This window comes from Candidatus Binatia bacterium, assembly GCA_029248525.1.
Taxonomy (GTDB): Bacteria; Desulfobacterota; Binatia; order UBA12015; family UBA12015; genus UBA12015.
Genome location: JAQWJE010000039.1, coordinates 57,063 through 114,733, shown reverse-complemented (window position 1 = coordinate 114,733; position 57,671 = coordinate 57,063). Strand labels below are relative to the sequence as shown.

Here is a 57,671-nt window from a genome sequence, read left to right as displayed (position 1 = left end):
ATGAGGGACGCCATAAGGTCGATGTCAAAATGACCCTGACCGCGCCCGGATGCGGGATGGGAGACACCATTGCGGCCGATGCGCGTTACAAAATCCTCAATATTCCCGGAGTGGAAGAAGCAGAAGTTGAAATCGTCTGGGCTCCCGTTTGGAACCCGAATATGATCTCGCCGGAAGGCCGCGCGAAACTAGGCATGGAGTAAATTAGGATGCCCGATACCCTTACCGTTACAGACAATCGAACTGGCAAGCAGTTTGAGCTCCCGATCGACGAGAACTCCATTCAGGCCTCCGACCTGTCCCAGATTCGCCTGGACGACGACAGTCCCGGTCTGGTCAGTTTCGACCCGGCGCTGGCCAACACGGCCGCCTGCCGCAGCGCCGTAAGTTATATCGACGGCGAGAAGGGCATCTTGCGGTACCGCGGATACCCGATCGAGCAAATAGCGGAAAAATCGACCTATCTCGAAACGGCCTATCTGATCGTGAAGGGCGAACTCCCGTCCCCAACTCATCTCTCGATGTGGGAACACAACCTCAAAATGCACACCATTGTGCACGAGAACGTGAAAAACTTTATCGAGGGCTTCCGCTACGATGCCCACCCCATGGGGATTCTGATCGGCACCGTCGGCGCACTCTCGACGTTTTATCCGGAAGCAAAGGACATCGGTGATGATGAGTCCCGACGCGTGCAAACGCGTCGCCTGATCGCAAAAATTCCGACCATCGCCGCGATGGCATTCCGACATTCCAAGGGCCTCCCCTACGTTTCGCCCGACAACGAATTGTCCTACACCGGCAACTTCCTCTCCATGCTCTTCAAGATGACCGAACTGAAGTACCGTCCGGACCCAATTTTGGAGCGGGCTCTCGACGTGCTCTTCATTCTCCATGCCGACCATGAGCAGAATTGCTCGGCGACAGCCGCACGCACCGTCGGCAGTTCGCATGCCGATCCCTACTCTGTGGTCGCCGCGGCCGCCGCCGCGTTGTCCGGACCGCGGCACGGCGGTGCCAACGAAGCTGCCGTGCGCATGTTGCGCGAGATCGGCTCGGTCAATCGTGTGCCCGAGATGATCAAAAGGGTCAAGGACGGTGAGTTGCGACTCGAAGGTTTCGGACACCGTGTCTACAAGAACTACGACCCGCGAGCGAAGATCATCAAGCAGATCGCCTATCAGGTCTTCGAGGCTACCGGCAAAAACCCGATCATCGACATCGCCCTCGAGTTGGAACGGATCGCTCTCGAAGACGAGTATTTCATCAAGAGGAAGCTCTACCCGAACGTCGATTTCTACTCGGGAATCATCTATGAAGCGATGGGCTTTCCGACCAATATGTTCACGGTCCTTTTCGCGATCGCCCGCACCTCCGGTTGGGTGGCGCAATGGGCGGAAGCGCTCGACGATCCGAATATGCGGATTGTCCGACCCAAACAACTCTATATCGGGGCTGCTCCGCGGGACTACGTCTCGTTGGAACAGCGAACCGAGGTCGGACCCGGCGAAACCGAGATCAAGGGCGCTATCTAGGCCCCTTTACCTCCAAGCGGAATGCGATCCGCAAAAAAGTGGGTCGTCAGCCGCTTCAGCGTGTGACCATGAGGCGTTGCGCCGCCAGCTTCAGAAACTCGATCTGACGATGGCGCATCGCCTCCGATGACGGTTCGACGCCAAGAACCCGTCGGGTCAGCGGAGCCGAGAAAAAGTACCCAAAAATCAAGTGGTACATCAGAAGGATGATCAAAGAGTCAGAATCACTATCCCAGCTGGCCGCCCAGGCGGATTTCTCCATCGCGGCTCGACCTTCTTCGTAAATTGGCCGCAACCACTGCTCTGACAGACGTTCGAGATATTCTCCGTCATCGAGAATTTCGCGTTGGATCAGTCGAGGCAGATTCGGTGAGCGCCAAAGCTGCTCCGAGAGCTCTTCCAAAAGTCGGTCTCCGGCCCCCGGTTCGTCAAGAGACAGGGCTGCGGCCGCAAGAGTATCGCGCAGGGGTGTAAAGCCGCGATCGAGAACCGCCTCGTAGAGTGCTCGCTTGCTCGAGAAATGGTTATAAATGCTCGCCTGATTCAAGCCCACCGCGCCGGCAATCTCCCGCACCGACACCCCCGCGAAGCCCGCGTCCGCAAACAGCCCTTCCGCAGCATCCAGAATTCGAGTGGCAGTTCCACCGCCATCCTCCGGGTCTGTGGATATCAATTCCTTGTCATTGCTCATGGTTGGGGCACCAGAAGCTATCCATCTACCAAACAGCACGCCACGGCCAAAACGAACCCATTTCCCGGGCCCACCCGACGTGTTATCTCGCTCGCACATGATTGATAGACGGCCCCTCAAGCTCAGCGACGCCGACCATGCGCTCATCGAAGCGCACGAACTCTCCCCGGACGAGATCGAGCGGCAGCGGGCCCTGCTCGCGGGTCGAGCGACTTATCGGGACCTGGATCGGCCGGCGACTCTCGGCGATGGCATTCGGCAACTATCCGAAGCCGAGAAGGAGGCCTGCAGCGCCGAGTTCGATCGCGCCGCCATGAGCGGCCGCTATCTCTCTTTTGTACCCGCCTCCGGCGCCGCCTCCCGAATGTTCAAGAGCTTTCTGGCCGCGTTGAGCAGCGGGCGGCCCCTGAGTCGTTCCAGCCTGCACGCATCCAACTACGAGGAAGACCACGATCTCCTCACCATGTTCGAGCAGATCGATCATCTGGCCATCCGGGAAGCCCTGCGCCAGGCTTGCAAGACGGAGGCACCCCCACTGGCTGAACAGTTGGCGCAGGGCGACTATACGCAGCTGGCCCGCATTCTCCTCGAGCCGACCGGCCTCAACCTTCCAGCGGAACCAAAGGGGCTGCTCCCATTTCACCTTTACGCCTCCGGCGCTCGGACGGCCTTCGAAGAACATCTCCGAGAAGCTGCCGAGCTCCTGCCCGACAAGAGCGGTCTCGCGCGATGTCACTTCACGGTCTCACCGCAACACCAGCAGCGCTTCAGCGAGACACTCGATCTCAGACGCGCCGCAGTCGAAGCATCCTCTCAATCCCGGCTCGACGTCAGCTTCTCGACTCAGTCAATGGCCACAGACACCATTGCTCTGGACGAAAATGGCGAATTATTTCGGCAGCGCGATGGGAGTCTGCTTTTTCGACCGGGGGGGCATGGCTCCTTGATTCGAAACCTCGACCAACTGCCCGCGGACTTTGTCTTCATCAAGAACATCGACAATATCGTTCCCGAGGATCGGCGCGCACAGATTCTGGCCTGGCGACGGATTCTCGGCGGTCTGCTTGCTCAATTGGAGCGGGACACGGGGCTCTGGATCGATCGCCTCAAAGCAGCACCTGAAGATGCCGACCTCCGGGCGCAGGCGGCGCAGTTCATTCGCAACGACCTCGGAATCCAGAGCGACGCACGCGAGGAGGTACTCCTTGCCGAGGTCCGCGCCCGCCCCATGCGGGTCTGTGGCGTCGTCGCGAATACGGGAGACCCCGGAGGCGGCCCCTTCTGGGTCCGCGGCGACGACCATCGTCTCTCGTTGCAGATCGTCGAAACCGCCGAGATTGATCCCGACGAAGTCAGCCAGACCCGGCACCTTGATGCCGCCACGCATTTCAATCCCACCGATATGGTCTGCTCATTACGAAAATCCGACGGGGAGGCTTTCCGTCTGGCCGACTTCGTCGATCACAACGCCGTATTTGTCGCGCAAAAATCCAGTGAAGGTCGCGACCTGCGCGCGCTTGAGCATCCCGGCCTCTGGAATGGGTCGATGGCCCGCTGGACCACGGTGTTCGTCGAGGTGCCTCGAGAGACGTTCCAGCCAGTGAAATCTCTGCTGGATTTGCTGGGCCAGGGCCACGCTCCCCTGCCTTGAGCGCCAGTCAAACGACTGCGGCGGTGGCAGGCTTCCCGGACCTCGGGTATATCGTCTGGCATGGAAACAATGCTCGTCACAGGCGGAGCCGGATTCATCGGCGCCAATTTTGTCCGCCTGGCTTTGCAGAGGACAGCCGCACGAATCCTCGTCCTCGACAAATTCACCTATGCGGGCAACCCGATCTCGCTCGCCGGCCTCGATCCGGAACGTCTCGAGGTGGTCGAAGGTGATATCGCTGACCCCGACAAGACCCGCGCGTTGGTGCTTGCCGAAAAACCCCGCTGGATCCTGAATTTTGCAGCCGAATCGCACGTAGATCGCTCGATTGAGAGTCCGGACGAGTTTCTGAAAACCAATATTCTGGGAACTTTCCAATTACTTGAGGCGTCCCGACAACTCCTGACCAAGCTGAACGATTCCGAGCAGGCACAGTTTCGTTTTTTGCACGTCTCGACGGACGAAGTCTATGGGAGTCTCGGTCCGGAAGGTTCTTTTGCAGAAACCACGCCCTACGCGCCGAACTCCCCCTACGCAGCCAGCAAAGCCTCGGCGGACCATCTGGTGCGCGCCTGGTTTCATACGTACGGCGTGCCGACACTTCTCACGAACTGTTCCAATAACTACGGCCCTTTCCAGTTCCCCGAAAAATTGATTCCCTTGATGATCCTGAACGCCCTCGAGGGCATTGATCTTCCGGTCTACGGCGATGGCAGCAACGTGCGCGACTGGATCTACGTCGAAGATCATTGCGACGGCATTCTGAACGTCCTGCACCGCGGCCAACCGGGCGAGAAATACAATCTGGGTGGCGGCGGCGAACGTACCAATCTCGAGGTGATCGACGCTCTCTGCAGCCTGTTGGAGGAGCAAAGACCAGCCGCACAAAATCCATCCTTGCAAAAGCGCGGCCTGAACGACTACCGCGAGCTCCGCAAGTTTGTGACCGACCGCCCCGGACACGACCGCCGCTACGCCATTGATGGCAGCAAGGCGGCCCGTGAGCTGAAGTGGGAGCCTTCGGTCGGCGTGAGTGAGGGCTTTCGCTCGACGGTGCAATGGTACCTCGACAACCCGGAATGGTGTCAGCAGGTACAACAAGACCAATACGATCGGGCCCGGCTGGGCCTCGGGAGTCGCTCATGAGTACACCGATTCGCGGAATTCTCCTGGCAGGGGGAGCCGGCACGCGCCTGCATCCCGTTACTCGCGCCACCAGCAAGCAGCTGCTGCCCATCTACGACAAGCCGATGGTCTATTACCCTCTGTCGACACTCATGCTGGCTTCGATTCGCGAGATCCTGGTCATCACGACGCCTCACGAGCAAGACGCCTTCCAGCGGTTGCTCGGCGACGGCTCCGAACTCGGTCTCAAGTTGGAATATGCAGTCCAGGAACGCCCGGAAGGGATCGCTCAGGCATTTCTGATCGGCGAGAAATTTCTTCAGGGTGGACGCGTAGCTCTCGCTCTCGGAGACAATATTTTTTACGGACAGGGGCTTACCGACATGCTCCAACGCGCCAGCCAGCGCGAGGATGGCGCCACCGTATTCGGCTATTGGGTATCGGACCCCGAGCGCTACGGGGTGGTGGAATTCGATTCCTCCGGCAGCGCCGTTGGTCTGGAAGAGAAGCCCTCGCACCCGCAGTCTTCGTGGGCTGTCACCGGTCTCTATTTTTACGATCACCGGATTGTGGACCTGGCCCGGAATCTGGCGCCTTCGCCTCGGGGCGAGTTGGAAATCACCGACATCAATCGCAAATACCTCGAAGACGGTTCGCTTCAGGTCGAACGCATGGGACGCGGGCTTGCCTGGCTGGATACGGGCACACACGAGGCTTTGCTGCAGGCAGGGAACTTCATCCAGGCGATCGAGGAACGTCAGGGTTTGAAGGTGGCTTGCCTCGAGGAGATCGCCTGGCGCAAAGGCTATATCTCGGCCGAGGACGTCGAGAGACTCGCCCAGCCGCTAGCCAAGACCTCCTATGGTCAGTACCTCATCCGAATGCTCGCACAGGAAGGACCCGAGGGGTGAAAGTCGCCACAACAAAACTTGCTGGAGTCCTTTTGATTGACCCCAAAGTTCACGGCGACGACCGGGGCTTCTTCGTCGAGACCTACCATGCCGACCGCTATTTCGAGGCCGGAATCGAGGCGACCTTTGTTCAGGACAATCACTCCCGGAGTTGTCGTGACACCTTGCGCGGACTGCACGCTCAACTGTCGCACCCGCAGGCGAAATTGGTCCGGGCAATCGAAGGCTCGATCCTCGACGTCGTCGTGGACATTCGACCCGATTCGTCGACCTTCGGCGAGTGGCTCTCGGTTGAATTATCGGCGGAAAACTTCCGGCAAATTTATGTACCCATCGGCTTCGCGCACGGATTCTGCGTCCTCAGCGACACGGCGCAGGTCGAATATAAATGCTCGGATATCTATGACCCGAGCCATGAACTCTGTCTCTTGTGGAATGACCCCGCCGTGGGCGTAATCTGGCCTGTGGGAGAGCCCATTCTTTCCGAAAAGGATCGCGTCGGTAAACCGCTGGCCGACTGGGAGATGGATTTGCAAAAGGCCTGGATCAAGCAGCCATGAAAATCCTGGTCGCAGGTGCCGACGGCCAGCTGGGCCGATCCCTCCCCGAAGCTCTCCGCGATCACGAAGTCGTTGCTTGCAGTCGAAAGACTCTCGATATCGCCAACGCGGAGAACGTCGCCGAGATGATCGGCCGACACAGCCCGGATATCGTCGTCAACGCGGCGGCCTGGAATCAGGTTGACAGGAGCGAAACCGATATCGCGGCGGCCTATCGCACAAATGCCATAGGCCCCCGAAATCTGGCAGTCGCGACCGCAGCCTGCCAATCCATTTTGGTTCATGTCTCCACCGATTACGTTTTCGACGGAGAAACCGGCCGACCCTACGTCGAAACCGACACGCCCCGGCCTCGTTCCGTCTATGGGGCCAGCAAGCTCGCAGGCGAAGAAGCTGTGAGGAGGATCAACCCGCGCCACCATATCGTACGCACCGCATGGGTGTTCCACGAACAGGGAAACAACTTTCCACGCACCATGATCCGCCTGGCGGCCAACGGGCCCCTGCGAGTGGTTGACGACCAGATAGGATCGCCGACCTACGCGCCGCATCTCGCGGAAGGAATCGCGCGGCTGATGACCCAAACCGCTTATGGGACATGGCATATGGCTGGTCGAGGAGAGACGAGTTGGTTCCACTTTACCCGAGCGCTGCTCGAGAACCTGAAAATCGATGTCGAGGTCTCGCCAGTAGCCACCGAAGCATTTCCCAGACCGGCCCACCGCCCGGCTTATGCCCCCCTCAGTACGAGTCGCAATCCGCCGATTGAACTGCCGAGCTGGCAAGAGGGCCTGGCAACTTTCTGCGCCAAGCTCGAAGAAGTCCCTCAGGGCTGAAAGAAAGACCCGGGCAAGGCAACCTCCCCGATATTCGTCCACGTATCGGGACCACAGGTATCGGCAAAACACGGGTCGGCTCCTTCGCACCGGAACCGGTAGACTCGATCCGCCAACGAACTATTTCCATCGTCGCCAAGCGGAGCGCACCAGACAAATTGGGGCGGCCCTCCGGCAGGGTCGTAGACGTTGCCGGTAACTGTACCGTCCTCGTTCCAGGCGATGGCCCAGCGCTTGCCGCCGGCGTCCTTGCTGATCAAGGTTCGACCGCGAGACTTGATCTCCCGAACACCTGCACTGGAATCCGAGGCCGCCGCTCCGTTGCGAGTCGTGCGCGACGGCAAGGGGTACCGATCCCGGGGGAGGAAGAAGGCCCCCGGAAGTTCGACCGAACCAAGCGCAGCCCAATCTTCCGTCGAGCAGGCCCCGGCACATTTGGGCGCGCCCTCGCATGCAAATCGCAGTTGCCGGCTTGCCGGATCAGCTGCCCCGTCGTCACCTATCCCCTCGCACGAAACGAAGGCGGGTTCGCCGCCATTGTCGAGAAAAACATTCCCCGAGACCGTGCCGTCATCCGCATTCAGCACGATCGCCCATCTCTCGTTCGCAAGATCCTTGCTGAGCAACGTCCGCTTCCGATCGGGAGTAATTTGCAGACCAGTCGCGCGGCGATCCCTCTCGAGCAGCTCGATCGCCGAATCGAGCTGCACTCGGGGAAAACTGTTGCCAGATAGAGAGTCGACGATCGGCACGCCAGATACACGCAGAGCTTCAGTCGCGAGCTCAAGTTCGGAGCGCCCCAGACCTTCAAAGAGAAGCGCGTAGGCGCCTGAGATATGTGGCGTGGCCTGCGAGGATCCCGATGCGGAACGATATGAACCGCCCGGGAATGCCGATACGATCCGGTCCCCGGGCGCGAAGAAGTCCAAAAAAGGCGCGGTGTTCGAGAAAGACGAGATATCGTCCGCATCCGTGCTCGACGATACGCTCAACACATCCCCCAGACAGGCCGGAGTCGTCAGCGAATCGGAGGAACCCTCGTTCCCGGCCGCTGCAACCACAGCGATCCCTGCATCCCGCAACAGGCCCACGATCTCGGTGCGGGGATCTGCCGCCTCGCATTCGCTGACGGACGAGAACAAATCGCCACCCAGACTGAGGTTCACGGCCGCGATTGGCATCTCGTTGCGCAGGGAGTAGACATGCTCCAGCGCCAGCGCGATGTCCGAGAGGTAGGACAGCGCGCACGGGTCCTCCCCGGCGTCTTCGCAATCCTCGCCTGTAAATTCGGTGAAAATCTGAATCGCGATCAGATCGGACTCTGGCGCCACCCCGAACCCGGTCCGTCCGCTGCCGGCCGCCGCGCCCGCCACGTGTGTCCCGTGCGCGCAGGCATCGGGCGCGAAGTCACAGGGTTCGGCGGCCCCTGGACCGATCATTTGGGTAGAACCGTCAGGACAGCTACCCTCGAGGGAGAAACAAGCCTCGCGCACGACCCGGCCGCCCAAAAATGGGTGGCTTGCATCCACCCCGGTATCAATGATCGCGATGGACCATCCCTTGCCGCGAAGTCCTTCCTGGTTCAGTTTTGTAGCGCCGATCAAGGGCGTCGATTCCAGAAGAGAAATACGCTCGAGGCGGTCCAGACCGACATAAGTCACGTCGGGAGAGGCTCTTAGAGCGGCCACCGCACTCGCATCGGCGGCGAGCGCCATCCAGGGGACGTCTGAGAAACGACGTACCACACGAGCAGAGCCTCGCCGACCAAGCCGCTCTGCCACGCGACGCCCCGCCCGGGCGATACGCTCACGCCGTCCGGTCTCCCGGCTCATGCCGCGTGCCTTGGAAGGCGCCTCAGGCAACGCCATGCGCACCAGCACTCGCACCTCTTCGCCCTTGGCCAACGCGCGCTCGAGACCATCCCCCGCTATCGCGCTCACTGGCAGAATGACGCAGAACGCCAGAGCCCAAATGCCCCGAACCACTGGATTCTTCTGAAGTTTCATAGTTGAACTTGCCTCGATCCGCTCCGGAGGTCTGCACACAATCGAGAACCTCCAGAATTTTATGCTAAAGCATTTTCAGGCTTGTAGAAATGTCTTTCCAACTGGTTGATCAAATCACATGCATTCGTCCGGGTGAGCGCGCCGAAGGAATTCACCGGCCTTCTTTCCCGACCGAAGTCCTCCCGCTTGGCCTGCTGGTAGAAGCCGTCGGGCAACTCGCTTCGTGGACGGCTATGCCGCAGCTGAAATTCGACTACCGGCCAGTTGCTGCGTCCGCGGGCCTGGTCGAAGTCTTCCGAGTCCCCCGCGCCGGTATGCCGATCGAAATCGAGGTGAAGGTGACTTCGATTCGGCATCAAGCCATCTCCTACCAAGGATCCGCCAATTGCGATGGCGAGGTCTGCCTGACCCTGCAGCGAGCGATTGGGCCCCTCCTCCCGATTGAGGAATTTGATGACAAGGCACGCATCGAAAATCTTTATGAGCTTCTCTGCGGGGCAGGAATACCACCCCGGCCACCAGTGGTTCCCGAGGATTACGAGCCCGAGATCACGTGCCAGCCGGTGATTGCCGGTGAAGGATTCAGCGCCTCGTTTCGACTTCCGTCCGAGTCTGCCATCTACGCCGATCACTTTCCGAGGCAACCGGTCTTTCCGGCGACTCTGCTTCTGCAAACCCAGATCGACGCAACCAGGCGCGCCTATGCCGCTCGCGCCGATGGCTCCCTGCCGGAGATCATCAAGGTCAGCGGCGTGAAGATACGTGCGTTTAGCGGGCCCGGGGAAGAATTGGACTTCCGCGTGAAAGAACTCGATGGCGCAGATGGGGAGCTTGCCTTTCGTCTCGAAACTTGGCGAGGAGACACCCGGGTGTCCGCAGCCAGCCTGTATCTGCGAAAGTAGGAAGCTGATGAAGTGGATTCACGCCATCGCTGCCGTCGCCACCGCCTTCCTGCTCAACAGCGGCTGCAGCGAACCGGAGCCGCGATGGGTGGTTCAGGAACGGCTCGGGCCTGAGCGCTTCGGGTTACCGCAGGGCCAGCCTGTCGCTCGTGCGATCATCGGGGCCACAGCCAGACCCGTCCTGGGCGTACTCGCCGAGGATCTCCATATCGAGAAAACCGGCGTTCCTCTCGTTGACGGGGTCGCTCAATTCAAACTCGACATCGCGTCCGAAGACATTCCGCGCGCCAACCTCAGCATTCAGACCTTCACCTCGCTCGGAACCGATGTTCCGAGCCTCGCCGGGACATTGCGCGAAAAGGTTTTCTGGCGGCGCCTCGAGAGCGGATGGTCCCTCGACGAGGGGAAGGATGGCTACACGATCTCCATTCGCGACGAGCGTGGGGCCGAGGTCACAGGATTCGTCAACGCTCGGGTATTCTTGACGCAACCAAGCCCGAGCGTGCAAGAAAGCGAGAGCTTCCCCCTACCAAACGGGTCGGAGATTCGGCTCTTTTTCGGATCGACAAAACCGGCTGCCGGCCACGCCAGGCCGCAGCTCCGATACCAGGCCAGCTTGAACTGCGACGGACGAGCGTCCATGCTCATCCTCGACACGGAGCAACGTATCGACGGCTCGGGTGATTCCTGGGAGCAAGCACGCGTCGGGATTTCCAAAGGCGGACTCAACTGTCGACTCCGGTTGGAAGTGCGCTCGCTGCAGGGGGAACCCTCGACAAAAGGGATCTGGGCATGGCCGGAGATCCTTGTGAAAACGCCCGGTCCATCCGTGCGGCCAAACCTTCTGATGGTCTCTCTGGACACGCTGCGCGCGGATCATATGTCGGGATACGGCTATCCCCGCCAAACCACACCCACCATCGACACACGACTGATCGCCGAGGGAACCACCTTCCTCGAAGCCTTCAGTACGTTTCCGCAAACGGATGTCTCCCACCTGTCCCTGTTCACAGGCCTCTACCCCGAGGCCCAACCCACCCGCGGCCGTTTGAGTCCGGGGAGTTCGATCACCACCCTCGCAGAAAACCTGCGAGATGCCGGCTACCAAACAGACGCGATTACCGAGAATGCCTTGATCTCGGGGTTGTTTGGTTTCTGGCGCGGCTTCGACGCATTTACCGAGCGGTCGGTGGTGCAAGAAAAACTCGGCCCGACCAGCTTTGCGAATGCAGCTTCCTATCTGCGAGAAAATCGCGAGCAACAATTCTTTCTTTTCCTGCACACTTACCAGACGCATGATCCTTACGACTCGAGCCCTGAATTCGACGCGATGTTCCGCGGCGACAACCATTGGGCGGAGGGAGGGCCGCCGCCCTACGTGCCCGACGTCCAACATAAAAATGTCGATCGATATGATCGAACCATTCGCGAGGCCGACTCTTTGGTGGATGGACTTCTCACCGTCCTCGAGGAGACGGGACTGATGGACAATACGCTCATCGTACTCCTATCGGACCACGGCGAATCCTTCGGCGAACATAGTCTGCCCGGCCACGGATTTGCGCACCACGATGAGCAACTCAGGATCCCGCTGATCCTGCGCGGGCCGGGGGTGCCTGCGGATGTCCGTATACCCGGAAGCGTCAGCCTGACCGATGTCGCCCCGACCCTTCTTGACCTTCTGAACCTTCCGGAACTCGCCCAGGGCCAAGGCGAAAGCCTGCGCTCTGCGATGTCCGGGACACCCATTCCAGATGACCGGGATGTATTTTTTGCATGGTATCAAAATGATGCAATCGGAGCCCGCAACCGCGAATGGAAGTCCACATCCACACGCGCTGAAACTCGAAATTACGAATTAAAGACCGACCCGTTCGAGTGGCATACGATCAAGAGCCCCAGCTTGCCCGCCGATCGTCAGAAGGTCCTCGACGACCACAAACGAGAAAGCTCGGCGATCCGGGCCGCGCTCGCCGAGGCGAGCGCAGGCAACCCGAACGGCACCAGCGAAACGCAGGGCATCCCGCAGCGGATGGAGGAGTCCCTCCGTGCGCTTGGTTATCTGGATTAGATTGTTGCCTCATCGCGGCTGCGAAACAGACCGATGACACTCGTGTAGCCGTGCACGAAGGTTTCTCCACCCACCGGACCGATTTCCCCGTTGGCAAAAAATCCCGCAACCGGGATCGCACCGCAGTGCGCGCGGACCTGATCGGAATCATGATCCGAGACCCCATACAGTCCGGCGCCACGGCTCAAGCAGGAGAAGAGCAAGGCTCCCGAGAAATCCGAACCTACGCGCCCGAGTCGCTCCGCCAGGTCCTCTCTGGCCGCGCCGGCGTCACGCAAATGAAACTGGACGACCTGCTTGTCGCTCAGCATCGCGCCCACAACGAGAGCGCCAGACGGCTCATCGCGACCGACAAGGTTGCGCACAAGAAAATCGCCTCTGTTAAAAGGTCCTTGCCCATCGCCCATCCCGAGTCCCAGAAGCAACGATCCCTTCGCGGCAGCTTGATCGCCCGCGTCAAGTCCCTCGACGACTTCCTCGGCAACGTGCAGAGCCGGCCGGCCATCGAGTTCGAACAATATATTTTCGCGCGAACGAGTGACAAACATCGGCAGGCCGACCGGTCGACAACCCTGAGAGACCACAGTCTCGAGAGTAATATTCCCCGAGAAACCGATCCCCACAGCCCCGCTGCGGTGAACATCACTACCGATATAGAGAAGATTTTCGCCGGGGGCACGACCACCACTGGCGATCCCCCCGATGGCAGGCACGCCCGGATAGGCGGCCTCCAGTCCCTCGACCAGACGCTCGATATTCATCGAATACGGGTCGGAAAACAAAAGGAAGCAAGGTGTCTCATCGGGAGGAGAACCGAAGCGGCCCTCCCAAAACGCGGGCGCTCGCTCCGCCTCGGGCAGTTCCTCGGCATCGATATGAAAGGGACGCAACGTCACGCCGGGCAACGAAGCCGCGGTCAGCGAAAGTGCGCAGGTAGATTCCTTTTCTTGCCCCCCGCCGATCACGCCCCCTGCCGTGCAGCCCACGATCAGAGCTGCGGGAAACTCGCCGCCAACCAGCGCCGCGACCTCTCGGTAGTGCGAATCGTGCTGTTCGGACACGAAGATCAACACGAGATTCGGCTCAAGAGAGCCCATACCCGCATGGACCTCGTCGACCACCGAACGTGTGGCGCTGACAAGATTCTCGTCAGTCGATAACGCAGAACACCACTTCACCGACCGTTGGGTACGGCAACAGCGCGCCCGGAGCAACCCGGAAGTGCCTCGACTTTTTGCCCACAGAAAATGAGCCCGGAACGTAATCCCGAGGGTGGCCACACCGGCCGGGCGTGGTAGTCTTGAGAGGCTGACAGGAGATAACTATTATGAGTTCTGAATTTTTCCACAAAGACATCTCAATATTCCTCGAAAAACGCGTCGACTGGGAGGGATTCTTCCGTCTGAAATCACCCGAGGCGGTCGATCTCGGCGAGGAACTCGAAACTTACAAAACTGTTCTCTCCTCCCTCGGTGATATTTGCGAAGATATCGAGACCGACTCGAAGCCGGCATGGCACGATGAAGTCGTATTGAAAGACGGAGATGTTCAGAAACCTGCGCATATCGTGGCCGGGTACAACCGGCTCCGAGATGCCGGTCTGACCTGCATGATGCTCAAGCCGGAATATGGCGGCTATGGCCTCCCGAACCTCCTGAATATTTTCTACCTGGAAATGCTCTCGAGAGCCGACACAAGCCTGATGACGATCGTCGGGCTCTCGGCTGGCGCGGCGTCGGACATCCAGAAATACGGCAGCGAGGAAATCAAACAGCGCTACCTCCCGAAATTTGCGTCGGGAGAGATCGCAGGGTGCATGGATCTGACCGAGCCGCAGGCAGGTTCCGATCTGGGCAGCATCTCGACGAAAGCCGAATTGACCGACGGACGTTGGTTTATTGATGGCGGCAAAATTTACATCACGAACGGAGGGGCGGAAGTCCATCTGGTTCTCGCACGCGATGCGGAAACGTACGCCCAGTCAAAGGGCACCACCAACGGCCTGAACCTGATGCTCTGCCCGGTCACCCTGCCCGACGGAAGCAAAAACACAGTCAGCGTCTCTCGCGTGGAAGAAAAGATGGGTTTGCACGGTTCACCCACTTGCGCCGTCGAATTCGATCACGCGGAAGCCTTCCTGCTCGGCGAACGCGGCAACGGCTTCCGGGCGATGCTCGATTTGATGAATGCCGCACGCCTCGGAGTTGCGGCACAGGGTCTCGGCATCGCCGAGGCCGCCTACCGCCAGGCGCGCGCTCACGCGGCCGACCGCGTTCAATTCGGTATTCCGATCATTCAGCAACCTCTGATCAAATCCATGCTGTCGCAGATGGCCATGGAAATCGAGGCCGCGCGCGCCCTGCTTTATCGAACAGCCGCCCTTTCCGATCGGATGGAGGCAACCGAAATATACCTCGCATCTGACCGCGAGGACTATGAAACCGACCGTGTGACCCTGCAAGCGGAACTCGAGTCCGGACAGCAGTTACTTCGCTTCCTGACTCCCCTCTGCAAATATCTCGCGACTGAGGTCGCCAATGACGTTTCCCGGCGGGGTATTCAGATCCATGGGGGCAGTGGCTTCATGGCAGAGTCATCAGCCGCGCACTACCACGTGGACTCGATCATCACGACGATCTACGAAGGCACATCGGAGATTCAAGCCAGCTTCGCGCTCAAGGAAATGGGCAAGGGTGCTCTGGACCCGGCACTCGCCAGCCTCGTGCAGGACCTGAAATCCCTGCGCAAAAATCATCCGGAGCAAGTGGCCCAGCTTAACCAGGGCATTGCCGACATCGGCAACGCGCTACCGACGATGCTCGAAGACATTTCCTACGCGATGCTGAACTCCAAACGGATCTGCGACATGATCATTTCGGTCATGGTCGGCACCGAGCTCCTCTTCCAAGCTGATGCGTCCGAGGAAAAAGGTGCCTTGGCCGAGGCCTATATCAATCGCAAGATGCTGGAGGTCGAGTTCAACGCCAAGCGCATTCTCAGCGGTGATGCGACCCGACTCGCTCGCTATGACAAGATTCTCGGACTCTGAATCGTTCGGTAAGGAAAAAATCAGCTGAAGCCAGGCCATCAACTTTCGATGTCAGGCTTCACTAAATCCGCCAGTGAATGCGTCCGCAGCTCCGATTCGTTGACGGTGGCCTCCCGAGCCAACTCACCTGCGACGGCTCCATCAAGGAATAGTGGCAAGCCATCCCCTGCAAACACTGTGAAGACCTCGGCCAGTGAAATGGAGGCCGGGTCACGTGCCAGGAGGTAGCGACCGTTGGCGCCCTCGACAGGCAGCACCAGACCAACGTCCTCCATAGCCTCGACTGCCTCGCAGACATCGACCCGATCGACACCCAATTGGCGGCTGACCTCGGCGGGATCTGTCGGACCCTCACCCGATCGGAGCCTTCGGGCCGCCTCTACAAGGAATGCCAAGGCCAGTGGTCGCCGGCTGACACGTCGGCCCGCACCTTCCGCGCCGCCCAACTCCAGGCAGGCCGCGAGTTCCGCCCCGGCGAGCACGATTGCCCAGCTGACGTACATCCAGACCAAGGTCACCGGCAATTGCGCCAGGGCACCGTAGATCGCGTTATAGCTCGCGACACCGACCTGCAGTCGCACGTAACCGATTTGCACCAACTGCCAGGCAATCCCGGCAAAGAGTGCCGAAAATAATAGCGCTCGAGGCTGAGGCCGCCGGTTCGGCATGACCACATAAAGGAACCCGATGGCAATGACGTTACAAAGATAGGGCACCAGTGGAAGAAGGCTACGCCAGGCCTCCCCGAGGACCGGACGGGCCAAGGCCTCGTGCATGAGTTCTTGTTGCAGCACGAAGGAAGTCACTCCGGTTGCTGCCACCATCAGAAATGGCGCCAGAATAATCACCGAGACGTAATCCGTGATCTTGCGGAGCAAGGGCCGGCCCGCCCGGACTCGCCAAATATAGTTGAAACTCGACTCGACACTGCCGAGCACCGAAAGCACCGAGCCGAACAAGGCTATGGCACCCATTGTGCCTAGAGTTCCCACGTTCGCTCGGGAAACAAATTCCGTAATCTGGGTGGCAACTTCCTGACTCAAGGACAGCCGCTGCAAGAGCAGATCTTCGAGATGGGACTCCACGCCGAGTCCTTTCAGGGCCGCAAACATCAGCGCCAGCACCGGCACGATCGATAGCATCGTTGTATACGCCAATGCCGACGCGTGGAGCAGACAACCGTCCTCGTAAAAACGTCTCGCCCATCGATAGAGAAAGCTAAATAAACGCATCAACTCCAACCTTCCCCAAGCACGGGTCCTACTTCCAGGCCCATACTGGCTCCTCGAATCGATCCACACGCATCGATACGCCTCGCAATGCGACTTCACGGAATTGAAAAATAAAGGCCGCGGTGGGCGCGTGCACCTGCGTTGCACACAAAGGAAGCGACAAGACCGGTCGTTCGCTCTCGGGTATCCTGCGCAGGACCGGAATCGATTTTTGGTCCAGGTCCGACAACGGAACCCGATACACGATGGCAACCTCATCCGGATTACCCTTTAGATCCGGAGCCGGCCCTCCCCAGGCCACAAACGGCGTTACAATAAATCCCGAACGCGTCCGGTAATCGTCCAGGCGCCCGAGCAAGGCGCTGCGATCCAAAACCAGACCGACTTCCTCGGCGGTCTCGCGGCACGCGGCTTCTGCGGGAGTCTCCCCGGGCTCGATTCGGCCGCCGGGCAATGCGAATTGGCCGGGATGGTCGGACAACCCCGACGCGCGACGCGTCAAAATAAACGCTGGCTCTCCAGCGTCACCCGCCACCAGAACGACCGCAACCGCGGCACGACGCAGACCCGGATCAGCGAGACGTCGACGGTCGAATCTCGCCAGATTCGCTTCCACGCGATGCCGCAAAGCCAAATCCAAACGCGTTTTTGCCTCCGACATGACCCTATTGCTAACAGAAAGCGCTCCATCGGCCGATCCCGAGATCCATCGGGGTTGCACATACCCTCGCGATCCTCGAACCTGTGACTCCGCATGTCTGCAATTCCCGCCACCGGTCTCGACATCAATCAACTCCACGTCCTCGTCGAGGAACTCGAGACACGCGTCGCGAACCTCGACGACACCGATGTTCAGGGCCGAAGTGCCTGCCAATCGTTACTCGCTCGGCTGCGCAGCCTCTGGTCCACGAACAAGGAAACTTTCCCGACAGAGCTCATTTCACGACTGAAGGTCGTCGCCACTGCGCTCAAACAACCCCGCCGAATCGGCCCGGAGGCAGGCGCCGGCGCGCCGGCCAGAGCGGTGCTTGCCGAAACCTTTGGTTATAGCGAGTTCCGTGCCGGGCAGGAGCCCCTCATCGCCGGCGTCCTTTCGGGCAGCGACTGTATCGGCGTGATGCCGACCGGCGCCGGCAAGTCGCTGACCTACCAGATCCCGGCGCGGCTTCTTGGCGGTACAACCCTGGTCATTTCGCCGCTGATCGCGCTGATGAAGGATCAGGTAGACGCACTTACCTCGGTGGGCGTCCGAGCCACTTATCTTAATTCCAGCCTCGACTCATCGGAAAGAAGCGACCGCGTCCGCAACTTGATCGCGGGGTCCTACGAATTGGTCTACGCCGCGCCCGAAGGCATCGATGCCTGGCTCGGGGATGTCCTGACCCGTGCGGATATTCGGCTCGTGGCGGTCGACGAAGCTCATTGCATCAGCCAATGGGGCCACGATTTCCGTCCGGCCTACCGAAATCTTGCCGGACTCAAAAGTCGCTTTGGAGGAATTCCCGTGCTCGCACTGACGGCTACCGCGACACAAGATGTCATCCACGACATCGGCGAGCAGCTCGGCATGCGCGCACCACTCGAGGTCCGCGGCTCCTTCTTTCGACCCAACTTGAGCTTGCACGGCAAGCCCAAAGGACCCAATCTCAAAGTCCGCGATGCGATTCTCGCACTGGTCCGGGAAAGACCCGACGAGAGTGGCATCGTTTACTGCCAGACTCGAAAATCGGTGGAGTCACTGACGACATTTCTTGAGCGCAAGGGCATCCGCGCGCTGCCCTACCATGCGGGCATGGAAATCGAGACACGGAACCGTGTTCAGGATGCCTTCCGCCGGGACGAAGTCGACGTAGTCGTCGCCACAGTTGCTTTCGGAATGGGCATCGACAAACCAAATATTCGATTTGTCATTCACCGCGACATGCCCCGTTCCGTTGAAGCCTATTACCAGGAGATCGGACGAGCTGGCCGCGATGGCGCCCCGAGCGATTGCTTTATTTTTTATGGCTGGAGCGACGTAAAAAGCGCTGAATATATGCTTCAGGAACTCGATGCCGAGACCGCCGACCGCCAGAAAAGAAAAGTCCGCCATATGCTTCGCCTCGTGGAGCGCGAAGAGTGCCGACATCGGGCAATCGTTGGCCATTTCGGAGAAACCATCGAGAATTGCGGCGAGTCCTGTGACCGATGCCTGGGGATCGATCGAATTGAAGAAGCCCGCAATCGCCGTCGAAAGGGTCCCAGACTCGGCGTGACCACAGGCCTCGACCCTGCAGCCGAAGCACGCTTTGTTGCGCTGAGGGCCCTCCGGAAAACGATTGCAGCTGAGCGCGGGATCCCGGCGTATCTGGTCTTCAACGACGCCACCCTTCAATCCATGGCGATCGAAAACCCGGAGTCGGAAGTCGCGCTCGCCGAGATTGCCGGCGTCGGTCCCAAAAAACTCGCCGACTACGGGCCCGCGTTTCTCCGCGAACTCGGGGAGTTGAAGAATTCCGAAAGTCCCCTAGTCTCGGTAGACGAGAGAGGAAAAGACTCATGACGCGAAAGATTCAGAAGTCCGAGCAGGAATGGCGGGAGACCCTGACGCCCGAGCAGTACGCCGTATGCCGCCAGAAAGGCACCGAGCGGGCCTTTACCGGCACCTACTGCGACCACCACGAAAAAGGTGCCTACCTATGCGCCGCGTGCGGGGAAGCTCTTTTTCGGTCCGAATCCAAGTTCGAATCCGGCTCGGGTTGGCCCAGCTTCTACGAGCCAGCCAATCTCGAGATGGTCGAGGAAGAACAAGACCACAGCCACGGCATGGTGCGCACCGAAGTGCTCTGCCGCAACTGCGGATCTCACCTGGGGCATGTATTTCCCGACGGGCCGCAACCTACAGGCCAACGGTTTTGCATCAACTCTCTGAGCCTTGGGTTCGCGCCGGACGAGGGCCAGCAAGACTGAGACTTCTCAGCGACCCTTCCAATTCGGAGTGCGCTTTTCGACGAAAGCCTTCGGCCCCTCCCGGGCATCGGCCGAGGACATCACTTCCCCGGACAATTGGTTCTCGATATCGTGAGCTTCACCCAAAGGCAGGCCGCTGGTCCGAAGCACGGCTTCCTTGATCTTGCGCAGCGCAAAGGGGCCATTCGCTGCCAACTTGGCTGCAATCTCGTGCGCACGCGGCATTAATTCGTCGGGAGCAACAACCTCATTGATCAGCCCGATCCGCCAAGCCTCCTGAGCATCGATCAGATCGCCTAGGAGCAGGATCTCCATAGCCTTGCAGTAGGGAATCTGTCGCGGCAATCGAACTAACGAACCACCCCCCGGGACCAGCCCACGCTTGGCTTCGGCCAGACCCAGCCGAGCATTCGTCGAGGCAATCCGAATGTCAGTGGCCTGCAAGATCTCGCAGCCACCCGCGGTTGCGGTGCCATTGACCGCTGAAATCACCGGCTTGTAGAGCTCGAAACCCTTGAGCAACGAGGTCATGGTGAATCCGAGGTTCCCCATCAACTTCTGGTCCCATTCACTTTCGGGCTGACGCGCGCCGGTGAACAGGGGAATCAACAGCTGGAGATCCCCGCCAACGCAGAACGCCTCGGAACCAGCGCCCGTCAGAATCGCGACCCGCAGATCATCATCGGCCTGAAAATTCACCCAGGCCTCACCCAACCGCACCATCATCTCGGGGCTGATCGCGTTTCGACGCTCTGGCCGGTTCATGGTGATGGTGACGACACCCGCTTCTTTCTCGTATAAAAGATCGCTCATGCTGGATTTCTAGCCTATGCGTTCCGGATTATGCCAACTGTCAAATATTGCCCCTGCCCGAGATTCCGTTAGAGCCAACGAGTCATGACTGAAGATACGCAATCAACCTCGGACCGCTCTTCGCTGCGGCGCAAGCTTCTCGGGACAGGCCTCGTGCTCCTAGCAGGCTTTGTGGTTCTTCTTGCAACAGCGCCCGATGGCGGGGACTCCGGTGCGCCGTCACCGGACCGAGGGCGACGTGTCGTTTCCAGCACTCTCGTGAGCGAGCAACTGGTCGATGCCGAGGTGCGGCTGTCCGGCATTCTGGAAGCCGACCGCGAAGTACGACTCTCGGCAGAGAGTTCCGGGCGAGTTGTCGTGATGGGCGCACAAGCCCTCGATCCGGTGACCAAGGGCCAGATCCTTCTCGAAATTGACCCGATTCCCGCAGAGATAGCGGTACGCCAGGCGCAGGCGCAGGTGGATCGAACCGAGAGTGAGTTGGCGCTCGCGACCGCACAGAGCCGACGAAGCACTTCTCTCGCCGAACGGGAAGTGCTTTCCCAATCCGAGATCGACAGCACGGAGAGCAGGCTCGGGGTCGCTCGCGCAGCCCTGGCTTCAGCACGAGCGCAACTGGATCGTGCGCTCGACGACCGCGCCAAGCGCACCATCCGAGCACCCTTTTCGGGTGTGCTGCGATCCTTCCAACCGCAAGAAGGCGAATTCGTGCGAACCGGGCAAGAAGTGGGCGAACTGGTTTCGTTGGATTTACTGACCCTCGAGGTCGGGCTTACCGACCGGGACATCGCGTGGGTTCCGCAGGGCTCCACAGCAGAGGTTTTCGTTGAAGCGATGCCCGATCGTGTATTTAAGGGCGTTGCTCAAAGAATCGCTCGGGCCGCGAATGCCGACAACCGGAAATTCCCTGTCGAGATCGAAGTACCCAATATCGACCGAAACCTTCGTCCGGGAATGGTCGCGCAAGCCCGGATCGAGCTGGCACGTTCGACCCGAATCCTCGCGATTCCACGCGAGGCGGTCCTCAGCCAGCTCGGCGTCACCTCGGTATTTCTATCCGAAGACGAGCCCGACACCGACCTCCAACGGCTTCGACAGATCCCGATTCGTGTGAGACCAGTTCCCTTTCGAGCCACTCTGGTGGAGGTGGTCAGCGGCCTTGAACCGGGACAGCGTATCGCAACCTCCGACCTGCGCCAACTCAGCGATAACGAGCTCGTATCGCTCGACCCCGAGGAAAATCGATGAGCTTGCCCCGTTTCGCCGTCCGCCAGCCGGTTCTGATCAATCTGGCATTCGCGCTCTTGATCGTGGCGGGATTCCAAACGGCCAAACGCATCCCTATCGATGTCTTCCCCGACATCTCGTTCAATACAGCGATCGTCGTGACCCCCTGGTTCGGCGCCTCTCCCGGCGAGGTTGAACGTCTCATCACGTCCAAACTTGAAGAGGAGTTCGACGGAATTTCCGGCATCAAGAATATGTCGAGTTATTCGACCTACGGGCTCTCCGAGATCAATATTGAATGGGATGAATCGCTCAGCGATAGCGAGGCCGAGTCGGCCCTGAACGACCTGCGCTCGGCTATCGAGCGCGTATCGGACCTTCCCGAGGATGCCGAGCGCCCGATCCTCAGGGAAATCTCGGTCTCCGAAGTCTATCACGTCGCGACAGTCGCGGTCACCGATACAGGAGGCGTCGGAGAATCGGCCATCTTGCATGTGGCCGAGGACCTCAAGCGCAAGCTGGAGAAAGTCCCGGGCGTACGCAGGGCAGAACTGCGCGGCGAACGGGACCGCGAGTTACGGATTGTCGTGGACCGCGAGAAAGCGCTCCAATACAACCTGACCCTGCCCGAGATCAGCGCGACGCTATCGCGCAACAATCGGAATTTTCCCGGCGGCAGCTTCACCAATGAATCCCTCGGCGAGATCACCGTGCGCGGCCTTGGTCAGTACGAAAGCATGGATGCCATTGCCGCGACGATTGTCGGCAAGAGCGCCTCCGGCACTCATATTCGTCTTTCCGAACTCGCGCGGATCGAAGAAGGTTTTGAGGAGCGCCGTCTCTCTTCCCGCCTCAATGGCGAGAGTACGATCTTCCTGGGGCTTTCCAAGGAGAGCGACTACGATGTCATCGAGTTGATGGAGAATGTGGGCGTAGAACTTGTTTCCTACCGCAAGTTGCTTCCACCCGGCATCGCCGTCGAGGTTCCGACCGACGACTCGCGCTACGTTGCGAATCGCATCGGCATCATGACCTCGAACCTTCTTCTCGGGGTTCTTTTCGTGATCGTCCTGCTCTGGCTGACCGTCGGACTGCGCAATGCGATGGTCGCGGTCATCGGCGTGCCATTCGCTTTCCTGGTCGCCCTGACGCTCTTTCCTTTCTTCGACATCACCATCAACTCGCTCTCGCTTGTAGGCTTCGTCATGGTCAGCGGCATGCTCGTCGACGATGCCATTATTTTGGTGGAAAATATCTATCGGCACGTGGAGAACGGCGAGCCGATTCACGAGGCTGTGATCGCCGGTGCCGAAGAGGTGATGTGGCCTGTCACGGCTGCCGTGCTGACCACAGCAGCCGCCTTCATCCCGATGTTGACGATCTCGGGCACGTCCGGCGAATTCATGTCGATTCTGCCCAAAACAGTTGTCGTATGCCTGATCGGCTCGCTTTTCGAGGCATTGCTGATCCTGCCGGTGCACTATCTGGACTGGGGAAGTCGTCATTCGATTGGAGAGACCACCCGCGGGAATCGTCTTACGCAGCGATTTCAGGCGATCCGAACCGCTTCCGACGCACGGCTCGCGAGCCTGCGGGAACGCTACCTTCGATCTCAGACCCGACTCTTGCCCGAGCGTCATGCCTTTCTCGCCACGTGTGGCGCAGCATTCCTTTTCGCAATCGCGCTTTTCACACGCGTGCCAGTCGATCTCTTTCCCAGCGACTACAATATGCTTTTTGTCACCATCAAATCCTCGCGGGACGCGGGATTCGATACCACGGACAAAATTATCGCGGGGGTCGAAACCGCTCTCAAGGACCTCGGGGACGAAATCACCGACATCTCCACCAACATCGGCATGGGAATGACGTCCGACGAAAGACCCGTTCTTGGAGTGAACTGGGCGGTGCTTTATATCACCTTCCCCGAAACCGCCGAGAACACCTCCAATCCCGACCGATTGCTGAGTATGGTGCGCGACCGACTGACGGTCTACCAGGACAACCACCCCGGCGAAATCGAAAGCCTGATTGTGGCGCCACCGCGCAACGGCCCCCCTATAGGCAAACCCGTCGCGATCCGAATCCAGTCCGAAAACTACGAAGAGGCCAAGCAGATCGCCGGCGAAATGAAGCTCAAACTGGCGAGTCTCCCCGGGGTTTATAATATCGAGGATAACGTCCCGCTCGGCCCGCGAGAAATGCGCGTCGTCTTGAATGAAAACCGCGCCTCGATTCACGGGCTCACTTTTCAGGACGTCGGGTTCGCATTGACGGCAGCAAACGAAGGTCTGATTTCATCCAGCTTCCGGCCACCGGACCAATCCGACGATATCGACATCCGCGTTCTTCTGGAACAAGACGATCGCGACAGCATTCGGGATCTGATGGATATCGAGGTCCGTGCGAGAGATGGCTACCTCGTCCAACTAGGCGACGTTGCCGATTTGGAACTAGAGCGCGGCTACCAAAGGCTCTACCACTATGGCGCACAACGAGCCGTCGTGGTCTACGCCGATGTCGACGGTGAAAACGCGACCTCCGTCTCGGTCAATAACCTGATGCAGGACACCTTCTCGGATATCCCGAATCGCTACCCCGGAGTTGATCTTGTCTTCGGAGGCGAGTTTCAGGCCACAGACGATGCCTTCGCGGATATGGGCCGTGCGTTCCTGCTGGCCGCTCTCGCAATCTATGCAATTCTCGCCGCACAGTTCCGGTCCTACGCTCAGCCCGCGATCGTGATGAGCGTGATTGTATTCTCGTTTATCGGAGTCACTTTCGGACTCTATCTGCTCTCTTTGGTGTGGAGTGGCTATGCACTCTCGATGTATGTGCTCTATGCAATTGTAGGCCTTGCAGGCATTGTGGTGAACGATTCGCTGGTTCTGATCGACTTCATCAACAAGGAGCGGGAGCGAGGCCTCTCTTCGGTCGATGCCGTGATGAGCGGATGCGAGAAACGCTTCCGTCCGATCTTTCTCACGACCGTGACCACCGTGATGGGACTCGCACCCATGGCCATCGGTCTGTCAGGGTATTCGACAGTCTTCAGCCCTTTCGCAGCCTCCATCGTCTTCGGCCTCGGGGTGGCCAGCCTCCTGACCTTGTATGTGGTTCCCATGCTGTACTTGACCCTCGAGGACGTTCAGGGTCTTCTGCCAGGGCAACCGGCGGACCCTACGAGCGATTCGTCCTGAACAATGAGGTTCTCATGGCGCGACATTTTGATCTGGCAGTAATTGGCAGCGGTCCGGCCGGCCAAAAGGGCGCGATCAATGCCGCCAAAATGGGCAAAAAGGTGGCGATCGTCGATCGCGAGGTCATGCTGGGCGGGGCCTGTACCCACACTGGGACGATTCCGAGCAAAACTCTCCGCGAGGCCGTCCTCTATCTGTCCGGTTTCCGCCAGCGGGCTTTTTACGGACGAAGCTATACACTTCAAGAACAGATCACGTGGGCCGATCTCTCGGTGCGCGTCCATGAAGTGGTCAGTCGCGAGCAGGAGATTGTACGCGATCAACTCCTGCGCAATCACATCCGTCTGATCTCGGGAGTCGCTCGCTTTCTCGATGAGCATACTCTCCTCGTCGAGTCATCCGAGGGGAGCGAGCAGATCACGGCGGATTTCATCATGATCGCCACAGGAACGCGTCCGGCTCATGCGCCCTCCGTACCCACCGACGGGCAACGAATCATGGACTCCGACCAAATGGTGCTCGAAAGCCATGGGCGAAGCCCGGTGGGCAACAGCTCGATCGTGGTCGGTGCAGGCGTCATCGGCCTGGAATATGCATCGATGGCAACCGCCCTCAAATCAGAGGTCACCATCGTGGATGCACGCGAGGATATTCTCGAGTTCGTGGATCATGAGATTCTCGAGTCGCTCTGTTTCCACCTTCGATCCCGCAAGGCAAAATTCCGTCTGGGCGAGAAGGTCACCAGCGTCGAGATCGATTCCAAGGACCGGGTGAGCGCCCTGCTGGAAAGCGGCAAGCGGGTGACCGGCGATACACTTCTGTATACGGTCGGCCGCGACGCCAACACAGATAGTCTGGGTCTCGGCCTGCTGGGCATCGAAACCGATGCTCGTGGTCGGATCCCGGTAGATGCCGCCTACAGGACCGCCCAACCGCATATCTATGCAGCGGGAGATGTGATCGGATTCCCCGCACTTGCCTCGACGTCGATGGAACAGGGACGGCTTGCCGCCGCCCATATGTTCGCGGGCCACGAGCCGGGCAAACCACCACTCCTTCCTTACGGGATCTATACGATTCCCGAAGTATCCATGATCGGTAAAACGGAGCAGGAACTGACCCACGAGAAGGTTCCCTACGAGGTTGGCTCTGCGCGGTTCGACGAACTGGCCCGGGGCAATATGATCGGAGACAGCTCCGGCATGCTCAAGCTACTATTCCATGCCGAAACGCTGGAAATACTTGGCGTCCATATCCTTGGCGATGGCGCATGCGAGCTCATCCATATCGGCCAAGCCGCGATGACGTTAGGAGGCACCATGGAGTTCCTGCGCGATACGGTCTTCAACTACCCGACTCTTGCCGAGGCTTATAAAGTTGCCGCGCTCGATGGCCTGAACCGACTCTAGAGTACCGGTCCCGAGGTCGGCTCTAGGGTTCTGCCAAGTCCGCCAGCGGTGGACAGGTACAGGAGAGATTGCGATCGCCCCACGCGTTATCGATTCGACCGACCGCCGGCCAGAATTTATGCTCGTGGAGCCACCCGGCAGGCCAGGCCGCCTGCTCCCGACTATAGGCATGGCCCCACTCGTCGGCCGTCACTGCGACAGCAGGATGGGGTGCGTGTTTCAGGGGGTTATCGTCCCGATCCATCTGGCCCGACTCGATCTGACGAATCTCGTCGCGGATCCCCAGCAAGGCGTCACATAGGCGGTCGAGTTCGGCTTTTGGTTCGCTCTCGGTCGGCTCGATCATCAACGTCCCAGCCACCGGAAAACTCATCGTGGGTGCGTGGAATCCGTAATCGATCAGGCGCTTGGCGATATCTTCGACGGTTACCCCGGCCGATTTCTCGAAAGGACGGCAATCGATAATAAATTCGTGGGCAACTCGGCCATCAGGTCCGGTGTAGAGAACATCAAAATCCTTATGCAGACGACGCGCCATATAATTGGCATTGAGAATAGCTACCTGGGTTGCTCGGGTCAGCCCACCGCCGCCCATCAGAGCGATATAAACCCAGCTGATCGGCAAGATACTCGGACTCCCGTAAGGAGCGGCCGACACCCCGCCCTCGCCTTCGATCGGATCGCCGGGCAGGAATGGACGCAAATGCTCGCGTGCGGCAATCGGTCCCATACCCGGACCGCCACCGCCATGAGGAATACAAAAGGTCTTGTGGAGGTTGAGGTGGCAGACATCGGCGCCAATTCTCGCCGGTGAAGTCAGTCCCACCTGCGCATTCATATTGGCGCCATCCATATAGACCTGCCCCCCGGCCTCATGAACCATCTGGCAAATATCCTGAATTCGTTCTTCAAAAACGCCATGCGTGGATGGGTATGTGATCATCAGGGCCCCGATCCGGGACTCGTGAGCTGCCAGTTTCGCGGCAAGGTCCTTCAGGTCGACATCCCCCTGAGCATCGCAGGCTACGGCGACGACACGAAACCCGGCAATCACGGCTGTGGCTGCATTGGTGCCGTGCGCCGAGACGGGAATCAGGCAGACGTCTCTCTCCGTGCCCTGGTTGGCGTCGTGAAAACGTCGAATGGCCAAAAGGCCTGCATATTCGCCTTGAGAACCGGCATTCGGCTGGAGGGAGACCGCGGGCAGGCCGGTGATCTCCGCGAGCCAAACCTCGAGCAGATCAAGCATGCGATGGTAACCCCGAACCTGATCACGTGGCGCGTAGGGATGCACAGAGCCGATTTCAGGCCAGGTCACCGGCAGCATCTCGACGGTGGCATTCAGTTTCATTGTGCAGGACCCGAGAGGGATCATACTGGTATTCAACGAGAGATCTCGACTCTCGAGCCGGTGGAGGTATCGCAACATATCGTGCTCGCCGCGGTAGGAATGAAACACCGGGTGCTCGAGGAAATCAGAGGTCCGGGCAAAGCCGCCAAGGGAACGATCGCCATTCGCCGCAAGTGTGTCGATGTCCGCACCTTCGACACCGAAAACAGCGAGCAAGCTCGCGACGTCCGCACGCGTTGTGGTCTCATCGAGTGCGATCCCCACCTCCCCATCGGGGAAGGCCCGAAGGTTGAATCCGAGTTCCTGCGCTGCCGCCAGAACGTCGGCGGCCGTCCTTTGATTCGGAGCAAATTTGATCGTGTCGAAAAATTCCGTTTCGCCGACCGAGATTCCCGCACCGCGCAGCCCCTCGGCAAGAGCCATGGCCATTCCGCGAACCCGTTGGGCGATCCGGATCAAACCCTCTGGTCCATGATAGACCGCGTAAAATCCGGCAATATTGGCAAGGAGAACCTGCGCTGTGCATATATTGCTGGTCGCGCGATCTCGACGAATATGCTGCTCGCGGGTTTGAATAGCGAGACGATAGGCCGATTTCCCCTGAGCGTCGCGCGAAACACCGACCAGGCGGCCGGGAATTCGTCTGGCGTGCTCTTCGCGCGTCGAGAGATAGGCCGCATGAGGTCCGCCATAACCGAGTGGGACGCCAAATCGCTGCGTCGATCCGATGGCGATATCCGCCCCCCACTCGCCGGGAGGCTTGATCAAGGTCAGGGCCAGAATATCTGCGGCCATGACCACCAGAGCCCCGCAGTCATGGGCCTGCGTGACTGCCGCACTCGGATCGAGAAGACGCCCCTCGGTATCCGGGTATTGCAGCAGAATACCAGCGACGTCTGCGTCGAATTTGAATTCATGCACGTCGGCAACTTCAACCGACATACCCATGGAGGTCCCGCGCGTGCGCACGACACCAATCGTCTGCGGGTGACAAGCCGCCGAAACCAGAAAACGGCTCCGCTTGCCTCGAGAGGCTGCTCGGCACATCGCCATCGCCTCGGCAGCCGCCGTTGCCTCGTCCAGCAGAGAAGCGTTGGCCAGCGGCAAAGCAGTCAGGTCAGCCACCATCGTCTGGAAATTCAGCAGCGCCTCGAGCCGCCCCTGAGAAATCTCGGCCTGATAAGGCGTATATTGGGTGTACCAACCCGGATTTTCGAGCACATTGCGCAAAATCACGAGCGGAACGATCGTGTCCGAATAGCCCATGCCGATACAGGAGCGGTGGGGGCGATTCTCGGCGAGCAGCTCCCGCAAGCGATCCAGAACCTCGGTTTCGCCGAGTGCGCGTTCGCCTTCATCCGTCAATTCCAGCGGCGTTTCCAGCCGGATCGCCTCCGGCACCGTCCTCGCGGCGAGCGCCTCGAGGGACTCACAGTCCAGAGCAGCCAGCATATCGGCGAGGTCCGCCTCACGCGGGCCGATATGGCGAGAAATAAACGTGTCGGAGGGGTCGAGAGGATGCGCTGTACGGAAAGGCATAGTTAAACTGTAAAGCCAGCAGGACCTCTCGGCAAACCCGAACACCGGGGACTTGTGAATCGGCGAGGCTGTTCGCTAGGAAAACAGGAGTTGGCGCCCATGGCGGGCCCCCCGGGGGAGAAAATAATGAGCATTGAAGAGACTGTAGCCGGCCAGACCTTGGCCACGAGCTTTCTCGCAACCGTTGCCGAACATGGCCCCGAAGAAGCCCTGCGCTGGAAAAACGACGACGGTAGCTATGGCAGCTGGACCTTCGACGAATATGCCGAGCTTGTGGCGCGCGTGGCCGGTGGGCTCTCTCGTCTCGGGATCGGGCATGGCGATCGGCTCGTTCTGATGATGCGCAATATCCCCGAGTTTCACATTATTGATACCGCGGCCTATTTCCTCGGCGCCGCGCCCGTATCGATTTACAACTCGTCTTCCGAGGGCCAGATTGAGTATCTGGCGAATCACTGCGAAGCGAAACTGGCCTTCGTCGAAGACAGCCGCTTCCTCGACCGATTCCGGCCAGCCCGAAGCAACCTGCCGAAACTTCAGGCGCTCGGAAGCCTCCGCGATCATCAAGACGGCGAGTTCAGCTGGGAAGACCTCACCGCCGGCGAGCCGATGGACCTGCAGGCCGCCGCGACCACCGCAAAGCCGGAAGATCTGGCCACAATGATCTATACCTCCGGCACCACCGGCCCACCCAAGGGCGTCATGCTCAGCCATTATAATGTTTGCTGGACCGTCGAGTCACTGCGAATCACGATCGGCTGGGAGTCCTATCGCGGGGTCAAGTTGGTCTCCTATCTGCCCATGGCTCATATTGCCGAGCGCATGGTGGGTCATTACCAGCAGTTGGCTTTTGGCTGTACGGTCACCACTTGCCCGGAACCAACGCAGGTCGCCGATTACGCGCGCGAAGTGCGCCCGACCTATTTCTTCGGGGTACCGCGGATCTGGGAGAAGATGTATGCCGGCGTCAATGCTGCGCTCGCAGCCGACCCCGAGCGCAAGGCCAAGTTCACGGATGCAATCGAAGCTGCCATTCCCTTGCGTGAAAGAATGACCGACGGCACCGCGACCGAGCAGGATCGCGAGACCTGGAACTTCCTCGATGAGGTTGCCTTCTCGCAGGTGCGCGCCCTGATCGGCATGGACGAGTGCAAACTTGCGGTCACAGGTGCCGCACCCCTGCCCCGCGAAATGATGCTCTGGTTCCGTGGACTGGGTGTACCGCTCGCCGAGATCTACGGAATGTCGGAGTCGAGTGGACCCATCACGTTCTCCCCCTGGATCGTCAAAGCGGGCAGCGTGGGCAAAGCGATCCCCGGCTGTGAGGTTCGACTGGCGGACGATGGCGAGGTTATTTGCCGTGGCGGCAACGTATTCCAAGGTTACCTGAAGGAAGACGCCAAAACCGCCGAAGCTCTGGATTCCGAGCAATGGCTCCACTCAGGCGATATCGGCGAGATCGATGCGGATGGCTATCTGAAGATCGTCGACCGCAAAAAGGAACTCCTGATCACGGCAGGTGGCAAGAATATCAGCCCCTCGAACCTGGAATCTTCTCTCAAGATGATTCCCTTGATTGGTCAGGCCTGTGCGATCGGCGATGGCCGGCCCTTCGTCTCCGCACTGGTGGTACTCGACCCTGATGCCGCAAAAGCCTGGGCAGCATCCAAAGATCTCTCCGACACAAGCCTCGAAGCACTGGCGCGGCACCCCGAGATCATCGGAGAACTCGAAGGCGCTGTGGAAGACGCCATGAAGTCGTTCAACAATGCAGAGCGCGTCAAAAAGATCAGCATCCTCGGCGAAGAGTGGCTGCCTGATTCCGACCTTCTGACGCCCACATCCAAGCTCAAACGACGCGGCATCCACGAGCGCTATCAGGCCGAGATCGAGAGTCTCTACACAAAAAAATAGGGATCGAGGCGGCTTTCCAACCGCCCCGACCCCTGCAAGGGAATCTTCGGCAATCGCCTGGAGGCTAGAGAGCTGCGGTTTTTTCGCCGCTACCCAACTCGGACTGAAGATAGGTGTTCAGCAACTCCACCAGTTCCGTGGGGGGCGGTGCCTCGGGCTCGTCGACAGAATCCTTGAGATGTTCGAAGCGAAGCAGGTCCATCTTCTCGAACGCGTCGCGCACCCGTGGCGTCAGGAGCCCCAGACGCTTCAGATTGGGTACGATCTTGGCAAAGGTCATCTGCCGGAAGCCCTTTTGGAACGGCGTATTGATCGCCCAATCCGTCCAGACCTTGCTATCCCAACCGAGGCGTTCGAAGATCGGCGTGAGGAGAAATCGCTCGCGCAGAAGGTGGGCGCCTTCGATCACGAAGTCCTCGCGCTCCCGCATCTCGGCCGAGGTCAGCTGGTCTGCATAGATCTCCTCGAGCGAGATGACGCCGAAGGCGACGTGGCGGGACTCGTCCTGCATCACCCGGGTAATCAGATCCTGAATCAGCGGCTCATCCGGCAACTGCATCCGCACGAGTGAAAAGGCCGCCAAGGCGACTCCCTCTACGAGGATCTGCATACCCAGGAACGTGATATCCCAGCGCGGGTCGAGAATGATATCGTCCAGCAGGGTCTCCAGACTCGGCAAAATCTCGTAGGAAAGACCGAACTTTTCCGTCAGGTAGCGATGATACACCTCCACGTGACGAGCTTCGTCCGCGACCTGATTGGCCGCGTAGAATTTGGCCTCGGCGTTGGGCACCGTCTGCACGATCTTGGCGGTCGCCAACAAGGCGCCCTGCTCACCGTGCAGGAACTGCGAGAGCATGAAGGCATTCTGATGGCGCATGAAAAGCATCGCCGTTTCATCCGTAAACGGCTTGGGCGGCTGCATCAGTTGGTTGGTCATGGCGGTAAAGCCACCATCGATGCGTTCCTGCATCATCCGGTCGAGGTCCACCTCGGTGTCCCAGGCCAGATCGGAAGCGTTCCAACTCAGTTCCTTGCCCTTCTCGTAGAGGTTGAGCAGGTTCTTCTTCCGCATGGCATATTGCCAATCAAACACGGTTTCCATCGTTGACTTCACGGACGCAAACTCACCACGCGCCGGAAGCGGAAGCGGATTTTTCTGCATAAAGTTCATTGAGTACCCCCCAATTCCTGTTTGCCCGAGCGGCGATCTTTCGCCATCTCGGGCAGTGCCTTGATTCCCACGTAGGCGCAAACCATGTGCGTCAATTCGTGAGCCAATTCCTCGTCCGAAAGAATCCGGTCCCCACTGCGGGTCTCGCCAACCACAATATGTTGTTGCATGAATGCGAAAGCTGTCTGTACCGCCAGATCAATCGCCAACTCCGGGTCCGGATGAGAGAACTCGCCCGGACATTCCGAAAGCAGCAACTCTCGCAGGCGAACCGTAGCCCCCTGGCGGAAAGCCAGGCCCTCCTCGCGGACGTCGACGTCCTGTGTCGCCCTCCAGAGGAACGCGCCCAGAATTTCCTTTCGCTCCCGCACCGCTCCGACGAGCTCGGTGGTCGCCGCTGCCACGATTGCGGCAGCCGGAGCGCCCGACCAGCGGCGGGAATCCACCAGCCGGTCCACGAGGCCCTCAAGTTCGCGAAATTGACGTTCCTCCAAAGCGCGAAGGAGCTCGTTCTTGTCTCGAAAACGGCCATAAAATCCGCCGACCGACGAGTCCGCTCGCCGGACGATCTCGGGAATGGAAAGACCGGAGAGACCGCGCTCCTGCAAAAGCTCCTCGGCTGCATCCAGCAGGCGCATCAAGGTCCGTTCGCTGCGCACCTGCTTGGTGGCGGCAACGGACGCGAGACGACGAGTTTTGGGGCTGGTTTCCATAGTTTCCATCCAACGAATCAAAATGCGAATCGGATTCGGATTTATGCCACCCTCCGCCGGCTTGCAAGTGAAAACGCTATTTTTTCGTTCCGGAGCTTCGAAGGATCGCCGACTGTGCGGCGAAACCGACGGATTCGCTTGCTTGTGCCTCGTTTTCTCGACACAGAGGGCTCATGACGGCGCTGCACGTAATCCTCGCTCTCGGGTTTGCCCTGATGGGCGCAGGCTGTTTGGTGTTGGGGCTTCTCGGGCTACCCGGCAACTGGTTGTTGCTCGCCCTGGCCCTCGGCATGGAGCTTCTATTCACTGGCAGCGTCGGCTGGGGGTTCCTTTTCGGCGGCCTGTTGCTGGCGATTGCAGCTGAAGTGCTCGAGACCTGGGCTTCCGTGGCGGGTCTCAGCGCAGGCGGCGGCTCCCGAAGGGGCATGTGGGGCGCTATTCTGGGCGGACTCGTTGGAGGAATCCTGCTTACCGGGCTATTGCCCATTCCGATCGTCGGCACCTTGGTGGGCGCCGCCGCCGGTGCATTTCTCGGGGCTTTGGTAGGAGAACTCACCGGACCCGACGGTCGCCCGGCCGGAGCCTCGCTGAAGGCAGCGGCCGGCGCCGCCTGCGGTCGCGTCCTGGGCAGTTTCGGTAAAACGATTCTCGGGGTCATGATCTGGACCATGCTCACGGTTCAGGTGTTCTGGAATCTATGGGCGTGAATTCCTGCGGGGCAAACGCTACCTTGAAGGTATGAATTCGCCCGCAAATCCCGACACCCGTACGCTTTCGGAATTTGAATCCAAACAGCGCCTAGCCCAAGGCGGCGTCCCGATGGGAAGCGAAAAACTGGTCGACAACTCTACCGAAGCTGTCATCGCCGCCGAAGAGTTCGGTTTTCCCGTGGTCGCCAAGCTCTGCGGCGACGCCATCGCCCACAAGACAGAACGAGGTCTTGTGCGCCTCAACCTGCGTGATGCGGCGTCCGTCGCCGAGGCCACCGAGGCCTTGCTGGCGAGCGCGCAACCCGAAGATGCAGCACGCGGGGTTTTGATCGCGCCCATGGTCGGCGGCACCCGGGAACTGATCGCGGGCACCTTGGTCGATCCGACCTTCGGCAAATGTGTCATGCTCGGGATCGGCGGGATTTTCGCCGAAGCCCTCGCCGATGTGACCTTCCGCCTGATCCCGCTTTCCCGCCAGGACGCCGAAGACATGATTGCGAACCTCGAGCACCAAAGTTGGTTCCGGGAATTCCGCGGAGAACCGGAAGTGAACCGGGACGAGCTGGTGGCGATCCTGCTTGGCCTCTCCCGGATTGCGCAGAATTCCGAGGAGATTGTTTCCATAGACATCAACCCCTTGATCATTTCGGAGGGCTCTCCCATCGCCGTGGACGCGCTTGTGGAGGTGAAATCGTGAACAACGCCAAAACCCTGCAGGACCGCTTTCAGCCACTATTTGATCCAAAGGGCATCGTGATTGCCGGAGCATCGAGCCACCCGGGGAAATTTGGTTTTGTCGCCGCCCACAACGTGCTGAGCGAGGGCTACCAGGGCAAGGTATTCTTCATGAACCGAGAAGGGAGCGAGGTTCTCGGTCGACAGGCGCTATCGTCGCTGGAGGACCTGCCGGAGAACGAAGCGGATCTGGTCTTCATCTGCACCCCGCCCCGCACGATCCCCGATATGCTGCGTATTTCGGCTCGCAAGGGAATCCGGGCGGCCTTCATCGCAGCCGCAGGCTTTGGGGAGCTCGGCGAGGAAGGCAAAGCGCTCGAGGAGGAACTTGCTCGTCTCGCGAATGAGCTCGGGATCCTCGTCGCGGGGCCAAATGGTCAGGGCGTGATCTCCACCCCAAGCGATCTATGCGCGCAGATCATCGCACCCTACCCGCCCCGGGGGCATATCGGTCTGGCCAGCCAGTCGGGAGGCTTTATCCAGTCGCTGCAGAACTATGCCCATAAAACTGGTGTTGGTGTCAGTCGCGCCATCTCCGCCGGCAATTGCGCGCATACGGGACTCGAGGCCTTTCTGGAATATTTCGGCGTCGACGACGAAACCCGGGTCGGTCTCACCTATGTCGAGGGGATCGAAGACGGCCGACAGTTTTTCGAAAAGGCCCGGGGCATGACAGAACAAAAACCTCTGGTTGTCCTGAAGGGAGGGGCCACCAGCGGAGGCCAACGAGCAGCGGCTTCTCATACGGGCGCGCTCGCAAGCGACGATCGAGTCTTTGACGGTATGTGCCGGCAAGCCGGCATCACCCGCACTCATTCCCTCGAAGAAGCCTTTGAGGCCGCGGCCAGCTTCGCCACTCACCCCTTGCCACGAGGACCCAATGTTTTCGTCTTGACGACCGCCGGTGGCTGGGGCGTCGTGACCGCTGACCGGCTCACACAATCACGTGATCTCGAATTGATGCCGATCCCCGAAGATCTTCGTGCAGCCTTTGACGAGCGCCTGCCGCCTCGTTGGAGCCGGAACAACCCGGCCGACCTCGCAGGGTCCGAGACTCGGGATACGGTTGCCGAATGCATGCGCCTCGCGGCTGGTCATCCCGCTGTGGATGCGATCATCTTCCTTGGAGCCGGCATTCAGTCCAATCTTGGGCTGATGGAGAAAAACGGCCGCTTCTACCCCGAATTCGGTCTCGAGAGGATTGTGGATTTCCACTTCCGGCAAGACGCCCGCTACGCGAAGCTCGCTGTCGACTGCGAAAAGGAGTTCGGCAAGCCGATCCTCATGGCAACCGAACTCGTCGACTGCCAACCGGAGAACCAGGCACCTGCAGGAATGATCGAGCGCGGCGTACTTGCGTATCCATCTTCCTGGCGCGCCGTCACCGCCCTGGAGCACCTCTACCAGTACGCCCATTGGCGCAAGCGTCGGGAGCTGCCCGCACTTCAATAGCCGTAACGGAGCTGGACGGACCGACGTCTTCTCTCGAGCGCCCGCTGCCGTTGCCCGACATCGACCAAGGTGGTCGACCCAGGAAGCTCCCCGCGCAATCGGGCCGCCGGAACGACACGGAAAGATGGCTGGGGAACTTCTCCGGGGAACAAATACCTCACCCCCAATGAACCCTCGACGCGGCCTACCGGGTCCAGCCAGTTTGCAACGCCCGGATCCTCATGAGCGATCACTCCCCGAAAGACGCCGTCGTCATCCAGAATCGCCTGCGAGTCATTCAACGAAGATTGGCGCGTTGCAAAATCGAGACTATCCCAAAACCAACCGCAAAGCTGAACGCCCCACATGCGACATTGGGGTGGCCGGAACTCCAGAATCACGGCCTGATCTGGCTCGCAATGAAAGTGCCCCAGGCCATAAGCCTGACCGCGCAATCCGGCGTTGCCCTCCATCGGCTCGGTCAGAGTGACCGCATTTGACTCGGTTGCCAAAATCAGACGACTCATCGCCTCCCACCCGCGCAAGCCCTTCGAGAGCCATTCGATCAACTCATCGATGCGCGGCGCGAGCCGCGCCGGGGTTAGTTCCGGCTCCGGGTAGGCGGCACCCACTCTTTCCACAAAAACACGGGCGGGAATCTCGGACTCCCATGAGGAAAAATATTGCCGCAGAAACAAGAAGGACGCGTGCTGGTTGAGAGACAGCCAATTTCCGGGCTGCTCCTCGGCTGAGAGGATCAGCTCAAAATTTCCATCACGATCAACTTCGAGTTCGTCTCGGTGGAGGGACGAGACGGTTTCCCAACCGCCCACGTTGCCATCACCGAAATGACCGGTGTTTACCTGATATTCAAAGTGTCTCGCCGAACCTGTGCTACCCGCAACTCGATAGATGGCATCCCCACGAATCCGGGTCATGGAATAATTACAGTCGGGGTTGTCGAGGCCCCAAGCCAGACCACGTTCGATCACACGACCGAATTCAGGATATTCCGGATCGCCAGCCACGATGGTCGCCCGAATCGAGGCCGCCACAAAACGCAGGAGGTAACGCCAGCCTTCCGCCCGGTCCCGCGGCGACGCCGGGACGTCGGCCTCCATCACCATGGTTTCCATGGCGGCTAATTGTGCCTGAATCTGTCGCCAGGCCCCCTCTGTCAGAAGGTCCTTTTCGGAAATCGGCATGGCTTCTCCTATCCCGAGGCGAACCCGGCGTAAAACTCCCTCTCCGGCGCCCAAACCCGTCAGAAAATCGTTATGGACCCTGCTCTGCTTGCACCTGCCCGGAGAGAAGGACAAACTCCCCTGCGGAGGTATGGATCTATGGGCGAAGCGTATATTGTCGGAGCCGTTCGCACGGCAGCGGGAAAAAGAAGAGGAAAACTGGCTGCCTGGCACCCAATTGACCTTGGCGGCAAAGTCCTTGCCGAAGTCGTATCCCGCACGGGGATCAATCCGGAACTGATCGATGACGTAATTTTCGGCTGCGTCGACCAAGTCGGGGCCCAGAGCGCCAATATTGCACGCAATGCGATCCTCGCCGGCGGGTTGCCGGAATCGGTACCGGGCACCACAGTCGACCGTCAATGCGGCTCATCCCAGCAGGCCGTCCACTTCGCCGCGCAGGCCGTGATGTCCGGCGTACACGATATCGTCATCGCCGCCGGCGTCGAAGTGATGAGCCAGGTACCCCTGGGAGCGAATGCCATTGCCGGATATAAAGCCGGCTTCGGCGTGCCCTACGGCGAGGGGATGAAAAAACGATATCCCGGCATCAAATTCAGCCAGTTCGACGGCGCCGAACTACTCGCCGAGAAGTGGGGCCTCGACCGCAGCGGGCTCGACGCATTTGGTGCGGAGAGTCACCGTCGTGCGGCCGCGGCGACAGAGCATGGCCATTTCACTCGTGAGATCGTGCCCGTCGACGTCCAGAACGAGGACGGTGGCACGGAGAGCTTTCTTGCCGACGAAGGCATCCGCGCCAACACAACCACGGAGGTCCTCGCGGGACTGCGCCCCCTGAGCGACAAGGAACTCCTGACCGCAGGTACCTCCAGCCAAATCTCCGATGGAGCCGCCGCCATCCTGATCGTCAATGAGGAAGGCCTGCGGAAATGCGGCGCTGCCGCTCGGGCCCGAATTCACACCATGACCCTCGCGGCAGAGGATCCCGTCGTCATGCTCGGAGCACCAATTCCGGCAACCCGAAAGCTCCTCGACAAAACGGGAATGAAATTGTCCGACATCGGCGCTTACGAAATCAATGAGGCCTTCGCTTCCGTACCGATGGCATGGGCCACGGCTCTGGATGCGGATATGGCGCGCCTCAACCCGAACGGCGGGGCGATTGCGCTCGGACACCCTCTCGGCTGTACCGGTGCGAAGTTGATGACCACCCTGCTCCACGAGATGGAGCGTTCCGATCAGGAATTCGGCTTGCAGTCGATGTGCGAAGGTGGCGGTCTCGCCAACGCCACACTCTTGCAGCGGGTCTGAATCCTTGGACGAAATCAAAGGCGCCAGAATTGTCATCACGGGACCGGCAAGCCAGGTTGGATTGCCGGTGGCTCGGGCCTTGGCCAGGGACAACCACGTCATTGGAGCGGCCCGATTTACCAACCCGAAGGATCGCAGCCGACTCGAGGCTATCGGTGTCGAGTGCGTCCGAGCGGATCTCTCGAATGGAGACGTTCAGGAAATCCCGGATGCTGTCGACTATTTAATCCATTTCGCCGTCGCAAAAAGCGCCGACTTTGAAGCGGACCTCGCCGCGAATGCGGAAGGTGTGGGCCACCTCATGTCGCGGTGCCGGAGCGCACGCGGCTTCCTCTGCTGCTCCACCACCGGGGTCTACCAACCCCGGGACCATGAACCCCTCGCCGAGGGCGACTTCCTCGGAGACAATCATGCCCGCATGCTCCCGACGTACAGCATCACCAAAATCGCTGGCGAGGCGGTTGCCAAATTCGGGGCACAGGAATGGAACCTTCCGACCACCATTGCCCGCTTGAACGTTCCGTTCGGCGACGAGGGGGGCTGGCCCTTCTTCCACCTCCTGATGATGCAGGCCGGACAGGAAATTCCCGTACACACCAACGCGCCCAGTTCCTACAACCCCATCCACGAAGACGATATCGTTCGAATGGTGCCAAAGCTCCTGGGTATCGCCACGACACCCGCACGTATCGTCAACTGGGGAGGCACGGAGACGACCAGCATCGAGGAATGGTGCCGTTATATGGGCGAATTGACCGGGATCGAGCCGAAATTCCGACCCACAACCGAAACGATCGAAAGCGTAATTCCCGACACCCAACGGATGGTTTCCCTGATTGGGGCCACCGAGACGCCGTGGCGTGACGGACTCCGCCGAATGATTGCCGCCCGGATGCCGGAACTCTTGAAGAATTGAGAAAGGGCTCCGATGCAAGGCAACCCAATTCGCAGGACGGCGCCCCTTGCAGCTTCGCTCGTCTTCGATTCACTCTGGCTTCAGAAATAAAGACGCTCGAACAGCAACAGACTCTGATTCGCCATGAAGACCTCGATCATCATCGCTACCTACGAGAACCCTCGGGCTCTCGAACTCGTCTTTGAAGGACTCCTGCGCCAGACGGAGGCGATCGAGGAAGTCATTTTCGCGGATGACGGTTCAACCGACAGCACTCGAGAGCGCATCGCCGCATTCGACCAACGCACCAGTTTTCCGGTCGCCCATATGTGGCACCCGCACGACGGAATTCAGAAAGCCGGTATCGTCAATAGCGCGATCGCAATCGCCCGAGGAGAACAGCTGGTCTTCCTCGATGGGGATTGCGTGCCCGACCAGCGCTGGTTGGCGGATCACCTCGACCATGCGGATGGTCATACCGTCTGGCAAGGACGGCGCCTCCAGATCGGCACTCCCATCACGGAGACTCTGACGCCAAAGGGCGTGAGCAACGGAGAACTCGAGGGTTGGTGCACTCCGGAAAAGTTCGGACAGCTCTTCCGCAGGGAGCGCCAAAAATTCCATCTCGCGATTCGCATCCCGCAGAAGATTGTCCGCCTCTTCGACAAGCGAAAAGGGTTGATGGGTTGCAACTTCAGTGCGCCCCGCAAAGTGATCGAGAGCATCAATGGCTACGACGCGAGCTGGCCAGGCGCGAGCTATCTATGCGAGGACCTCGACCTTGAGATTCGCCTCCGCAAGCAGGGCGCGCCTCTGACGCCTCTGCTCCATGCCGCAAACGTCTTTCATCTCAATCATTACCGCCCACGACCCGAAGGCGTCCTTCGCCTTCGCGACGAACGTTGGAAGGTCCAGTCCTCGGCGGCAATCGACGGGGTTCGGGAAGCCGCCGGTCGGATTCAGGCGGGGATGATCCGAAACTTGCGCGAGACTTGATCGAGAAACGGACTCCGCTTCTTCACGCTCCGAGCAGTCGCTGCAGAATCCAATACACCGAGAGACAACCAATTCCGTAGGCCGGCAACATGTCCACCCATTGGGGACGACGGCGCAAAATAGGTCGCAGCAAGAATCCCGCAACCAGAATGCAGGCAACAAATGCGAGTTGCCCTGCTTCGATTCCCAGGTTGAAGGACAATAACGCCAACGGTAGATCATCTGGCGGCAAACCGATCTCGGCCAGGGCTCCAGCGAAGCCCAGACCATGGAGCAACCCGAAAAGAAACGCCATTCCCCATGGGAATCGTCGCAGGAGCGTCGGCCGAGCCGCCGGCCCCCGAGCAAGTTCGAGAGCCAGAACCAGAATCGAGATCGCGATAAGAACCTCGACTGGTCGGGAGGGAACCTGCGCTATTCCCAGAGACGCCAACGCGAGCGTCACGCTATGCCCGATGGTAAACGAAGTGATCGTCTCGACCAGCACCAGAGGACGCGTTGCCAGAAAGAGCAGGCCCAGAACGAACATGAGATGATCGAGGCCCTCGAGGATATGATCGAACCCGAGACGTAAATAACCCGAAAATACCGATTGCGGCCGTCCCGTCTCCGGAATCCTCCAAATCGGCTGCTCGCTCCGCAGGACGTGCTGAAACACTCGGCCATCGGACAAGGCTACCCGCAGCAAAGCGTCGTTGGAGCCGGCGCCGAGACCACGAACTCCGACTTCCTCACCCGCAAGACCGGCGACACCGCAGTCGATCTGCCATCGGAGCACGATCGCCTCTCCCTCGGGGCTCCCGACGGGGGGAACCAGTTCCTTGCAGGAGGCTGGAAATTCCGGATGAACCTCGGAACCACGGACCCTGAGGGCCGGCACCTTCCATCGGACATCGACGACTCCGTCGGCGACCTCGGTCAATTCCAGAAGCGAGGGGGCGAGCGGATGGGCCTGCGAGACTGCCGTTGGCCCACAAAGAACCGCAAGGAAGAGAAAAACGAACCGGCTCCTAGTCCCGCAAAACAAGGTCAGCCTCCACTTGTCCCCGTTCATCGGGGAAATCAACAAAGATCTTGCCAGCCGACGCCTCTCGCAAGCCCTCGACCATGACGTCCAAACTCGCATCGCGCCGCTCGGAGAGCAGCCGATGCCTGAGCTGATTTCGGACACTTTCCAGCTCGGGCATATGTGAGGACTGCAAATCCGAGATCCGCACCAGGTGCTGACCGTAGGCTGAATCCACCGGGCCGGACCAGGTCCCTGCCGGCAACGTGAAGACTTCGTCGGCGAAACCGGTTCCGAAAGAGGATGCTATCTGCCGACGTGATCGACTTTTGAAGTCTCGACCGAGCGGAAACGGATCACCGCGAGACTCCCACCCGCGGCCGCCATCTTCCCGAACCTGAGTCAACAAACCACGAGCATCCTCATCCAATGTCTCCGGACGGCGGTCACGGCTCAGGAAGATATGCTCGAGACTCAGACGAGCGGGTTCCCGAAACAAGTCCTCGCGAGACGCCATGAAACTTATCAATTCCTCATCGGTCGGCTCCGCCGGGGGCACCAGGATCCCGGACAGTAGACGCATCTTTTCAACCAATGAGCGGCGCACAACCTGATCTCCTTGATCGAGTCGTAATTGCAGGGCCTGCTGGTAGAGTTCTTCGTCCGTCAGTTCGGTCTCATCGGAGACAAACCGCATCTTCCGGATCAGCCAGCCTCTTATGGCTCGATCCCCGACGTCGAGTCCTCGATCGAGCGCCTCGCGGTAGAGAAGTTCGGTATCAATCTCCTGGCGGATCAGTCCGATTTCCTCATCGGGCAGCAAGGCGCGCCCCAGACCTTGAGCCTGGTCGGACCGCAACTGCTCCACATCAATTACAATCGGGCCACGGTCCCTTCGCGTTGGCAAAACGGGATCAGCGAACCAAATCTGTTCCGCGACGAAAAGAAGCAAACCTCCCGCCAGGAAATGCAGGAGCGGGCGTTTATACCAGCGCATGGCTGCAGTCCTCCCCCTGGCCGACTACCCCTTCATCGCAGTGACGATCGCTTTCATCTCGTCCCCGATGCCGTCCGGAATCCGGTAGCCTTCAGGGTCACGAATCTCGCCCCAATGATCGCGTACGTCCTCGGCGGTCGCGCGAGCACCCGGACCGGCAAGCCAGCCCTCGTTCAACCCGATAAAGAACCTCGCAAACCGTCCACCGCCGACGGTGAAGAGCTCATGCGTCGTCTCATTCGCTTCCGACACCAACCATGTGACGAGAGGCGTGACTGTCTCGGGGTGGAGATGCTCCGCCAGAGGCCCCAACAGGTCCTCGGTCATACGAGTTCGCGCCGTCGGTGCAATCGCATTGCTTTTGATATTGTACTTGGCACCCTCCACCGACAAAACGTGCATCAAGCCGACGAGACCCATTTTCGCCGCACCGTAGTTGCTCTGGCCAAAATTCCCCAGAACACCAGCAGCAGAAGAGGTAAAGACAAAGCGTCCGTAGCCATTCTCCTTCATCACCTTGAAGGCGGGCTGAGAGACATAAAATGCGCCCTTCAGATGAACATCGATGACGGCCTCCAGATCAGCCGGTTCGAGTTTGACAAAAGTGCGATCCCGAAGGATCCCTGCGTTGTTAATGACGATATCGCATTTACCGAAGCTATCGACAGCCGTCTGGATAATCGCAGCTCCACCCTCTGGCGTCGCGACGGAATCGTAGTTCGCGACGGCTTCCCCGCCGGCTGCCTTGATTTCGTCCACAGCCTGATCAGCCATGGAACTGCCACCGCCCGTACCATCTGCGGACCCGCCGAGGTCGTTTACGACTACCTTGGCGCCGCGCGAGGCCAAATCCAGAGCGTACGTCTTGCCCAAACCACCGCCAGCACCTGTGATGACTGCAACTCTTCCGTCAAAACGTAAATCACTCATCTGATTCTCCCTCTGGCCCAAACGGGGCTCTTCCTGTCTTGTCAATACTCCAAGCCGGTCTCGGTCTCACCGGATTCGACTTCCGCTTCGGCGCCCTGCCCCAAATCGGGCCGATCGACTCAACACCGATCCCTCCGATGCCGCGGAATACCGCGGCCGGTCGCGCGCCATGGCGTTTTCTCTCCTCTTTTGACAACCTGCCCGCGTTCTATTTTGCAACTCGATCCGGGAACCAATGGAAACCGAGCAAGGCGTAGTGCGTGTCGAGGCCTGCGTTCTGGTCGTAAATCCGGGCATTCGACATATGGCGATATTGATAGGAAAGACTCACCGCGGTCTCGGCGGTCACAAACCATTGAAAACCTGCGCGGACCGACTCACTGAACTGGAACCCGCCGCCGGTACCGACCTGCCGCAGGCCGGTGACCATAATCCCGCCACTCAGGTCGACAAAAGGGACCAGTGATTGCCCGCCATCGAAGGCCACCCGAAGACCGACAGGATTGACTCCCGCCTCCACAGTGTTTCGCTGGCCGACAATCGGAGCCACCCATGCCTCCAGCAGCCATTCAACGCGAATGGGCGTTTCCCTCAGCGGTTTCTCGAAAATCTCCGGCAAACGCAGGCCTATTTCGACCTGAACGGGCACCATCACGGCCTCGATTCGCTCCGAGACGCCCCCGCCCAGCGTCACTCCATAAAACCGGATCCACCCGCCGGCAGCTTCGGTGGCGAGCAAAAGCGCCCAAACAACCACCCCTCCCTGCCAAAATCGTCTCACCAGCCGTCGGGACGCACCCATCCCTGCGCCGTAGCGTGCCCGCCGAGCCAGAACAAACACGCGAAACCCGGATTCGGAGACTTTTCGGGATTTCCCATAGTTCCGCTAATAGTGGGTGGCCTCCGGGAGTGCGTTTTGGTTATAACCCTCTATTGTCGCGGCTCCGACCGCCGAGCACGCCATTTGGAAGGAAATTTTGACCATGAGCGAACTTATTGAGCAAAACCGTCCCGGAACCGTGAACGCCCACGCAGACAAATGGGTCAAGGACATGGCCGCCATGACCCAACCAGACCAGGTCTATTGGGTTGACGGTTCGGAAAGCGAGCGAGAACGTCTGACCCAGCTGGCTGTGGACGAGGGGATTCTCATCCCGCTCAACGCCGAAAAACGCCCCAATTCCTACCTCCACCGCTCCGACCCCAAAGACGTCGCCCGAGTCGAGCATCTCACCTTCATTTGCTCCGAGAAGGAAGAAGGAGCCGGCCCGACCAACAATTGGATGGCTCCGGCTGCCGCCTACGAAAAGCTCGGCAAGTTATTTGACGGCTCCATGCGCGGGCGCACCATGTACGTCATTCCCTACTCGATGGGTCCGGTGGGCTCCCCGATGGCAAAGATCGGGCTCGAGATCACCGACTCAGTCTACGTGGTCTTGAATATGCGGATCATGACCCGAATGGGAACGGCCGCACTTACCACTCTGGGAGACTCCAATGATTTCAACCGAGGACTGCACTCGACCCTCGATCTGGATCCCGAAAAGCGGTTCATCTGCCATTTCCCCGAGGACAACACCATCTGGTCCTGCGGTTCCGGCTATGGCGGCAACGTTCTTCTCGGCAAGAAGTGTCTCGCACTGCGCATCGGATCCTACCTCGGCAGTCAGGAGGGCTGGCTTGCCGAGCATATGCTGATTCTCGGTGTCGAAAGTCCGGAAGGCGAAACCACTTACGTGGCCGCTGCCTTCCCGAGCGCCTGCGGCAAGACAAACTTCGCCATGATGGTACCGCCCAAGGAATTCGCCGGCTGGAAGATCTGGACCGTGGGCGATGATATCGCCTGGATGCGTGTCGGCCCCGACGGTCGGCTCTGGGCGATCAACCCCGAGAATGGGTACTTTGGCGTCGCTCCGGGGACAAGCGAAAAGTCCAACCCGAATGCTCTGGAATGTGTCCGACGCGACACCCTCTTCACCAACGTCGCCATGACACCGGACGGCGATATCTGGTGGGAAGGCATGGATGGAGAGGTCCCTGAAGAACTCACGGATTGGCAAGGAAACCCTTGGAAAAAAGGGTCCGACAGCAAGGCCGCTCACCCCAATAGCCGCTTTACAGCGCCCATGAAAAACAATCCGGTCCTCTCAGCCAAGGCTGACGCCCCCGAGGGAGTCCCCATTTCGGCGATCATCTTCGGCGGCCGACGCAGCACAACCGTACCTCTGGTCATGGAAAGCGGCAGCTGGGCCCGCGGCGTCTACCTCGGCGCCACGATGGGCAGCGAGACCACAGCTGCGGCCACCGGCGCTGTCGGCGTCGTGCGACGAGATCCCATGGCCATGTTGCCTTTCTGCGGATACAATATGGGGAACTACCTGAAGCATTGGCTGTCGATGGAAAAAGCCATCGAGAATCCGCCCAAGATCTTTCAGGTCAACTGGTTCCGCCAGGACGGTGACGGGAAATTCACGTGGCCGGGTTTCGGCGAAAATATGCGCGTTTTGAAGTGGATCATCGATCGAGCCACTGGCAGCGTTGGCGGGCAGGACACCGCTCTTGGTGTCGTGCCGGAACCTGGTGCCATCGACCTCACCGGCACCGACGTCTCCGAGGAAGCGATTGCCGAGCTCACGGCCATTGATGCCGAAGCCTGGAAAGCGGAACTGGACCTGCAAAGCGAACTTTTTGCCAAACTCGAACAGACCATGCCCTCCGAGTTGGTCGAATTGCGAGACCATCTGACCAAGGCATTAGGCTGAGTTCGAGACACCGGCCGTTCAGGGGTGCCCATCTCGGGCACCCCTTTTTTTTTGCCGAAGGCCACCATCTCCGCTTGCGTATTTGCCGAGGTGACGAAAAAAAAGAGAATGCGCACGATGCAATTCCAAAGCGAGACAGCGCTCGCTCGCCAGGCCAACTTCCAGCCTGGCCCGAAGGAGACTTCTGTTGGCTAATCCATCCGTCCTTGCGATCGATCTGGGCACGACAAACCTGAAACTGGGTCTTGTCGATATTGAAGGCACACTTCTGGCAAGCGCCGAACGCGCCGTGGAAACTCTGGCAACTGGTCCGGACCTCTTCGAGCAAGACCCGGTGGCTCTGTGGGATATGGTCGTCTCGGCGGCCGCATCCATGGTCCGCGAAGCCGGTGGGCCAGCGTCCGATATCCGCGCTGTTCAGTGCTCCAGCCAGTTCTTCTCCCTGATACCGGTGGACGAACGTGGCGCGGCTACGTCGAAAATGAAATTGTGGATGTCGCGACGAGGAGCGCCCTATGCGCAAAAACTGCTGCAGGAAACGCCGGATGCTCTTCTCCGTTTTCTGGACATCCACGGTGCGATTCCTTTCGGTAACGACTCGCTATCTCATGCCCTCTACCTCCGCGAGGAATGTCCGGACGTATGGGCTCGGACCCGTGCACTTCTCGAGCCGGCCGATTTCCTGACCCTGAAGTTCAGCGGTCAGATCGCCACCAATCTCTGCAGCGCGTTTCCCCTGATGCTCACCGACAACCGATCGATCCCGGCAGGCACCTGGAGCCCCGAGCTCCTGAAACTCGCCGGCGTATCCGCCGACCATCTGGCACCCATGCATCCTGTCGAAGCATCGGTAGGTCCGATAAAATCCTCGGTAGCGCAATCGACAGGTCTTCCGGAAAACATTCCCATATTCGGCGGCATCAACGACACCCAGGCCGTGACCATGGGCGCTGGAGCCTTCCGACCCGGACACGGCGGGCTCAACATCGGCACGACAATTCAGGTTCTGGGGAACGCGCCTTCCAAAATGACGGATATTGAGAGCCAAACCGTGAGTATGCCGAGTCCCCTGCCGGGTGAGTATATGGCGATGGGCGAGTGCGGCCTCGGGGGGCGCCTTCTGGAACACTACCTCCACAATCTGGTGCATGCGGAAGACCACCTGGCCGACCATCGCAGCAGTGATCCATTTGCGGCCCTGGAGAGAGCGGTTGCGGCGGAACCAGCCGGCAGCGGCAAGCTGCTCTACTTACCATGGCTCAGCGGCGCCATGGCTCCGCTAGAGTCGGCAAATGCTCGCGGCGGATTTTTGAATATGAATCTCGGCACGACCCGCCCGCGAATGCTACGATCGGTGTTGGAGGGCATCGGGTTTCAACTTCGATGGATGCAACCCTATGTTGAAAAATTCTCACAGCAGCCGTGGACGACGATTACCTTCTCTGGTGGTGGCGCCCGCTCGCCGGTCTGGGCCGGGATCCTCGCCGACATCCTGGATCGCCCCATCCATCGAATCGACAACGCGCGACAGACCAACACGCGCGGCGCTGCTTTTCTGGCGTTTCTACGATTGGGACTCCTCGACCGCGACGCCCTCGACGACTTTCGCCCCATCGCCGAGATCCATCAACCTCAGAGCGCCCACCGCAGAATATACGACGGACTTTTCAATGCTTGGCAAAAAGCATTCGAAGCCAACGCACCGGTCTTCGACCTCCTGCAGAGTCTCGAAACCGAAACCACGGAGCTATAATCATGGCCGACTATTACCCCTACGCTGATAAATACCCGGTGAATCGAAATATGCCGGCGAACGGGCGCCCTCGCGAAGAGATCCTCGCCGAACTCAAGGAGATCGCCATGGCCGAGGACGGCTTCTGGCAGACCGGCCAATGCTCCGGAACCATGTACTGCGGCGATATGGACCACTATGCCTTCATGAGCCAAGCCTCCGGCCTCTATGCGCACGTCAACATCCTCCAGAGAGACATCTGTCCCAGTGCAACGAGGTTCGAGGGTGAAATCATCGCCATGACCCTGGATATGTTGCACGGCGATCAGGCAGAGGACGCATGTGGATCAACGACCTCCGGTGGTTCGGAGAGTATTCTCAGCGCCGTCCTTGCTTATCGCGAGTGGGGATTGGCTCATAAGGGAATCGAGAAGCCCGAAATGATCCTGCCGGAAACGGCCCATGTTGCGTTTCGCAAGGCAGCCCACCTGTTTGGATTTCAGGTTCATCTCGCGCCGGTCGATTCCGAAACCACGCAGGTCGACATCGATTTCGTGCGAGACCATATCGGTCCCAATACCGTCATGATTGTCGGGTCAGCCTGTAACTATGGCTATGGCACCATCGATGCGATCGACGAACTCTCGAAGTTGGCCGTCGAGCACGAAATCGGTCTTCATGTTGACGCCTGCCTCGGCGGCTTTATTCTGCCGTGGGGCGAAGAACTCGGCTACGATATCGCGGTCTTCGACTTCCGATTGCCGGGAGTCACAACCATCTCTGCCGACAGTCATAAATATGGATATGGCCCGAAGGGCTCCTCGGTTCTGGCGTTCCGAAACAAGGAGCTTCGCCGCGGGCTCTACTTCATGCAACAGGAGTGGTCGGGAGGAAAATACTTCTCCCCGGGAATCGCCGGGAGTCGACCCGGCGGCGTCATCGCCGCCACCTGGGCATCTATGGTCAGCTTGGGGCGCGAAGGATACCTTCGCTACGCCAAAGCTATATTCGGTACCGCCTTCGCGATGCAGGACTTGATCCGCTCCCACCCCGAACTTCAGATCGTCGGCAAGCCGAGCTTCTGTTTCTCATTTTTCTCGAAGGATTTCGACATCTACCTCCTGAACGACTTCATGCGTGAGCGGGGCTGGCGCTTTAACGGCCAACAGCACCCCAATGCTCTCCATATGTGCGTCACCCGACCGCAAACTCAGGAAGGCATCACCGAGAAATTGGCAGTCGACCTCGCCGAAGCAGTCGACTACGCGAAAGCTCATCGTGACGAGGAAGCGAAGTCAGGCGCGGTATATGGAGGTATGCCCAAGGGGGTACCCGCGATCACCAATGCGATTCGCGACGTGATGACCGGCATGCTGGATGCCCAACAGGACGTGCCACCGGAATAAAAAAAGGAGTGGCCGGGCTGTTGCCCGACCACTCCTGATTTTTCGTTCGTGCGAGAGCAGGTCTAACCGACGGCTCGCATGGTTCGGAGATGCTCCGAGGCGGGAAAACGCTCGAATACCGAAAGGATATCCTCTTTTGAGACGTTGAACGTCGCGCCATTTTCCGGAACGGCTTCGTCTCGACACCACTGCGGGAGATCGTTCTGATCGCGAGTGAATCCGGCTTTCTCATCGAATGCCCACTCGTCCACGAGGCATTGCCAGCCCATATCGGCCGCGGCCTCGAACGAGATCTCCTCTCCATACATGGCTCCGTAGAGCTCTCGGATATCGTCAATCTTGGGCTGCTGGAACTGGCAGAACCCGCTCGAATCACAGAGTGCATTCACCAACTGCGCTTCCTGCGAAGCATGCGCTTCGGAAAGCCCCTCGGGGACCATGATCAGGAGACCGGCCGTATGGTCCGCGCCCATAGAGCTCGTCGCATAGGTGACGCCGGTAGCGTTCAGGGTGCGAGGCTCCCAAGCGGGAATACCTTGACCTCGGATAGCCGGCACACGCTCGATCCCGAACATTTTTGCTACCGCGCAGACTCCCTGCCCGACGGCTTCCGCCAAAGGATCTCCCTTGTCGATTTTCTCCATCAAGGCGACGGCGCCTTCACCGTCGCCCCACTCGAGCTGGCCGGCTTCCATCGCCATGCCGATCGCCCCGCCGGTTTCAATCGTATCGAGCCCCAATTCGTCGCACAGGCGGTCCATACGGGCAACGATATCAAGATCTCCGATTTCGCAATTGGAGCCGCAAAGCGCGAGCGTCTCGAACTCCAGAGCTGAGGTCACGTATTTGCCATCCGGGCCGTGCACCACGTTGGAGCAGCTGACGATACAACCCGTCATGCAATGGTGCATCCCGCCACCACGTTCTTCGAAGTTTTCCTGAATCCGTGCACCATCGAGCGCATCCGAATGCTCGAAAGACATGCGCGTCCGATTCTTGGTCGGGAGGGTGCCCAACATATTGGCGACCGGCAACGTCGTCGACGTGCCAGTTTTGAAAATTTGAGGACCATCCGCGTGCTCTTTGGTAATCCGCTTCACGGTCGCCTTGAAAGCGGGCATATCGGCCGGCATGCGGGCCTTGCTTCCAGTGTCATCCACGACGAGAGCCTTGAGCCCCTTCACGCCCAATGCGGCACCGAGTCCGCCGCGCGCCGCATGGCGTGCCGGGTGGGTGGCGCCTTCATCTGTCAAGGCAACGCTGGCACCCGACAATCCCAACTCCCCGGCGGGGCCGACCAACAGATAGACCGCTCGCTTGGGGTGGGTTTCCTGCAACTTTTCACTGGCAGCGTAGGTCCGGAGCATCTTCAACTCCGGAGCTTCGACCATCGAATAGCCTTCCTTGTCGACAACAACCTTGTAGCGTTTCTCCGGATCGGGAGCCTTGCCCGTGATAATGGCGGCACGGTAGCCCATACGGGCCAATTTCTGCCCAGCCTGGCCTCCGGAGTTCGCCTCCTTGATCCCGCCGGTCAAAGGGCTTTTTCCGCCCACGCTCATGCGGCCCGACGTTGGAGCCACCGAACCCGAAAGCATACCCGGCGCCAAAACGACGACATTATCCGGGCCAAGAGGATCACATTTCGGATCGCATTCCTTGAGGAGAATCTTGGCGGACAGCGCCCGCCCGCCGAGATATTTCCACTCCTCGGGAAACGGCTCATCGGAAACCTCAAGCTTGGTCATGTCGATCCGCAGCAACTTCTCTTCCATTTCAAAGACCTCCAATACAAAAAAATACGGACAGCTCGGCTGGCCGGGACGGCCGCCAGAGTGTCAAAAAAGAGTGTAAATAAACGGTGCCAGCCATGGTGACGATGCCGCCACAACCAGTAAACCCCCCACCGCCAAAAGCGCTACAAGCACCGGTAGCATATACCAATGACCGCGCCTTACAAACGCTAAAAACAGCTCGAGCATGACCGACAAACGCCCACGAAGGTAGAAGCCTGCCAGAATCAGCACCGCCGTGAGAACAAGCAGGGGCACCACGGATTGGACTCGCAGCGGCAAAAGCCCCACCAGCCAACTCCCGCCGGCCAGAACGCTTACGACGCAAAGCAGCAAACAGGCAACCGCGCCGTAGCTCCCGCCCAGACCCGAATCGGGAAATCGTCGTCGGAAAAGTGTTCCCAGAGCGAACCACACCAGAATCGCCCAAAGCCAACCCGGCGGGCTCCCCACCGGGCCGGCTACCCGAATATTGTCCTGGATCGAGGCTGTCGGCGCCCCCCCGGAGCCGCGGCCACCGAGAAATTCCGGTGCCAGCAGCCGAGTCGCCAGCGCTCCTGCGAGCGCCTGATTACCGGCTGCATTGGTGTGCCAGTCACGGGCGAAATACACCGGCCCGGCGCTCTGAGCCGCCCGCAGGACCGAAAGACCGCCAACCACGGAAAGGCCAGCAGAGCGGGCTGCGGTCACCAAAAATTCATAGGGTCGGTTCGGGCGATAAACATCGCTCCCCATGAAGCCCTCCACCGCACGCAACGAGTCAGCGTCCACCTGGGCCTTGTCGGGAATCACCAGAACCAGCGGCTGCGCGCCCATCGCGGCGCTCAGGGCCGCGAAGGCCTGCAACGCAGCCCGCGTCTCGCCGCGCCCGACCTCGTTCCCCTCGAGGCGGGCGCCCCACTCCGCCGGAAGTCCACTCCCATCCTCCAGAAGCGGCATCGCAGGTCCCGTCCGCCAGCCGGCGATCACGCCGCCGATTGCAGTGGTCCGCAACCACCACGAATCCCGACCCGGATCGATGAGTGCTGCACCTGCCGCAGCGCTTTCCGGATCCCATCGGCCCTGCCCCTGATCCGGGATCCGGGGTTTCGGGTAGCGCAGATATTCCGTCCGCGAGTTCCAGAAAATATCGTTCTCGTAGACCTGCAAAACCACGACGTCGGGTTGGTAGCGACGGCCCTCGGTCGCCAACCAAAGCACTTCCTGATCGGTCGACCAGCCCTCGGTTCCCGCATTCAGGACCTCCGCCGCGATCCCACTCTCGGCAAGTCCCGTCTCGACCAGAAAAGGAATCGATGCCGCTTCCGGAACCGTGTAGCCAAGTGTGAATGAATCCCCGACCATCAAGACGCGGGCGACTCCGCCACGACGTTCGTACGACCACGTTTCCGGGCCCCGGAGCCCCAACGCGTTCGTGCGAACACGAACATCGAATTCCCCCGTCCGTCGACGAATATCCGCACCGGCGACCTTGACCCAACCCACAACAGGGTCGAACCGATGCATCCGGGGCGCCGGTGCCCAGCCAAGGACCCGCAAGAAGCCTTCCAGAACGAGCACCGCCATAGCCCCCGCAACCAACACGGCCAGAAACTGATTCAGCAGACGAAGCATCCGGCTCAGCCCTGCCGACCGGCATCCCGCGGCAGCTCATGGATCGACTCGCGAGGCAAAAACGCAGAATCCTTTGGCCGACGCCGCCGGAGCGGGTCCGAGAAGAGCCGGACGAATAGTGCGACCGGGCCTAGCAGGCCGAAATAGACAACGCCCAGCACCAACCGTCCCATGACTTCACCGAAACGAGCCAGGAAAATCTTGATTGAAGAAATCAATCGCTGTCCCCTGGTCGGGGCCTATCCGACGCGCGATTACCGAAGAAGCCTCGCAACTCAGGGACCCTCTGCCGGGAAAACACAATCCAGCGGCCGGGGCGTGAATGACCCTTCCTTGCACCAGCTCTCAATCGCCAGACGCTGTCGGTTCGCGGCGTCGGCCGCGCCCTGCAATCGGTCGATGTTGTAGGCACGACGGCGTTCACTCAAAGCGAGGCGCGGGGCATCGCCTTCCGCCCAGCGCGCAACGGCCAATGCCTCCAGGTCACGTGCAATCGCTGATGGATCTCCCCGCTGCACATCGATCGCATGGGCTGACGAGAGACCTCGGATCGCAGCGTCCAGTTTACCTTCGTGCAAATCGATAGCGGCAAGATTCCGCAACCGAAGCGCCTCTCCGGCGCGGTTGTTCGCAGCGCGATCGACCGCCAATGCCCGCGCGAGATCTTGCCTTGCAGCCGCAGGATCACCAGCACCGAACCGCAACAAGGCGCGATTATTAAAACCGCTCGCGCGGGTTTCCGGCGTTGCGCCCGGAGTATCGATGGCCTCGCCAAAGCGACGTTCCGCCAAATTCGGATCGCCGGCCAGTCGGGCCAGAGAGCCCAGGTTGTTCGCGGCGGCCGCACGACCGGCTCCATTGCCGAGAACATCCGAAAGCTCATAGGCCTCCGTGAAATCCCGCAGCGACGAGGTCAGCTCGCCCTGTTGCAGACGGAGACTTCCCAGACGGTTGAGTGAAGCAATTATCTCCGCCGTCGAATCGCCTCGGCGGTAGAGATCAAGCGCCTGTTCTTCCAAGCCAATCGCACGGGGCAAGGCGCCCGTTCGGGAGGCCTCGAAGCTCGACTGCTCGAGCGTCCGGGCCTGTCGATGCAAACTCGAAAGGTTGGACGATCTCACCGTCGTACAACCCGACAAGAAGGCGAGAAAAACAAGAATCTGAACATTCGAGTTTTTCATCGAGTTTCCTCGGGCAGCGGGAAACTCTCGCCGACGACCTGTGGCGAGCGCACAACCTCCTGATTCATTTGCCCACGCAGGAAAATGGTTCGACTGGCAGCATTCACCACTTCGTTCGCCTGCCGCACACCCACATTGGCGGTGGCAGCAATCGACGGGAGCGATTCTGAAGCGTCACGAATATTTACCGCAGCTTCCGCCAGATTCGCACTGAACTCCGGCACGCGACCGGCCCCCTCGCGCAACGCAGTGGCCAGGGCTTCCACATCGGCAGAAACCGCGCGAACGGATGCCATTGTCGCGGGGAGTTCTTCTGCGGCCAAACGGACCTCTTCCATGGCCTGAGTGCTCTCGAGAAGAAGAGAACTTGCCTCGTCGAGAATCGTGGAGATCTTCCCGGCCATCTCCTCGGAATTCAGAATCGCACCAGCAGTCCCTTGCCCCGAATCGACCTTCGCCAGCACACTGCTCAGACTCTCGATTGCCTGCATCAGCGGCGACTCCGGTGTCGACAAGCTCCCCGTCACGACCGCAAGGTCGCCGAGAATCTGATCGAGGTTCTCGGCCATCGGCTGCACCTGGTCCAGCATATCGGTCAGACCAATCGGCTCCTCGGTGGTCAGCGCTCCACCGTCAACCAATTCCGGCGCGTCCAGACTACCGACGGTAATCTCGATCGACTTGTCCCCCAACAAACCGACGGAACCGACGCTCGCTACCGAATCCGCGCGGATCTGGGTCGCATAGCGGGCATCAACGTCCAACAGAACTTCCACGAGGGAGGCGGCGGAACCCTCGATTTCCACCGCATCCGAGAGAGGGTCCGCGAAGCGGATCGTGCGCACGGAACCCACGTTGAGACCGGCAACAAAAACCGGGGCGCCGGCCCGCAATCCATTGACGTTCACAAAGGTTGCTCGCAACTCGAAGCGCGGGCGGAAGATCCCCTGCTCGGACCCCAGCACCGCGATCAGAAACACGCCTGCGCTCAAGGCTGCCAGAACGAACAAGCCGACCACAATATCTCTTTTACGTTGCTGAACTTTGGCCATAATTCCTGTCTCAACCGTAGAGGAAAGAACGCAATTTCGGAACCGATGAGTTTCGAATCTCTTCCAGAGTCCCCTCCGCCAGAATCACGCCCTCGTCGATCATCGCCGCCCGGTCGGCGACCTGAAATGCGCATCGAACATCGTGCGTGACAACAATCGAGGTCACCGCACGCTCCGATTTCAGGCGCAAGATCAGGCTGCTGATCGTGTCGGAAGTCAAAGGGTCCAGCCCTGTTGTCGGCTCGTCATAGATCACAATTTCCGGCTCCAGGACAATTGTCCGGCCCAGGCCGACTCGTTTCTGCATACCGCCGGAAAGCTCGCTGGGCATCTTGTCGAAGGCTCCGTCCAATTCGATCCAGCTCAGGACTTCCATTACCCGGTCCACGATCGCCGCTTCGGAGAGTGCCGTGTGCTGCCGCAGTGGAAAGGCAATATTCTCGCCCACGGTCATGGAATCGAAAAGTGCCGCACCCTGAAAGAGAAAACCCGTTTTCAGCCAGACCTTCCGCCACTGATCCTCCGACGCAAATTCCGCCACATTCTCGCCGCTCACCAAAACTCGACCTTGGTCGGGACGTAGTAATCCGACAACCGTACTGACCAAGACCGACTTTCCCGACCCACTCGAGCCCAAAATCACCATGGTCTCCCCGCGCGGCACCTGAAGATCGATGCCCCGCAGAACCTGCCGATCGGTAAACCCCTTGAACACTCCTTCAAATTCGATCGCGTAATCCATGCTCATCAGAAACCCAAGGTCATCAGAATCTGTGTAAGCACGACGTCGCTGACAAAGATCATCAAGGAGGAAACGACGACGGTGGCCGTAGTCGCCCGCCCCACACCCGTCGTCCCCCCGGATGTCTGGAATCCGTAATGAGCCGCGACCGTGCCGATGATCAGACCGAAAATCGCGGATTTTCCGATTCCGGACAGGACATCGCCGACCGTGACGTAGTAAAGAGTCGTATCGATATACGCTGGTACCGGAACACCACCGAGCGTTGTCGTCACGACCAGGCCACCGAAGATCCCGATGAAATCGGAGAGTGCCGTAAGCAGGGGCACCGCGATCAGACAGGCGAGAATTCGAGTCGCCGCAAGATAGCGGTAGGGGTCCACGGCAAGCACCCGCAAAGCGTCGATCTGGCGGGTGACCTGCATGCTGCCCAACTCTGCGCTGATCCCGGACCCAGCCCGACCCGCCACCATCAAGGCGGTCACCACCGGCGCCAACTCACGGGTCAACCCAAGGCCAACTCCGACGGCGGCATATTGAACCACCCCGAATTTCTTCAAGAGAACCATCGTCTGGATCGCCATCACCACGCCCATCGCGAAGGCCGCAACCGCCGTCAATGGCAAAGAACGCGCGCCGACCTCATACACTTGGCCAATCAGGACGGAGCCCGGGACTCCTCGGCGAGCAGCACGCGCGGCTTCACCCAGGAAATGCAGGAGGCTGCCGACAAACTCGACCAGCTCTGTCGCACGTGCGCCCACGCGCGATGCCCAACCGGCAAAGCCGGACGGCTCCAATTCATCCCCTCCCGCCACAGCGCTATTGTGCCGACTGGCGAGAAGAAATGCGAGCCCGGGAGAAGCGCTTCTCGTGGGAGGCCCAACCTTCCTCCGCGCGCTTCATGATCCGGCTCCAGAGCGGCACCGCCAGACGAGCCGCATCGGCCCCGAGCGGCCGTCCATCATCGTATGCCAGTCGGATTCCCATCAAAAGCTCGGGTGTGTACCCCACAAACCAGACAACCCTCGACTCATTCGAGGTGCCCGTTTTCCCGGCCACATCCGAGGCCACCTCCATCGCGCTGATCGCCCGTGCCGTGCCTTCATCCGCGACATCCACCAGTAGATCATGCACTTCGGCCACCGCTGCAGCGTCCGCCATTTCCTCGGTCCCCGGCTTCGCCGCATAGACGACCGCTCCCGACGGGGCCTTGATGCCAAGCAGCGAATGCGGCTCCGGTGCACGGCCCTGATTCGGGAAGATCGCGTAGCTTCGCGTAATATCTCGCAACGATGCCGGAAAAGACCCCAAGGCCAGGGCCGGCACCCGAGGCAAGGGCGCGTCGGACAAAGGTAAGCGATCTGCAAATTCCGCGACAGTCTCGATCCCCAACTCTTGCGCGAGACGCACCATCGGTACATTCAGCGATCGAGAGAGGGCCTCCCGCAAAGTCACCGGGCCACGGAACTCACCATCCGAATTCGTCGGCTCCCAGACGACGCCGTCGACTTCGACCAGCAGGCGCCTGTCGAGAAAGAGCGACTCGGGCGTCAGCTCTGCCGGGCGAAGGGTGAAAGCCGCCAGAAGCAGGAAAGGCTTGAAGATAGAACCGGCCGGGGAGTGCCCGCGTTCACTTCGATCCAGCTGACTGTTCAGGAAATCACTGCCGCCCAGCAGAGCACGCAGCGCCCCGGTTTCCGCGTCCATCGCGACCACTTCGGCTTCGAGGCCCGGCCGATCCGCAACGAACCGGGACACTTCGCTGGCAGCGATTCTCTGCAGCGATGCATCCATGGTCGTGAAAACTTCGCTACCCGTCCCCAGGATTGACAGCGACCAGCCCACAGACTCCATTTCGCGTAAAACATCCTGCATGAAGAAAGCTTGCGGCGAGGGGCCCCGCCGAAATGGCTCTGGCAGGGGTGTCTGTATCGCAGACAGATAGTCGCGGTCGTCCAGCCAACCCAGGTCGCGCATCTCTGCAAGGACCTGGTTCCGTCGACGCAACGCTCGTGCCGGGCGACGCAACGGGGAATAAATATTCGGCGCACGAATCAGTCCCGCCAACAGGGCCCCGTCGGCCGCCGTGGCTTTCGAGAGGGGTTTCCCGAGGAAGACGCGGGCCCCCTCCGCGAGACCATGAACCCCCACCAGCCGATCGTGTCCCAGATAAACAGTACCGAGGTAGGCCTCGAGAATCTCCTCCTTGGAGAACCGCCACTCGAGAAGCAGCGCCATCGGAATTTCCAGCAGCTTGCGGCTGAAGGTACGGTCCTGCGTCAGATAATGATTTTTGACGAATTGCTGCGTGA

The 57,671-nt window shown here is 59.8% G+C and carries 46 protein-coding genes and 2 pseudogenes (2 of these 48 cut by a window edge); 25 read left to right on the top strand and 23 right to left on the bottom strand.

The window, feature by feature from the left end:
* Positions 1 to 203: the end of a putative Fe-S cluster assembly protein SufT gene (sufT, locus tag P8K07_08635; protein ID MDG1958589.1), read on the top strand. 364 nt of this gene lie to the left of the window's left edge; only the last 203 of its 567 coding nucleotides appear in the window; its start codon lies off the left edge, out of view; it ends in the stop codon at positions 201 to 203.
* 6 nt (positions 204 to 209) lie between these two features.
* A complete protein-coding gene (locus P8K07_08630; GenBank protein MDG1958588.1) occupies positions 210 to 1,535 on the top strand; it encodes a citrate synthase in 1,326 nt (441 codons plus the stop codon).
* A 55-nt stretch (positions 1,536 to 1,590) separates the two neighbouring features.
* On the opposite strand, the gene P8K07_08625 is transcribed toward P8K07_08630, so the two are convergent.
* Positions 1,591 to 2,226 carry a TetR/AcrR family transcriptional regulator gene (locus tag P8K07_08625; protein ID MDG1958587.1) on the bottom strand — a complete coding sequence of 212 codons (636 nt, stop codon included), beginning with the start codon at positions 2,224 to 2,226 and terminating at the stop codon, positions 1,591 to 1,593.
* 97 nt (positions 2,227 to 2,323) lie between these two features.
* On the opposite strand from P8K07_08625, the gene P8K07_08620 reads away from it, so the two are divergent.
* Genes P8K07_08620 through rfbD form a run of 5 tightly spaced genes read left to right on the top strand, consistent with a single transcriptional unit; the run spans position 2,324 to position 7,309 of the window.
* Complete coding sequence (locus P8K07_08620) at positions 2,324 to 3,877, top strand: DUF4301 family protein (protein MDG1958586.1); 1,554 nt, start codon at positions 2,324 to 2,326, stop codon at positions 3,875 to 3,877.
* A 60-nt stretch (positions 3,878 to 3,937) separates the two neighbouring features.
* Positions 3,938 to 5,023, top strand: a complete 1,086-nt coding sequence (gene rfbB, locus P8K07_08615) for a dTDP-glucose 4,6-dehydratase (GenBank protein MDG1958585.1) — start codon at positions 3,938 to 3,940, stop codon at positions 5,021 to 5,023.
* Positions 5,020 to 5,913 carry a glucose-1-phosphate thymidylyltransferase RfbA gene (gene rfbA, locus P8K07_08610; protein ID MDG1958584.1) on the top strand — a complete coding sequence of 298 codons (894 nt, stop codon included), beginning with the start codon at positions 5,020 to 5,022 and terminating at the stop codon, positions 5,911 to 5,913. The genes rfbB and rfbA overlap by 4 nt, the downstream gene beginning before the upstream one ends.
* Entirely contained in the window at positions 5,910 to 6,473 is a 564-nt protein-coding gene (gene rfbC / locus P8K07_08605) for a dTDP-4-dehydrorhamnose 3,5-epimerase (GenBank protein ID MDG1958583.1), read from the top strand. The genes rfbA and rfbC overlap by 4 nt, the downstream gene beginning before the upstream one ends.
* The gene (rfbD, locus tag P8K07_08600; GenBank protein ID MDG1958582.1) at positions 6,470 to 7,309 is read left to right on the top strand and encodes a dTDP-4-dehydrorhamnose reductase; all 840 of its coding nucleotides are present in this window, start codon (positions 6,470 to 6,472) and stop codon (positions 7,307 to 7,309) included. Before rfbC ends, rfbD begins: the two co-directional genes overlap by 4 nt.
* On the opposite strand, the gene P8K07_08595 is transcribed toward rfbD, so the two are convergent.
* Positions 7,300 to 9,315, bottom strand: a complete 2,016-nt coding sequence (locus P8K07_08595; GenBank protein MDG1958581.1) for a S8 family serine peptidase — start codon at positions 9,313 to 9,315, stop codon at positions 7,300 to 7,302. The two genes, rfbD and P8K07_08595, sit on opposite strands and share 10 nt — an antisense overlap.
* 89 nt (positions 9,316 to 9,404) lie before the next feature.
* Here P8K07_08595 and P8K07_08590 point away from each other — a divergent pair, with 89 nt between their 5' ends.
* Entirely contained in the window at positions 9,405 to 10,217 is an 813-nt protein-coding gene (locus P8K07_08590) for a hypothetical protein (protein ID MDG1958580.1), read from the top strand.
* Positions 10,218 to 10,224: 7 nt separating this feature from the next.
* A complete protein-coding gene (locus P8K07_08585; GenBank protein MDG1958579.1) occupies positions 10,225 to 12,288 on the top strand; it encodes a sulfatase in 2,064 nt (687 codons plus the stop codon).
* Here P8K07_08585 and P8K07_08580 read toward each other — a convergent pair.
* Positions 12,285 to 13,466 carry an FIST N-terminal domain-containing protein gene (locus P8K07_08580; protein MDG1958578.1) on the bottom strand — a complete coding sequence of 394 codons (1,182 nt, stop codon included), beginning with the start codon at positions 13,464 to 13,466 and terminating at the stop codon, positions 12,285 to 12,287. The two genes, P8K07_08585 and P8K07_08580, sit on opposite strands and share 4 nt — an antisense overlap.
* Positions 13,467 to 13,615: 149 nt before the next feature.
* Between P8K07_08580 and P8K07_08575 the strand changes: the two genes are divergently transcribed.
* Positions 13,616 to 15,337 (top strand): acyl-CoA dehydrogenase family protein, encoded by a 1,722-nt coding sequence (locus P8K07_08575; GenBank protein ID MDG1958577.1) that lies wholly within the window; start codon positions 13,616 to 13,618, stop codon positions 15,335 to 15,337.
* Positions 15,338 to 15,375: 38 nt separating this feature from the next.
* On the opposite strand, the gene P8K07_08570 is transcribed toward P8K07_08575, so the two are convergent.
* Both P8K07_08570 and P8K07_08565 read right to left on the bottom strand, forming a co-directional pair.
* The gene (locus P8K07_08570; protein MDG1958576.1) at positions 15,376 to 16,569 is read right to left on the bottom strand and encodes a YhjD/YihY/BrkB family envelope integrity protein; all 1,194 of its coding nucleotides are present in this window, start codon (positions 16,567 to 16,569) and stop codon (positions 15,376 to 15,378) included.
* A gap of 28 nt (positions 16,570 to 16,597) precedes the next feature.
* Positions 16,598 to 17,230 carry a CoA pyrophosphatase gene (locus P8K07_08565; protein ID MDG1958575.1) on the bottom strand — a complete coding sequence of 211 codons (633 nt, stop codon included), beginning with the start codon at positions 17,228 to 17,230 and terminating at the stop codon, positions 16,598 to 16,600.
* A gap of 93 nt (positions 17,231 to 17,323) precedes the next feature.
* Here P8K07_08565 and P8K07_08560 point away from each other — a divergent pair, with 93 nt between their 5' ends.
* On the top strand, positions 17,324 to 19,111 hold the full coding sequence (locus tag P8K07_08560; protein ID MDG1958574.1) for an ATP-dependent DNA helicase: 1,788 nt from the start codon (positions 17,324 to 17,326) through the stop codon (positions 19,109 to 19,111).
* Positions 19,108 to 19,518: a peptide-methionine (R)-S-oxide reductase MsrB gene (msrB, locus tag P8K07_08555; GenBank protein ID MDG1958573.1), complete on the top strand. Its 411-nt coding sequence runs from the start codon at positions 19,108 to 19,110 to the stop codon at positions 19,516 to 19,518. The genes P8K07_08560 and msrB overlap by 4 nt, the downstream gene beginning before the upstream one ends.
* A 6-nt stretch (positions 19,519 to 19,524) precedes the next feature.
* On the opposite strand, the gene P8K07_08550 is transcribed toward msrB, so the two are convergent.
* Positions 19,525 to 20,331 (bottom strand): enoyl-CoA hydratase-related protein, encoded by an 807-nt coding sequence (locus P8K07_08550; protein MDG1958572.1) that lies wholly within the window; start codon positions 20,329 to 20,331, stop codon positions 19,525 to 19,527.
* Between the two features lie 84 nt (positions 20,332 to 20,415).
* Here P8K07_08550 and P8K07_08545 point away from each other — a divergent pair, with 84 nt between their 5' ends.
* The 3 genes from P8K07_08545 to sthA are packed head-to-tail and all read left to right on the top strand — an operon-like array spanning position 20,416 to position 26,167.
* Complete coding sequence (locus tag P8K07_08545) at positions 20,416 to 21,579, top strand: efflux RND transporter periplasmic adaptor subunit (GenBank protein ID MDG1958571.1); 1,164 nt, start codon at positions 20,416 to 20,418, stop codon at positions 21,577 to 21,579.
* Positions 21,576 to 24,758, top strand: coding sequence for an efflux RND transporter permease subunit (locus P8K07_08540; GenBank protein MDG1958570.1), 3,183 nt, complete (start codon positions 21,576 to 21,578; stop codon positions 24,756 to 24,758). The genes P8K07_08545 and P8K07_08540 overlap by 4 nt, the downstream gene beginning before the upstream one ends.
* A gap of 14 nt (positions 24,759 to 24,772) precedes the next feature.
* Positions 24,773 to 26,167, top strand: coding sequence for a Si-specific NAD(P)(+) transhydrogenase (sthA, locus tag P8K07_08535; GenBank protein ID MDG1958569.1), 1,395 nt, complete (start codon positions 24,773 to 24,775; stop codon positions 26,165 to 26,167).
* 22 nt (positions 26,168 to 26,189) lie between these two features.
* On the opposite strand, the gene gcvP is transcribed toward sthA, so the two are convergent.
* The gene (gene gcvP, locus P8K07_08530; GenBank protein MDG1958568.1) at positions 26,190 to 29,057 is read right to left on the bottom strand and encodes an aminomethyl-transferring glycine dehydrogenase; all 2,868 of its coding nucleotides are present in this window, start codon (positions 29,055 to 29,057) and stop codon (positions 26,190 to 26,192) included.
* Positions 29,058 to 29,183: 126 nt separating this feature from the next.
* On the opposite strand from gcvP, the gene P8K07_08525 reads away from it, so the two are divergent.
* Positions 29,184 to 30,971: an AMP-binding protein gene (locus P8K07_08525; GenBank protein MDG1958567.1), complete on the top strand. Its 1,788-nt coding sequence runs from the start codon at positions 29,184 to 29,186 to the stop codon at positions 30,969 to 30,971.
* Between the two features lie 64 nt (positions 30,972 to 31,035).
* On the opposite strand, the gene P8K07_08520 is transcribed toward P8K07_08525, so the two are convergent.
* Positions 31,036 to 32,145 carry a ferritin-like domain-containing protein gene (locus tag P8K07_08520; GenBank protein MDG1958566.1) on the bottom strand — a complete coding sequence of 370 codons (1,110 nt, stop codon included), beginning with the start codon at positions 32,143 to 32,145 and terminating at the stop codon, positions 31,036 to 31,038.
* Positions 32,142 to 32,858, bottom strand: coding sequence for a helix-turn-helix domain containing protein (locus P8K07_08515; GenBank protein MDG1958565.1), 717 nt, complete (start codon positions 32,856 to 32,858; stop codon positions 32,142 to 32,144). The genes P8K07_08520 and P8K07_08515 overlap by 4 nt, the downstream gene beginning before the upstream one ends.
* Positions 32,859 to 33,031: 173 nt before the next feature.
* Between P8K07_08515 and P8K07_08510 the strand changes: the two genes are divergently transcribed.
* From P8K07_08510 to P8K07_08500, 3 genes are read left to right on the top strand one after another with little or no spacing between them, the layout of a single operon-like run.
* Positions 33,032 to 33,565: a DUF456 family protein gene (locus P8K07_08510; protein MDG1958564.1), complete on the top strand. Its 534-nt coding sequence runs from the start codon at positions 33,032 to 33,034 to the stop codon at positions 33,563 to 33,565.
* A 31-nt stretch (positions 33,566 to 33,596) separates the two neighbouring features.
* The gene (locus tag P8K07_08505; protein ID MDG1958563.1) at positions 33,597 to 34,265 is read left to right on the top strand and encodes an acetate--CoA ligase family protein; all 669 of its coding nucleotides are present in this window, start codon (positions 33,597 to 33,599) and stop codon (positions 34,263 to 34,265) included.
* The gene (locus P8K07_08500; protein MDG1958562.1) at positions 34,262 to 35,755 is read left to right on the top strand and encodes a CoA-binding protein; all 1,494 of its coding nucleotides are present in this window, start codon (positions 34,262 to 34,264) and stop codon (positions 35,753 to 35,755) included. The genes P8K07_08505 and P8K07_08500 overlap by 4 nt, the downstream gene beginning before the upstream one ends.
* Here the strand turns inward: P8K07_08500 and P8K07_08495 are convergent.
* The gene (locus tag P8K07_08495; GenBank protein MDG1958561.1) at positions 35,749 to 36,939 is read right to left on the bottom strand and encodes a hypothetical protein; all 1,191 of its coding nucleotides are present in this window, start codon (positions 36,937 to 36,939) and stop codon (positions 35,749 to 35,751) included. The genes P8K07_08500 and P8K07_08495 overlap by 7 nt on opposite strands.
* A 138-nt stretch (positions 36,940 to 37,077) precedes the next feature.
* Between P8K07_08495 and P8K07_08490 the strand changes: the two genes are divergently transcribed.
* The 3 genes from P8K07_08490 to P8K07_08480 all read left to right on the top strand — a co-directional run bounded on the left by P8K07_08490 (position 37,078) and on the right by P8K07_08480 (position 40,141).
* Positions 37,078 to 38,250, top strand: a complete 1,173-nt coding sequence (locus P8K07_08490) for an acetyl-CoA C-acyltransferase (protein MDG1958560.1) — start codon at positions 37,078 to 37,080, stop codon at positions 38,248 to 38,250.
* 13 nt (positions 38,251 to 38,263) lie between these two features.
* Entirely contained in the window at positions 38,264 to 39,166 is a 903-nt protein-coding gene (locus P8K07_08485) for an NAD(P)-dependent oxidoreductase (GenBank protein MDG1958559.1), read from the top strand.
* A 123-nt stretch (positions 39,167 to 39,289) separates the two neighbouring features.
* Entirely contained in the window at positions 39,290 to 40,141 is an 852-nt protein-coding gene (locus P8K07_08480; GenBank protein MDG1958558.1) for a glycosyltransferase, read from the top strand.
* Positions 40,142 to 40,163: 22 nt separating this feature from the next.
* Here P8K07_08480 and P8K07_08475 read toward each other — a convergent pair whose 3' ends face one another.
* The 4 genes from P8K07_08475 to P8K07_08460 all read right to left on the bottom strand — a co-directional run bounded on the left by P8K07_08475 (position 40,164) and on the right by P8K07_08460 (position 43,876).
* Positions 40,164 to 41,195 carry a HupE/UreJ family protein gene (locus P8K07_08475; protein ID MDG1958557.1) on the bottom strand — a complete coding sequence of 344 codons (1,032 nt, stop codon included), beginning with the start codon at positions 41,193 to 41,195 and terminating at the stop codon, positions 40,164 to 40,166.
* The gene (locus P8K07_08470) at positions 41,152 to 42,144 is read right to left on the bottom strand and encodes a peptidylprolyl isomerase (protein ID MDG1958556.1); all 993 of its coding nucleotides are present in this window, start codon (positions 42,142 to 42,144) and stop codon (positions 41,152 to 41,154) included. Before P8K07_08470 ends, P8K07_08475 begins: the two co-directional genes overlap by 44 nt.
* 24 nt (positions 42,145 to 42,168) lie before the next feature.
* Positions 42,169 to 43,074, bottom strand: coding sequence for an SDR family oxidoreductase (locus tag P8K07_08465; GenBank protein MDG1958555.1), 906 nt, complete (start codon positions 43,072 to 43,074; stop codon positions 42,169 to 42,171).
* Positions 43,075 to 43,282: 208 nt separating this feature from the next.
* On the bottom strand, positions 43,283 to 43,876 hold the full coding sequence (locus P8K07_08460) for an acyloxyacyl hydrolase (GenBank protein ID MDG1958554.1): 594 nt from the start codon (positions 43,874 to 43,876) through the stop codon (positions 43,283 to 43,285).
* Between the two features lie 181 nt (positions 43,877 to 44,057).
* Between P8K07_08460 and P8K07_08455 the strand changes: the two are divergent.
* The 3 genes and pseudogenes from P8K07_08455 (at position 44,058) to P8K07_08445 (ending at position 48,974) form a co-directional block, all read left to right on the top strand.
* Positions 44,058 to 45,818, top strand: a pseudogene (locus tag P8K07_08455) (phosphoenolpyruvate carboxykinase (GTP)).
* A gap of 205 nt (positions 45,819 to 46,023) precedes the next feature.
* Positions 46,024 to 47,589, top strand: a complete 1,566-nt coding sequence (locus P8K07_08450; GenBank protein ID MDG1958553.1) for an FGGY-family carbohydrate kinase — start codon at positions 46,024 to 46,026, stop codon at positions 47,587 to 47,589.
* A gap of 2 nt (positions 47,590 to 47,591) precedes the next feature.
* Positions 47,592 to 48,974, top strand: a complete 1,383-nt coding sequence (locus tag P8K07_08445; GenBank protein ID MDG1958552.1) for an aspartate aminotransferase family protein — start codon at positions 47,592 to 47,594, stop codon at positions 48,972 to 48,974.
* A gap of 62 nt (positions 48,975 to 49,036) precedes the next feature.
* Here the strand turns inward: P8K07_08445 and P8K07_08440 are convergent, their stop codons facing one another.
* The 9 genes and pseudogenes from P8K07_08440 to P8K07_08400 all read right to left on the bottom strand — a co-directional run.
* Positions 49,037 to 50,749 carry an aldehyde ferredoxin oxidoreductase C-terminal domain-containing protein gene (locus P8K07_08440; GenBank protein MDG1958551.1) on the bottom strand — a complete coding sequence of 571 codons (1,713 nt, stop codon included), beginning with the start codon at positions 50,747 to 50,749 and terminating at the stop codon, positions 49,037 to 49,039.
* Between the two features lie 63 nt (positions 50,750 to 50,812).
* Positions 50,813 to 50,956, bottom strand: coding sequence for a DUF5989 family protein (locus P8K07_08435; protein MDG1958550.1), 144 nt, complete (start codon positions 50,954 to 50,956; stop codon positions 50,813 to 50,815).
* Positions 50,957 to 51,307: 351 nt separating this feature from the next.
* Positions 51,308 to 51,706: pseudogene (locus tag P8K07_08430) on the bottom strand (hypothetical protein).
* A gap of 680 nt (positions 51,707 to 52,386) precedes the next feature.
* The gene (locus tag P8K07_08425; GenBank protein MDG1958549.1) at positions 52,387 to 52,599 is read right to left on the bottom strand and encodes a hypothetical protein; all 213 of its coding nucleotides are present in this window, start codon (positions 52,597 to 52,599) and stop codon (positions 52,387 to 52,389) included.
* A gap of 57 nt (positions 52,600 to 52,656) precedes the next feature.
* Positions 52,657 to 53,562, bottom strand: coding sequence for a tetratricopeptide repeat protein (locus tag P8K07_08420; GenBank protein ID MDG1958548.1), 906 nt, complete (start codon positions 53,560 to 53,562; stop codon positions 52,657 to 52,659).
* Positions 53,559 to 54,614 carry an MlaD family protein gene (locus P8K07_08415; protein ID MDG1958547.1) on the bottom strand — a complete coding sequence of 352 codons (1,056 nt, stop codon included), beginning with the start codon at positions 54,612 to 54,614 and terminating at the stop codon, positions 53,559 to 53,561. The genes P8K07_08420 and P8K07_08415 overlap by 4 nt, the downstream gene beginning before the upstream one ends.
* A gap of 10 nt (positions 54,615 to 54,624) precedes the next feature.
* Entirely contained in the window at positions 54,625 to 55,362 is a 738-nt protein-coding gene (locus P8K07_08410) for an ABC transporter ATP-binding protein (GenBank protein MDG1958546.1), read from the bottom strand.
* On the bottom strand, positions 55,362 to 56,174 hold the full coding sequence (locus P8K07_08405) for an ABC transporter permease (GenBank protein ID MDG1958545.1): 813 nt from the start codon (positions 56,172 to 56,174) through the stop codon (positions 55,362 to 55,364). The genes P8K07_08410 and P8K07_08405 overlap by 1 nt, the downstream gene beginning before the upstream one ends.
* A gap of 4 nt (positions 56,175 to 56,178) precedes the next feature.
* Positions 56,179 to 57,671 carry the 3' portion of a transglycosylase domain-containing protein gene (locus P8K07_08400; protein MDG1958544.1) on the bottom strand. The gene runs 580 nt beyond the window's last position, so the window shows 1,493 of its 2,073 coding nt (coding positions 581-2,073); its start codon lies off the right edge, out of view — the gene reads right to left on this strand; the stop codon is at positions 56,179 to 56,181.

Bases quoted from the DNA above. Each gene is read 5' to 3' on its own strand.
- P8K07_08630 (MDG1958588.1), top strand. From the start codon at position 210: ATGCCCGATACCCTTACCGTTACAGACAATCGAACTGGCAAGCAGTTT.
- P8K07_08625 (MDG1958587.1), bottom strand. From the start codon at position 2,226: ATGAGCAATGACAAGGAATTGATATCCACAGACCCGGAGGATGGCGGT.
- P8K07_08620 (MDG1958586.1), top strand. From the start codon at position 2,324: ATGATTGATAGACGGCCCCTCAAGCTCAGCGACGCCGACCATGCGCTC.
- rfbB (MDG1958585.1), top strand. From the start codon at position 3,938: ATGGAAACAATGCTCGTCACAGGCGGAGCCGGATTCATCGGCGCCAAT.
- rfbA (MDG1958584.1), top strand. From the start codon at position 5,020: ATGAGTACACCGATTCGCGGAATTCTCCTGGCAGGGGGAGCCGGCACG.
- rfbD (MDG1958582.1), top strand. From the start codon at position 6,470: ATGAAAATCCTGGTCGCAGGTGCCGACGGCCAGCTGGGCCGATCCCTC.
- P8K07_08595 (MDG1958581.1), bottom strand. From the start codon at position 9,315: ATGAAACTTCAGAAGAATCCAGTGGTTCGGGGCATTTGGGCTCTGGCG.
- P8K07_08590 (MDG1958580.1), top strand. From the start codon at position 9,405: ATGTCTTTCCAACTGGTTGATCAAATCACATGCATTCGTCCGGGTGAG.
- P8K07_08585 (MDG1958579.1), top strand. From the start codon at position 10,225: ATGAAGTGGATTCACGCCATCGCTGCCGTCGCCACCGCCTTCCTGCTC.
- P8K07_08575 (MDG1958577.1), top strand. From the start codon at position 13,616: ATGAGTTCTGAATTTTTCCACAAAGACATCTCAATATTCCTCGAAAAA.
- P8K07_08570 (MDG1958576.1), bottom strand. From the start codon at position 16,569: ATGCGTTTATTTAGCTTTCTCTATCGATGGGCGAGACGTTTTTACGAG.
- P8K07_08565 (MDG1958575.1), bottom strand. From the start codon at position 17,230: ATGTCGGAGGCAAAAACGCGTTTGGATTTGGCTTTGCGGCATCGCGTG.
- P8K07_08560 (MDG1958574.1), top strand. From the start codon at position 17,324: ATGTCTGCAATTCCCGCCACCGGTCTCGACATCAATCAACTCCACGTC.
- msrB (MDG1958573.1), top strand. From the start codon at position 19,108: ATGACGCGAAAGATTCAGAAGTCCGAGCAGGAATGGCGGGAGACCCTG.
- P8K07_08550 (MDG1958572.1), bottom strand. From the start codon at position 20,331: ATGAGCGATCTTTTATACGAGAAAGAAGCGGGTGTCGTCACCATCACC.
- P8K07_08545 (MDG1958571.1), top strand. From the start codon at position 20,416: ATGACTGAAGATACGCAATCAACCTCGGACCGCTCTTCGCTGCGGCGC.
- P8K07_08540 (MDG1958570.1), top strand. From the start codon at position 21,576: ATGAGCTTGCCCCGTTTCGCCGTCCGCCAGCCGGTTCTGATCAATCTG.
- sthA (MDG1958569.1), top strand. From the start codon at position 24,773: ATGGCGCGACATTTTGATCTGGCAGTAATTGGCAGCGGTCCGGCCGGC.
- gcvP (MDG1958568.1), bottom strand. From the start codon at position 29,057: ATGCCTTTCCGTACAGCGCATCCTCTCGACCCCTCCGACACGTTTATT.
- P8K07_08525 (MDG1958567.1), top strand. From the start codon at position 29,184: ATGAGCATTGAAGAGACTGTAGCCGGCCAGACCTTGGCCACGAGCTTT.
- P8K07_08520 (MDG1958566.1), bottom strand. From the start codon at position 32,145: ATGAACTTTATGCAGAAAAATCCGCTTCCGCTTCCGGCGCGTGGTGAG.
- P8K07_08515 (MDG1958565.1), bottom strand. From the start codon at position 32,858: ATGGAAACCAGCCCCAAAACTCGTCGTCTCGCGTCCGTTGCCGCCACC.
- P8K07_08510 (MDG1958564.1), top strand. From the start codon at position 33,032: ATGACGGCGCTGCACGTAATCCTCGCTCTCGGGTTTGCCCTGATGGGC.
- P8K07_08505 (MDG1958563.1), top strand. From the start codon at position 33,597: ATGAATTCGCCCGCAAATCCCGACACCCGTACGCTTTCGGAATTTGAA.
- P8K07_08495 (MDG1958561.1), bottom strand. From the start codon at position 36,939: ATGCCGATTTCCGAAAAGGACCTTCTGACAGAGGGGGCCTGGCGACAG.
- P8K07_08490 (MDG1958560.1), top strand. From the start codon at position 37,078: ATGGGCGAAGCGTATATTGTCGGAGCCGTTCGCACGGCAGCGGGAAAA.
- P8K07_08480 (MDG1958558.1), top strand. From the start codon at position 39,290: ATGAAGACCTCGATCATCATCGCTACCTACGAGAACCCTCGGGCTCTC.
- P8K07_08475 (MDG1958557.1), bottom strand. From the start codon at position 41,195: ATGAACGGGGACAAGTGGAGGCTGACCTTGTTTTGCGGGACTAGGAGC.
- P8K07_08470 (MDG1958556.1), bottom strand. From the start codon at position 42,144: ATGCGCTGGTATAAACGCCCGCTCCTGCATTTCCTGGCGGGAGGTTTG.
- P8K07_08465 (MDG1958555.1), bottom strand. From the start codon at position 43,074: ATGAGTGATTTACGTTTTGACGGAAGAGTTGCAGTCATCACAGGTGCT.
- P8K07_08460 (MDG1958554.1), bottom strand. From the start codon at position 43,876: ATGGGTGCGTCCCGACGGCTGGTGAGACGATTTTGGCAGGGAGGGGTG.
- P8K07_08445 (MDG1958552.1), top strand. From the start codon at position 47,592: ATGGCCGACTATTACCCCTACGCTGATAAATACCCGGTGAATCGAAAT.
- P8K07_08440 (MDG1958551.1), bottom strand. From the start codon at position 50,749: ATGGAAGAGAAGTTGCTGCGGATCGACATGACCAAGCTTGAGGTTTCC.
- P8K07_08435 (MDG1958550.1), bottom strand. From the start codon at position 50,956: ATGCTCGAGCTGTTTTTAGCGTTTGTAAGGCGCGGTCATTGGTATATG.
- P8K07_08420 (MDG1958548.1), bottom strand. From the start codon at position 53,562: ATGAAAAACTCGAATGTTCAGATTCTTGTTTTTCTCGCCTTCTTGTCG.
- P8K07_08415 (MDG1958547.1), bottom strand. From the start codon at position 54,614: ATGGCCAAAGTTCAGCAACGTAAAAGAGATATTGTGGTCGGCTTGTTC.
- P8K07_08410 (MDG1958546.1), bottom strand. From the start codon at position 55,362: ATGAGCATGGATTACGCGATCGAATTTGAAGGAGTGTTCAAGGGGTTT.